The organism is Devosia sp. Root436, assembly GCF_001426345.1.
GTDB lineage: Bacteria > Pseudomonadota > Alphaproteobacteria > Rhizobiales > Devosiaceae > Devosia.
In genome coordinates this window covers 258093-315597 of sequence record NZ_LMEM01000001.1, presented here as the reverse complement: position 1 = coordinate 315597, position 57505 = coordinate 258093, and the positions used below count along the sequence as shown (strand labels likewise).

Here is a 57505-nt window from a genome sequence, read left to right as displayed (position 1 = left end):
TTCGCCGCCGCCGAAAAGGTGCGCTCGGAATGGGTGATCCGCATCGATGGCGAGGTGAAGCTGCGCGACGGGGCCGCGGTGAACCCGAACCTGCCCACCGGCACGATTGAAGTGTTCATCCGCGAGATCGAAGTGCTGTCGGCCGCCAAGGAGCTGCCGCTGCCGGTGTTCGGCGACCAGGAATATCCCGAGGATGTGCGCCTGCGTTACCGCTTCCTCGACCTGCGCCGCGAAAAGCTGCATGCCAACCTGGTCAAGCGGACCAAGGTCATCGCGGCAATGCGATCAGGCATGGCGGAACAGGGCTTTGCCGAATATTCGACACCGATCCTGACGGCGTCGTCGCCGGAAGGCGCGCGCGATTTCCTGGTGCCTTCCCGTATTCATCCCGGCAAGTTCTTTGCGCTGCCGCAGGCGCCCCAGCAGTATAAGCAGCTGCTGATGGTGGCGGGGTTCGATCGTTATTTCCAGATCGCACCTTGCTTCCGTGACGAAGACCCGCGCGCCGACCGGTTGCCAGGCGAATTCTACCAGCTCGACCTGGAAATGAGTTTTGTGACGCAGGAAGATGTGTGGGACACCACGCAGCCGGTGATCACGTCCATCTTCGAGCAGTTTGCCGAGGGCAAGCGGGTCACCAAGGACTGGCCGCGCATTCCCTATGACACCGCGATCCGCAAATATGGCTCGGACAAGCCGGACCTGCGCAACCCGATCGAAATGCAGGCTGTGACCGAGCATTTCGCCGGTTCCGGCTTCAAGGTGTTTGCCGGGCAGATCGAAGTCGATCCCAAGGTGGAGGTCTGGGCCATTCCGGCCAAGAACAAGGCTGGGGCCGAGCCGATCGGCCGGGCCTTCTGCGACCGCATGAATGCCTGGGCGCAGGGCGAAGGCCAGCCGGGGCTGGGCTATATCTTCTTCAAGGACGGGCAGGGCTCCGGCCCCATCGCCAAGAATATCGGCGAGGAGCGGACGGCTGCGCTCAAGGCGCAGCTCGGGCTCGACGATGGCGACGCCGTGTTCTTCGTCTGCGGACGGCCGGAGAAATTCTATCGCTTTGCCGGCGATGCGCGCACCAAGGCGGGTACCGACCTTGGCGTGGTCGATACCGAGCAGTTTGCACTGTGCTGGATCATCGACTTCCCGTTCTACGAGTGGAGCGAGGAAGAAAAGCGCGTGGACTTCGCCCATAACCCCTTCTCGATGCCGCAGGGCGGCATCGACGCGCTGAACAGCCAGGATCCGCTGACCATCAAGGCATATCAGTATGACGCGGTGTGCAACGGCTACGAAATCGCCTCCGGCTCGATCCGTAACCAATTGCCCGAAACCATGGTCAAGGCGTTCGAGCTGACCGGCAAGAGCCGCGACGAGGTCGAGGAGCAGTTCGGCGGGCTCTACCGCGCCTTCCAGTATGGCGCTCCGCCGCATGGCGGCGCGGCCTTCGGCGTGGACCGCATCGTGATGCTGCTGTGCGGCGTGCAGAACCTGCGCGAAATCACGGCCTTCCCGATGAACCAGCAGGCCGAAGACCTGCTGATGGGCGCGCCGAGCCAGGCTTCGGCCAAGCAGTTGCGCGAGCTGAGCATCAGGCTCAACGTGCAGTCGTAATTCTTCACCTCTCCCATGGGGAGGGTTAAGGCGGCCCCGGCGACGGGCCGCCTTTTTTCATTTACCCATGCCGATTTGCAATCGGTTAATCAGCGTTAATGATCCGTTAAAGGCTGGTTGGTACCGATTGGGTGTCGACTGGTGTTTTCGGATTCGAATCTTGAAGTCCAAATACTCTCATATCCTGACGCTGATGGGTGCGCTGCTGGCGTTCGTACCCATCATCGCGGTGGATTATCTGCTGGACAGCTATGTCCGCGTTCGAGAGAAAATTAACACCCAGCAATATGTTAGCGGCGTTTCCTCACAAATCGAAATCGGCGTGAACGACGCAATTTCCTCGTTGCGCCGTATCTTGGCAGAGAGCCCGTCGCTCTGCACGCCGACCTTTGTCGCCAATGTGCAGCGCGAACTCGAATCCAGTCTCAATATGAAGCAGGTGCTGGTCGAGAATTCCGACGGCGTGCAGTATTGCGACGCTTTCGGCCGCACGGTGGCCTTCTCGCCGCTATCGGAAAGCCTGCCGATCCCGGGCCACACGGAAACCATCGCCCTGGTCCAGTATGGCGACCTGGCCATGCCGGCGCTCAAGATCACCCAGACCTTCGGCCAGACACGGCGCGTCTCGGCCTTCGTGCCGCTGATGGGGCAAACCGCCGATGGGCTGGCCCAGGGACTGCCCAGCGCGGCCATGATGCGCGTGCTGCTGACCAATGGCACGCCGATCCTGACGGTGGGCGATGCCAATGCCTTCGACAGGCGCGGATCGAGCGCCGAGTTCATCTATGCGCAGGGCTTTGCCGGCGAGCTGCCGCTCAAGGTCGAATATGCCATTCCCTTCGTCATGGCACGCGCCACCTATGCCGACCTCGACATGGCATTCACCGCCATCGCCTGCGTCATGAGCGCCATCGTGCTGCTGCTGTCGCTGGGCTATGTGCGGCGCTCGCGCGTGCCGGCCTTCGATCTCGAGCGCGCCATCGCGCGTGGCGAGATCAAGCCCTACTACCAGCCTGTCATCAACCTGCGTACCGGCGAGCTGATGGGCTGCGAAGTGCTGTGCCGCTGGGAAAAGAAGAACGGGCAGGTGGTGCCGCCCGGCGCCTTCATTGATTATGCGGAGGTTACCGGCCTCGCCATTCCCATGACCCTGTCGCTGATGCAGCAGGTCAAGTTCGACCTGAGCGATCTCAGCCAGATGATGCCGGACCTGAAAATCTCGATCAACCTGTTCGAGGGCCACTTCCGCGACGACAGCATCGTCGAGGACGTGCAGGCCATTTTCGGCAATTCACCGATCAACTTCCGCCAGCTGGTCTTCGAGATCACCGAACGCCACCCGCTGGCCAATTCAGCCGTGGCCAACAGCGTCATTGCGGGGCTGCATGCGCTGGGCACCAAGCTCGCCATGGACGATGCCGGCACCGGCCACTCCAACCTGGCCTATCTGGGCACGCTGGGCATCGACATCATCAAGATCGACCGCATTTTCGTCGACATGGTCAAGCCCGGCACCACCCAGGTTCCAGTGCTCGACGGGCTGATCGCCATGGCCAAGGACCTCGATTGCGAGATCGTCGCCGAAGGCGTCGAGACCGAGGAACAGGCGCTCTACCTGCGGGCGCGCGGTGTCATACAGGCCCAGGGCTATATCTTCGCGCCGGCCCTCAAGATCGGGGCCTTCCGCGAACTGGCGACGGCATTGCATGCCACGGCGGCGCCACGCAGCCGCATCGAGAGCATCGTTGCCAGCGCTGCATGACGGGGGTCTTCGACTTTAGTTGCAGCGCTCCCCGGACTTAGTCCCTTTTCATCGGCGGCGATTGGTGGCACCAACGCTGTCCCGAACGATGCCCGCCATCACGCGAAGCGGGCGAGGAGGACTGCGTGACGACCGATTTGACTGAACAGCGGAAAGCCCTGCGCGAAGCCGCGCTGCACTTCCACGAGTTCCCCAAGCCCGGCAAGCTCGAAATCCAGCCCACCAAGCCGCTGGGTAACCAGCGCGACCTGGCACTGGCCTATTCCCCCGGCGTCGCGGCGCCCTGCGAGGAAATCGCGGAGCATCCGGAGACGGTCGCCAGATACACGTCCCGACAAAACCTGGTCGCCGTCATTTCCAACGGAACGGCCGTGCTCGGCCTGGGCAATATCGGAGCGCTGGCCAGCAAGCCGGTGATGGAAGGCAAGGCGGTCCTGTTCAAGAAATTCGCCGGCATCGACGTGTTCGATCTCGAGATCGACGAGATCGAGCCGCAGAAATTCATCGACGCGGTAGCCCCGCTCTGGCCGACCTTTGGCGGCATCAACCTCGAGGATATCCGCGCGCCCGACTGCTTCGAGATAGAGGAAACCCTGCGCGAGCGCATGCCGATCCCGGTGTTCCACGACGACCAGCATGGCACGGCTATCATCGTCGGCGCCGCCGTGCTCAACGGGCTGGAACTCAAGGGCAAGAAGATCGACGAGGTCAAGATTTGTGCCTCCGGGGCAGGGGCCGCGGCCATTGCCTGCCTGAATGTTCTCGTCGCGCTCGGTGCGAAATACGAAAACATCTGGGTCGCCGACAAGGATGGCCTCGTCACCCACAAGCGCAACGACGTCAACGACAAGTGGCGCGGCCAGTTCCGCCGCACCAGCGACGCGACGACGCTGGCCGAAGTGATCGAGGGCGCCGATATTTTTCTTGGGCTGTCGGCGGCGGGTGCGCTGAAGCCTGAAATGCTGGCGAAGATGGCGCCCAAGCCGCTGATCCTGGCCCTGGCCAATCCGAATCCGGAAATTACCCCGGAGCTGGCCAAGGAAACCCGGCCCGACGCCATGGTCTGCACCGGGCGGAGCGACTATCCCAACCAGGTCAACAACGTCCTCTGCTTTCCTTTCATCTTCCGCGGCGCGCTTGACGTGGGCGCGACCACCATCAACGAGGAAATGAAGCTGGCGGCGGTGCGCGCCATCGCCAAACTGGCGCATGAACCGGGGCTGGAAGTGTCGCCCTCGGGCGCGCCGGCCGTGTTCGGTCCCGACCACATCATTCCCAACCCGTTCGACCAGCGGCTGATGCTGCGCATTGCGCCGGCCGTGGCGCTGGCGGCAATGGAATCAGGCGTGGCCAAGAATCCGATCGCCGACTGGGACGCCTATATGGACAGTCTCAACCGCTTCGTGTTCCGCTCCGGGCTGGTAATGAAGCCGATCATCGAGCGGGCGCAGGGGCAGCAGAAGCGGATCGCCTTTGCCGATGGCGAGGACGAGCGCGTGCTGCGCGCGACCCAGGTGCTGCTCGAAGAGCGCATCGCCCGGCCGATCCTGATCGGCCGCCCTTCGGTCATCGAGGCCCGCATCGAGCGCTTCGGCCTGAGCCTGCGGCCCGGCGTCGATTTCGAGGTGGTGAACCCCGAGGACGATCCGCGCTACCGCGACTATGTCAGTCTCTTCCACTCGCTGGTGGGACGCAACGGCGTGACGCCGGACACGGCGCGGCAGGTGGTGCGCACCAATACTACGGTCATCAGCGCTCTGGCCGTAAAGCGCGGCGAGGCCGATGCGATGATCTGCGGGCTCCAGGGCCGTTATATCAAGCATGTCCGCGACATCCGCTCGATCATCGGCCTGCAGGACGGGGTGACCGACGTCTCGGCGCTCTCCATGCTGATCATGCCGCGCGGCGCGTTTTTCCTGGCCGATACCTATGTAAACCAGGATCCGACGACCGACGAGATCGTCGGCATTGCATTGCAGGCGCGCAACCACCTCAAGCGCTTCAATATCGAGGCCAAGGTGGCGCTGTTGAGCTATTCCAATTTCGGCTCGCGCGACGGCGACAGCGCCTTCAAGATGCGCGAGGCCTACAACAAGCTCAAAGCCATCGCTCCCGACATGATCGTGGAAGGCGAAATGCAGGGCGACCTGGCGCTGAACCAGGAGCTGCGGGAGCGCTACATTCCCGATAGCGTGCTGGGCGGCGAAGCCAACCTGCTGATCTTCCCCAATCTCGACGCTGCCAACCTCTCGATGACACTGCTCAAGGAAATGAACAACGCCCTGGCCGTCGGCCCCATCCTGATGGGACCGCGCGCGCCGGCCCACATCCTGGCGCCGTCGACCACCAGCCGCGGCATCGTCAACATGGCGGCCATTGCCGCCACCGAAGCCATCGGGGCCGAGGCATGATCCGCCATACCGTGGTATTTTCGCTCCGGCATGCGGCCGGATCGGCGGAGGAGGGGGCTTTCCTGCGCGACTCCAGGGTGCTGGCGGCAATTCCCGGCGTCGAGAAATTCGAGCAACTGCGGCAGGTGAGTGCGAAGAACGACTATACCTTCGGCTTCTCGATGGAGTTTGCCGACCAGGCGGCTTATGCGGGGTATAATGACCACAAGGACCATGTGGCGTTCGTGCGGGACCGCTGGATCCCAGAAGTGGCGCGGTTTCTGGAGATTGATTACGCGCCGTTGTGAGTTCTGTGCCACGCCCTCGTGGTTCGAGGGTCGCCACGCTCCCGCCTCACCATGAGGGCTACTATTAGCTCAGTGTCCAGTAGCCCTCTGGTGAGGCGCGAGCTCTTCGCGAGCCTCGAACCACGCCCTCGTGCCCGGATGGCAACCACCCGTTAAACCCTTGTCAGGCATATTGGGCGCGTTCAGTTCCGGTTAGCCCATGCCCACCCGTCTCAAACGTCCTGCACTCTGGCGCCCGCTGGCGTTGACCGTGGCGTTGCTGGGGTTCCAGGCCTATCTCGGTTATTCCGCCATCAGCGGACAGTTCGGCATCGAGAACCGGACGCAAATCCTGCTCGATATCGACCAGCTCAAGTCCCGGTCGGCGGCGCTACAGGCAGAGATCGACGTCTATCGGCACCGCGCCACGCTGATGGATACGCGGCGGCTGGACCCCGATATCGTCACCGAGCGCGCGCGGGCCCTGCTGAACATGGCCAATGCGGACGATATAATCGTCATGGTCGACCCCAATTCAGGTAAACCACTTTCCGGTAAATTTGAAGAATTAGCCACGGATGAGTTAACTCAGCTTATCCAAGCAGATTCAACGCTCTAGCTTAAATCCGCAGTTCGCGGCGAGCATTGCTTTCCGTCCGTTGCTTGCACTATGATGCGCAAGTGTGGCCAGATCGGGCCAAGCGGCAAATCCATTTCGATGCGGAGCGTTCCAATGGCGCGTAAGGCTGTGGCCACCAAGGCCAAGACGCAAGCCCAAAAACTTGCCAACGTACCCCAATTCACGGCGGAACAAGACCTCGAAGCCTATCGCGAAATGCTGCTGATCCGGCGTTTCGAGGAAAAGGCCGGCCAGATGTACGGCATGGGCCTGATCGGCGGCTTCTGCCACCTTTATATCGGCCAGGAGGCGGTGGTCACCGGCATCACAATGGCCAGTGAGAAGGGCAAGGATGCCCAGATCACCGGCTATCGCGACCATGGCCACATGCTTGTCATGGGCCTCGACCCCAAGGGCGTCATGGCCGAGTTGACCGGCCGCCAGGGCGGCCTCAGCGGCGGCAAGGGCGGCTCGATGCACATGTTCAGCAACGAGCACAAATTCTATGGCGGCAACGGCATTGTCGGCGCCCAGGTTTCGCTGGGGGCAGGGCTGGCCTTCGCCGCCAAATACAAGGGCGATGGCTCGGTCTCCATCGCCTATTTCGGCGACGGCGCGGCCAACCAGGGCCAGGTTTACGAGACCTTCAACATGGCCAAGCTGTGGAAGCTGCCGGTCGTCTTCATCATCGAAAACAACAAATACGCCATGGGCACGTCCATCGAGCGCGCCGCGGCGACCACCGATTTCTCCATGCGCGGCGCCTCGTTCGACATTCCGGGCGAGCAGGTCGACGGCATGGACGTGCGAATGGTCTATGACGCGGCCAGGCGCGCCATCGAGCATGCCCGTTCGGGCAAGGGCCCGTTCATCCTCGAAATGCTGACCTACCGCTATCGTGGCCACTCCATGTCCGACCCGGCGAAGTACCGCTCCAAGGACGAAGTGACCAAGTACCGGCAGGAGCGCGACGCCATCGAGCAGGTCAAGGCAAGGCTGATCGCTTCGGGCGCCCAGACCGAGGAATCGCTCAAGGCCATCGAGAACGACATTCGCGCCATCGTCACCGAAGCCGCCGATTTTGCCACCAACGATCCCGAGCCGGATGCCGCCGAACTCTGGACCGACATCACCATCAGCGCCTGAGGCGATAGATGAGCATCCTGCTCGGTGTCATCCTGCTCTTCGCGGTTCTCGCGCTGGTCCTGGCGGTCATGCAGGCCATAGCGATGGTGCGCGCAGCACCTGTCAGCGAGAACCTTGCCGGCTTCATGCCGCTGGGCTGGTGGAAATTCCGCCAGCTTGAGCAGAAGGCCGGCCCGGCAGCCGCCCAGCCGCTCAATATCTACAAGCGCGCTGTCATCGCCTTCGTGGTCTTCCTGCTGCTGGGGCTGATCCTGAGCGGATGGGCAATCAACCAGGCGCCGGCTCCGGCCAGCGCCAGCGCTGAACGCATCAGCGATCCGCGCATCATTCCCGCCGAATTTGCCTTCAATACCGACCTTCGCCGCGTGGCCACCATGCCCGGCGCACCAAAAATGCTGGAGAGCTGATATGCCCCAAATCCTGATGCCCGCGCTGTCGCCTACCATGGAAGAGGGCAAGCTGAGCAAGTGGCTGGTCAAAGTTGGCGACAGTGTCAAATCCGGCGATGTGCTGGCCGAGATCGAGACCGACAAGGCGACGATGGAAGTCGAATCGGTCGATGAAGGCGTGGTCAAGGAATTGCTGGTCGAGGAAGGCACCGAGGGCGTGAAGGTCAACACACCGATCGCACTCGTACTGGCGGAAGGTGAGACGGCCGAGGCTGCTCCGGCCGCCAAGACGGCGCCGGAACCGGCCGAAGCGCCGGTGGTGCCTGCCGAAAAGGCCGCGGAAGACGCGCCGGCCGCCGCCGCCGTGCCGGCCGCACCGAAATTCGAGGCGCAAAGCGATCCCGACCTGCCTGAAGGCGTCGAGATGGTGGAAATGACCGTGCGCCAGGCGCTGAACGAGGCCATGGCCGAAGAACTGCGCCGCGACAAGGACGTGTTCGTGATGGGCGAGGAAGTGGCCGAATACCAAGGCGCCTACAAGATCACCCAGAACCTGCTGCAGGAATTCGGGCCCGAACGCATCATCGATACGCCGATCACCGAGCATGGCTTTGCCGGTCTGGCAGTGGGCGCGGCCTTTGCAGGGCTGAAGCCGATCGTCGAATTCATGACCTGGAACTTTGCCATGCAGGCCATCGACCAGATCATCAACTCCGCCGCCAAGCAGCTCTATATGTCGGGCGGGCAGGTGAAGGCGCCGATGGTGTTCCGCGGCCCCAATGGCGCCGCCGCCCGCGTCGGCGCGCAGCACAGTCAGGATTATTCGGCCTGGTACAGCCATGTGCCCGGCCTGACGGTGATTGCGCCCTACAGCGCCGCCGACGCCAAGGGCCTGCTGAAAGCCGCCATTCGCTCGCCCAATCCGGTGGTCTTCCTCGAAAACGAAATCCTCTATGGCTCGACGGGCCTGGTGCCCAAGGTCGATGATTTCCTGCTGCCCATCGGCAAGGCGCGCATTGCCCGCAAAGGCGCCGATGTGACCATCGTCTCGTTCTCGATGGGCATGCGCTATGCGACGCAGGCCACCGAGAAGCTGGTTGCCGCCGGGGTCGATGTGGAACTGATCGACCTGCGCACGCTGCGCCCGCTGGACAGCGATACCGTGATCGAATCGGTCAAGAAGACCGGCCGGCTGGTGACGGTGGAAGAGGGCTGGCCGCAGGGCGGTATCGGCGCCGAAATCTCGGCCCGCGTCATGGAACAGGCCTTCGACTATCTCGACGCCCCGGTGATCCGTGTCACCGGCAAGGACGTGCCGATGCCCTATGCCGCCAACCTCGAAAAGCTGGCGCTGCCGAACGTCGATGAAGTGATCGCGGCGGTCAACGCCGTGACCTACCGCTCGTAAGGAGAACCGGGATGCCAATCGATATCACCATGCCGGCGCTTTCTCCGACGATGGAAGAGGGCAAGCTTGCCAAGTGGCACGTCAAGGAAGGCGACAGTGTCTCCTCGGGTGACGTGATCGCCGAGATCGAGACCGACAAGGCCACGATGGAAGTCGAGGCCGTGGACGAGGGCAAGATCGGCAGGATCATGGTCGCCGAAGGCACCGAGGGCGTGAAGGTCAATGCGGTGATTGCCGTGCTGCTGCAGGAGGGCGAAAGCCTGGATGCCGTGGCGGCGCCCAAGGCGGAAGCACCCAAGACTCCGGCCAATGACGGCCCGGCAAAACCGGACACAGCCCGGGCTGACTTTGAAAAAGTGGCCGCCGCCGACATGAACGCGGCCAAGAACAAGGTCGCCAACAGCAATACCGGCACCAGCGCTCCGGCCAGGACCGATGGCGGCAAGGTGTTTGCCTCGCCGTTGGCCCGTCGCCTCGCCAAGGAAGCCGGGATCGATGTGTCGGCCATTTCCGGCTCCGGCCCCAAGGGGCGCGTGGTGAAGTCGGATGTGGAAGCGGCCAAGTCGGGCAAGGCGCCGCTCAAGGCTGTGGCCTCCGCAACCCCAGCGGGCGCTGCGCCGGCTGGCGGCATGACCAAGGCGCAGGTGCTGGCGCTCTATCCGGAGGGCAGCTACGAACTCGTGCCCAACGATGGCATGCGCAAGGTGGTGGCGGCGCGCCTCACCGAATCCAAGCAGACCGTGCCGCATTTCTACCTGACGGTGGACTGCAAGATCGATGCGCTGCTGGCAGCGCGCGAGCAGATCAACGCTGCTTCCCCCAAGGGCAAGGACGGCAAGCCGGACTACAAGCTCTCGGTCAATGATTTCGTGATGAAGGCCTGGGCCGTGGCCCTGCAGCGCGTACCGCTGGCCAACGCGACCTGGGCGGTGGATTCGATCCTCTATCACAAGCGCAGCGACGTGGCCGTTGCGGTGGCCGTGCCGGGCGGGCTGTTCACGCCGGTCGTCAAGAGCTGCGAGACCAAGACGCTTCGGGAAATTTCCGAGGAGGTCAAGGATCTGGCGGCGCGGGCGCGTGGCAAGAAGTTGGCACCGCATGAATATCAGGGCGGGGCCTCGTCGGTGTCCAACCTCGGCATGTTCGGCATCAAGGAATTCGGCGCTGTCATCAACCCGCCGCATGGCACGATCCTGGCGGTCGGCGTGGGTGAGGAACGGGTCTATGCCGACAAGGGCGAGATCAAGATCGGCCAGTTCATGAGTTGCACGCTGTCGTGTGACCACCGCGCCGTCGATGGTGCGTTGGGCGCTGAAGTGCTCGGCGTGTTCAAGGGCCTGATCGAAAACCCGGTAATGATGCTGGCCTAGAGCTTCGCTCTAGGTTTCTTTAGTCGCGTTTCCGAACCGGAAAAACCGGTACCCACTTTTCCTGGAAACGCTTTGTGAGGCGCGCCGCATGAAAACCATCCTGGCCTATGGCGACAGCCTGACCTTCGGGTCCAATCCGCAGTCCGGCGGTCCGCGGCACGCTTATGAGGACCGCTGGCCGAGCGTGCTTGAACAGGGGCTGGGCAGCAAGGCGCGGGTGATTGCCGAAGGGCTGGGTGGCAGGACCACGGCATTCGACGATTGGACCGCCGACGCCGACCGCAATGGCGCGCGCATTCTGCCGACACTGCTGGCCAGCCACGCACCGCTCGACCTGGTCATCATCATGCTGGGCACCAATGATCTCAAGCCTGCCGTCAACGGCAATGCGCTGACCGCATCCTATGGCATGCGCCGGTTGGTGCAGATCACCCGCGGGCATTTCGCCATGCTCAATGAACCTGTTCCGCAAATCCTGTTGGTGGCGCCGCCGCTGGTCTGTGCCACCGACAATTCGGACATGATGGGGCATTTCGGCGGGCTCGACCACGCGCTGCGGCAGGCCGGCGAACTGGCCCAACATTATGCGCGCCGCGCGCAAGAGTGGAATACTGGCTTCTTCGATGCCTCGACGGTCGCCAAACCCGATCCGCGCGACGGCATCCATCTCGACGCGGCCAATACGCGGGCGATCGGCGAGGGGCTCGTGCCGGTCGTCAAATCCATGCTGGCATTGTGAGCCGGCTCAATAGATTTTCTGGAGGCCCAAATGGCTGACCAATACGACCTTCTCGTCATCGGCGCCGGCCCCGGCGGCTATGTTGCCGCCATCCGCGGCGCGCAGCTCGGCATGAAGGTGGGCATCATCGAGCGCGAGCATATGGCGGGTATCTGCTCCAACTGGGGCTGCATTCCGACCAAGGCGCTGCTGCGCTCGGCCGAAATCTACGGCCATATGAGCCATGCCAAGGATTATGGGCTGACCGTGGAAAAGTTCGGCGTCGATATCGACGGCGTGGTGAAGCGCTCGCGCGCCATCGCGGCGCAGATGAACAATGGCGTCCAGTTCCTCATGAAGAAGAACAAGGTCGATATCATCTGGGGCGAGGCGGTCATCACAAAGCCCGGCGAGGTCAAGGTCGCGCCGACCAAGAAGGCCATCATGCAGCCGCAGGGTCCCGTGCCGAAAAATCCGCTGGGTGAGGGGACGTACAAGGCCAAGAACATCATCATCGCTACCGGCGCGCGCCCGCGCGTGCTGCCGGGCATCGAGCCTGATGGCGACAAGATCTGGACCTATTTCGAGGCGATGAAGCCAGCCGCCATGCCCAAATCGCTGGTGGTGATGGGCTCTGGCGCCATCGGGGTGGAATTTGCCTCCTTCTACCGCTCGATGGGCGCAGAAGTGACGATTATCGAGCTGCTTCCGCAGATCATGCCGGTGGAAGATGCCGAGATTGCCGGACTGGCGCGCAAGCGGCTCGAGAAGCGCGGGATCAAGATCCTGACCGATGCCAAGGTGGCCAAGGTCGAAAAGACCAAGGACGGCGTGACGGCGCATGTCGAGCTCAAGGATGGCAGCAAGCAGCAAATCTCCGGCGAGAAGCTGATTTCGGCCGTCGGCGTACAGTGCAATATCGAAAATCTCGGGCTGGAAACGCTCGGGGTGAAGACCGAGCGCGGGGCCATCGTCATCGATGGCTATGGCAAGACCAATGTGGATGGCATCTGGGCCATCGGCGACGTGGCCGGCCCGCCGATGCTGGCGCACAAGGCCGAGCATGAGGCGGTCATCACTGTCGAGAAGATCGCCGGCATGAAGGTCCATGGCCTCGACAAGACCAAGGTGCCAGGCTGCACCTATTGCGAGCCGCAGGTGGCCAGCGTCGGGCTGACCGAGGCCAAGGCCAAGGAGGCCGGGCGCGAGATCAAGGTGGGGCGGTTCCCGTTCGTCGGCAATGGCAAGGCCATCGCGCTGGGCGAGCCGGATGGGCTGGTCAAGACCATCTTCGATGCCAAGACCGGCGAATTGCTGGGCGCCCATATGGTGGGTGCCGAGGTGACCGAACTGATCCAGGGTTTCGTCGTGGCGATGAACCTCGAAACAACCGAGGAAGAGCTGATCCATACGATTTTCCCACATCCGACGCTGAGCGAGACGATGAAGGAAAGCGTGCTGGACGCTTATGGGCGGGCGCTGAATATTTGAGGCTGGCTCCGCGTTGCCCACTCACGCGATGTCACCCCGGCGAAGGCCGGGGCCCATCCTGAGGTTTAGGTAAGTGGGCGCCATCTCAGGATGGATCCCGGCCTTCGCCGGGATGACATTGTGGGTGGGGTAGGTCGGAGCGAAACAAGGAGTTATCCACATGGTCAAGGCAATCCAAGTCGGCCTGGGACACTGGGGATTCAGCTGGACCAAGGAAGTTATCCCCAAAGTTCCCAGCATTCACATGGTGGGCTATGTGGATAGCAATCCCGAAGCCATCAAGCGCGTGCAGGACGAGCTCGGCATCGACGAGAAGCGATGCTTCCTGAGCCTCGATGAGGCGGCGCAGGGGGTGGAAGCCGATCTTGCGATCTGCACCCTGCGTACCGAAGCCCATTACCCCGTGGTGAAGCGCTGCCTGGAGCTCGGCTTCAACGTCATCGTGGAAAAGCCCTTTGCCTCGACCATCGCGCAGGCCAAGGAACTGGTCGCCCTGGCCAAGGCCAATGGCCGCGTGCTGATGGTGAGCCAGAATTATCGCTTCCAGCCGGCGCCGATTGCGGCGGCCGAACTGATCGGGGCGCAGAAATTCGGGCCGGTGAACCTGGTGTCCATCGACTTCCGCCGCCATGCGCCGAGCCAGGGCTACCGCTATTGGGACATGCCCGATCCACTGCTGGCCGATATGTCGATCCACCATTTCGACCTGATGCGCATGGTGCTGTCGGACAATCCCAAGCGCGTGTCGTGCCGCACCTGGAACCCGGCCGCCAGCCCCTTCGGGCACCATCCCATCGGGGTTGCGACGCTGGAATTCGAGAAGGGCACCATCGTCTCCTATCGCGGCAGTTGGATGAGCAGCGGCCCGGTGACGCCATGGTCGGGGGAATGGACCATGGACTGCTCGGAAGGCGAGATCATCTGGAGCTCGCGCGACCATTTCATGGGCAAGGCCGGGCCGGACAGGCTGAGCCTGCGCGAACGCGACGGAGAGGCCGTGGCCTTCCCGCTGGAGCCGGTCGAATTCGCCGACCGGACGGGCACGCTGGCCGCTATCGCCAAGGTGATAGAGACCGGCGCGATTCCCGCCCGTTTCAGCTCGGGCGAGGATAATCTGCATTCCCTGGCCCTGGTGCAGGCGACGATTCTGTCGGCTTCGCGCGGCGGCGAATGGGTCGAAATCGCGGAGGTGCTGCAATGAGTGTCGGAACGACTGAACTGCTGATCTTTCTCGGCATCGGGCTGGTGGCCGGATGGCTGGCCGGGCTGGTGCTAGGTGGCGGCGGATTGCTGCGCAATCTGATCGTCGGCGTCATCGGCGCCTTTGTGGGCGGCTGGCTGCTCTCGGCGGCCAATATCTCGCTGCCAATAGGCAATGCGCTGGTGAGCCAGATCATCACGGCCACGATCGGTGCCATCGTAGTGATCGCCGTCGCGCGAGTGATCGCACGATAGTTCAGGGCTTGAAGGACGCTCGGCGGGACGCAATATCTCGCGGAGAGTTTGAGAGGGCACAAAGAATGGCATTACCGGAACGGCAAAGTACGGGTGGGGGCTTCACCATGGGTGGCAACAATAATCGTGCGATCCTGGTTTTCCTGGGCATCGGCATCTTGGCGGGTTTCCTCGCCAGCCTTATCGTCGGAGGCGGCGGGCTGATTACCTACCTTATCAGCGGGGTGATCGGCTCGTTCGTGGGAGGGTATCTGTTCACGGCGCTGCGGATCGATCTTGGCATCCGCAACGATCTGGCGCGCCAGATCGTGACCTCGACGGTCGGCGCCATCATCGTCGTGCTGCTCGCACGGCTGATTGCATAGAAGTCAGGACATCCCTTGGTCACTCTGATCGACAATTCGGCACTGAAGCCACGCCACCCGGAAAAGGCCAACCGGCCCGACAGCGTGGTGTTGCGCAAGCCGGACTGGATCCGCGTCAAGGCGCCGGGTTCCGCGGTCTACAAGGAAACCCAGCAGATCGTGCGCGAGAACAATCTCGTGACGGTATGCGAGGAAGCCGGCTGCCCCAATATCGGGGAATGCTGGTCCAAGAAGCATGCGACCATGATGATCATGGGCGAGATTTGCACCCGCGCCTGCGCCTTCTGCAATGTGCGCACCGGCCTGCCGGGACCGCTCGACCCCAACGAGCCGGAAAACGTCGCCAGGGCCGTGGCCAAGCTGGGGCTGGAACATGTCGTCATTACCTCGGTCGACCGTGACGACCTGGCGGATGGCGGGGCGCAGCACTTTGCCGACGTGATCCTGGCCATCCGTGCGGCAACGCCTCGGACCACCATCGAAATCCTGACGCCGGACTTCCTGCGCAAGGAAGGCGCGCTGGAAATCGTCGTGGCGGCCAAGCCGGATGTGTTCAACCACAATCTGGAAACGGTGCCGTCGAAATATCTCAAGGTGCGCCCGGGCGCCCGCTATTTCCACTCGATCCGGCTGCTGCAGAAGGTCAAGGAACTCGACCCCACCATGTTCACCAAGTCCGGCATCATGGTGGGTCTCGGCGAGGAGCGAAACGAAGTGCTGCAGCTCATGGACGACCTGCGCTCGGCCGATGTGGATTTCCTGACCATCGGGCAGTATCTGCAGCCGACCAAGAAACACTATCCGCTGCAGCGCTTCGTCACACCGGACGAGTTCAAGTCCTATGCCACGGTGGCGACAGCCAAGGGCTTTGGGCTGGTCTCATCGAGCCCGCTGACCCGTTCGTCGCACCATGCCGGGGAAGACTTCGCGCGGCTCAAGGCGGCGCGGATGGCAAAGCTCGGTCACTGATGAAGCGTTTTTTCGAGCGGCATGTGCCGCATCTGCCGCAGCGCATGTTCGAGATCGTTGCCGATCTTGGCGACTATCCGCGTTTCATCCCCAACTGCAAGGCGATGGAGCTCCGCCAGGACCCGGCCGCCGCCGGCGCGGACGTGCGGCTGGCCCGGATGACGCTGTTCTTCGGGCCGATCACCCAGGCCTATACCAGCCGGGTGACACTGGACCATGAGGCGCTGACCATCACGGCCAAGGCGGTGGATGGGCCCTTTGCCTATCTCGACAGCGTGTGGCGCTTCGAGCCGGAAGGCATGGGGACGCGGGTGCGCTTCGAGATCGACTTCAAAATCTCCAATCCCTTCATCGCGGCAGTGGCCGAACCGGCCTTCGCCAATAAGCAGGACGAGATCATGCAGGCATTTGCAGACGAGGCCGATCGCCGCTATGGTGATTGAATGTTCCTGATTTGTTCGGGACGTTCAATCGGGGTGATCCATGATCCGCAAAATCGAATGTGTCTGCATTCCCACCAAGGATATCGCCGCCTCTGAGGCCTTCTATGCGTCGCTGGGGCTGCGCCGCGGCTGGATCATCGAGCGCCCGCGTCCTGACGGTGCGACCTGGACGCTGGTGGGCATGAAATTCCCGGACACGGCGAGCTCGGAGCTGGTGCTGAGCGATAATCCGGATATCGACTTCACCGAGGTCGAGCTGGCGGTCGACGACGTGCAGGCGACCTTTGCCGAACTGCGCGGCAATGCGGGCGTGAGCTGGATACGGGAGCCGTTTGCTACGGAATCCGGCCATGTCGCGGTGATGGAAGCACCCGACGGCAACGTGTTCGTGCTGGTCGGCGCCTGAGGCGATTAGTCCTTGTCGCTGGTGAGCACCTGCAACACCAGATCGAGCGCAGCCCGGACGCTGGCCTTGCGGATGGCGTCGCGGCCCAGATCGCCGAAGCGATGTTCGATGACCACGGTGGCCAGTTCCGACGACACGGCGACATAGACGAGGCCAACCGGCTTTTTCTCGCTGCCGCCATCCGGGCCGGCAATGCCGGTGACCGAAACGGCGAAGTCGGCCCGCGCCGTGTTGCGGGCGCCGTCGGCCATGGCGCGCGCCACCTGATTGGAAACCGCACCATAATCGCGGATCAGCCGCGCCTGCACATGGATCATGCGCGACTTGGCGGTGTTGGCGTAGGTGACATAGCCGCCATAGACGGCGGCGGAAGCGCCCGGAATGTCCGTCAGTGCCGAGGCGACCATGCCGCCGGTGCAGCTTTCAGCGGTGACGATGGTCTGCTTCTTTTCGGCGAGGATATCGATGATCCGCTTGCCCGGATCGGGCGCCGTGGTTTCCGGCTTCCTGGCTGCCATCAATCGACCCTCGGCATTTCTACGCTCGCACTGGCCATGGCCACCATGCCTTCCTCCCGCCCGATGAAGCCGAGCCTCTCGCTTGTCGTCGCCTTGACGGCGATCCGTGTCGGCGCGATGCCCAGTGTCTCGCCGATGACACTTTGCATCGCCGGAACATGGCCGGCAATCCTCGGCGCTTCGCAGACGATTGTCACGTCGAGATTGACGATGCGGCCGCCGGCCCTGGCCACGAGGTCGCCGGCATGCTTGAGGAAGACGGTGGAGGCCACGCCGCGCCATTGCATGTCGGAGGGCGGGAAGTGGATGCCGATATCGCCTTCGCCGATGGCGCCGAGAATGGCATCGGTGAGCGCATGCAGGGCCACGTCGGCATCGGAGTGCCCCTTGAGCCTGGCATGATGTGGAATGCGGACCCCGCCCAGCCATACGGCATCGCCCGGCTCGAACTGATGGAAATCGAAGCCTGAGCCGATGCGGGTTTCCATAATGGTCTCTCCAGACAGGATGCGCTCCGCCCGGGCAAAGTCCTCCGGATGGGTGATCTTGATATTGTCACGGTCGCCCATGACCATGGCCACGCGCAACCCGGCCCATTCGGCAATCTCGGCATCGTCGGTAAATTGCCGGCGAATGGTCGAGGCGCGCATATGGGCGGAAAATATCTGGCCGAAGCGGAAGCCCTGCGGAGTTTGCGCGGCAAAGAGCTGGCTGCGATCCTCGGTGGTCGCGACCTGCCTTCCATCGAGCGAGCGCTTGATGGTGTCGGTGACAGCAAGAGCGGGCAGGGCGCCTTCATATTGATCGAGCGCCGCGACCACGTCGCCGATCACCTGCGGCGGGGCGAAGGGCCGCGCGGCGTCCTGAATGAGCACGAGGTCGGGCCGATGCGGCGCCAGGGCCTTGAGACCTTCCAGCACCGAAGCCTGCCGCGAAGCGCCGCCGCTGACGGGAGGCAGCAGCCGCTCATCGGCCAGGCCCAGTGCGGCGTAGCGGGCAGCGTGATCGGCATGGATCACCGCGACGACGCTGGTGACGTAGGGCAGGTCGAGAAAAGCCCTGATCGTGCGCGCCAGGACGGGGGAGCCGGCAACCGGGCGATACTGCTTGGGGTCGGCGGAGCCATCGGCGCTGGCGCGTTCACCCTTCCCGGCGGCGACGACGATGACGGCGATGGACTTCTGACGCATGAAAACCGGGCAACCTGGACTTGAAACCGTCACATATCAATGGTCTAGCGCCCACCATGGCATGCGGCAAGTGCAGGGCTGCCGCACCGTCGCAGGCACCATATAAGGTGTTGCACCGCCAGCCATTTTGATTATTGTGCAGGCATTCATTTGAAAATGACCATTTCTGGGGCAGTTTGTGTCTGAGGTTGCCTGCAAGTTGAGCATCGGGAACCACGCGGTTCGCAACAATGCTTTTCTGGCGCCAATGGCCGGAATTACCGATCGCCCATTCCGCAAGCTCGCCGAGCGGTTTGGCGCCGGCATGGTGGTCTCCGAGATGATCGCCAGCAACGCGCTGGCTGTCGGCAACCAGGACATGGCGCGCAAGCTCGGCAAGCCGGGCAGCCTGCCGCATATGGTGCAACTGGCCGGCTGCGAAGCCGAATGGATGACGCGCGGGGCCAAAATCGCCCATGACGCCGGCGCCGACATCATCGATATCAATTTCGGCTGCCCGGCCAAGCGGGTGACCAACGGCTATGCCGGCTCGGCGCTGATGCGGGTGCCCGACCACGCCATGACCCTGATCGATGCCGTGGTGAGCGCCACCCCACTCCCGGTGACGGTCAAGATGCGGCTGGGCTGGGACGATGACAGCCTCAATGCGCCTGACATGGCGCGGCGCGCCGTCGATGCCGGCGTGCGGATGATCACGGTGCATGGCCGCACCCGCCAGCAATTCTACAAGGGCACCGCCCGCTGGGAGCTGGTGCGTGCGGTCGTCGAGGCCGTTGATGTTCCCGTCGTGGTCAACGGCGACATTGTCGACCTCGTTTCGGCGCGGGAAGCGCTGGAGCAGTCCGGCGCCGCAGCGGTTATGCTCGGGCGCGGGGCGCAGGGGCGGCCGTGGGCCGTGGCGCAGATCGGGGCAGGGCTGGCTGGGTGGGCGGGACCGGTAGCGCCGAAGGGCGATGCTCTGGCCGCGCTGGTGGCCGAGCATTACGAGGACATGCTGGTCGAATACGGCACTGCAGTCGGCCTGCGCGCCGCGCGCAAGCATCTCGACTGGTACGCCGAGGCGGCAGGCATCGTGCTCGACAAGCCTGCGCGCCAAGCCTTTCTCAACAACGATCAACCGGCCGATGTGCTGCGGCAGATCGGCACCATCTTTTCCAGCGAAGACAGGGTCGCAGCATGAGCGCCATCGAGGCCGCCGCCCCGGCCGCCAGCCCCATTCCGTCGACCGCGGTGTTGCAGGCGCTGCCGCAGCCGATCATCGTCTGCGGCGAGGATCGCCAGATCGCCTTCGTCAACTATGCGGCCGAGGCGTTTTTCGGAGCATCGCTGAGCGTATTGACGCGGCAGCGGCTGGACGACCTCATCGCCTTTGGCTCGCCCATCATCAGCCTCGTCGAAACCGTGGCGGCGCGGCGCGCGCCGATGACCGAATATCGTGTGCGCATCGGCTCCTCGCGCTTCGGCGACGAGCGCATTGCCGACGTCTTCGCCAGCCCGCTTTCCGACAGCGATGGCCGTGTGGCCCTGCTGATCCAGGAACGCACCATGGCCGACAAGATCGACCGCCAGATGGTGTCGCGCGGCGCAGCGCGCTCGGTGACCGGCCTTGCCTCCATGCTGGCGCACGAGATCAAGAATCCGCTTTCGGGTATTCGCGGCGCGGCGCAATTGCTGGAGCAGACCGTCAGCAGCGACGAAATCCCGCTGGCGCGGCTGATCCGCGAGGAAACCGACCGTATCGTCGGGCTGATCGACCGTGTGGAAGTGTTCGGCGACGAGCGCCCCATGGAGCGCGAACCGATCAACATCCATGTCGTGCTGGACCGGGTGAAACTGCTGGCGCGCAATGGCGTGGCGCGCGGCATTGCCTTCTCGGAAGAATACGATCCATCGCTGCCACCGGTCTTCGGCAATCGGGATCAGCTCATCCAGGTGTTCCTTAATCTGGTGAAGAATGCCTCGGAAGCCATTGAGCGAACTCAGAAACCGGAGATAAAATTCTCCACTGCTTTCCGCCCCGGCATTCGCATTGCGGTGACCGGCGTTTCCGAGCGCATCTCCCTGCCGCTCGAAATCGTCATCGAAGATAACGGCCCGGGCGTGCCGCCCGACATCCTGCCCTTCCTGTTCGATCCCTTCGTCACCACCAAGACCAATGGCTCGGGCCTCGGGCTGGCGCTGGTGGCCAAGATCGTCGGCGACCATGGCGGCGTCATCGATTGCGACAGCCGCCCAGGCCGGACCAGGTTCAGAATTCTCCTTCCCGTTGCGAGCGGGGCGTTCCAGGCAATCACAGAAGAGGAAGCGGCGAAATGAGCCATGTCGTCCTGCTCGCCGACGACGATGCAGCCATCCGCATGGTGCTCAACCAGGCGCTGACCCGGGCCGGCTACGAGGTTCGCCCCACCGGCAATATTTCCACGATGTGGAACTGGGTGAGCCGGGGCGAGGGGGATATCCTCATCACCGATGTCGCCATGCCCGACGGCAACGCCTTCGAGGTGATGCCCAAGATCAAGAAGCTTCGTCCCGACCTGCCGATGATCGTGATGAGCGCGCAGAACACCTTCATGACCGCCATCCGCGCCTCGGAAGTAGGCGCTTATGAATACCTGCCCAAGCCCTTCGACATTACCGAGGTGCTTTCGGTGGTGGCGCGGGCGCTGGCCGATGCCAAGAAACCGACCACGGCGGACCGCCGCGCCGAAGAGCCGGGCGAAACCATGCCGCTGGTGGGCCGGTCCACGGCCATGCAGGACATCTACCGTGCGTTGGCGCGGCTGATGCAGACCGACCTGACTGTCATGATCACCGGCGAAAGCGGCACCGGCAAGGAACTGGTGGCGCGGGCGCTGCACGACTTCGGCAAGCGCCGCAACGGCCCCTTCGTGGCCATCAACATGGCCGCTATCCCGCGCGACCTGATCGAGGCCGAGCTGTTCGGGCACGAGAAGGGGGCCTTTACCGGCGCCAATACGCGCAGCTCCGGCCGTTTTGAGCAGGCCGAGGGCGGCACGCTGTTTCTCGATGAAATCGGCGACATGCCGATGGATGCCCAGACCCGCCTGCTGCGCGTGCTGCAGGAAGGAGAATATACCATGGTCGGGGGCCGGTCTTCGATCAAGACCAATGTCCGCATCGTCGCCGCTACGCATCGCGACCTGAGCCAGATGATCCGGCAGGGCCTGTTCCGCGAGGATCTCTACTACCGTCTCAACGTGGTGCCGATCCGCCTGCCGCCATTGCGCGAGCGCGTCGACGACGTGGGCGACCTGGCCACGCATTTCCTCAAGGCGGCGCAGCGCGAAGGCGAACCGATCAAGTCGATCTCGCCCGAAGCCATCAAGCTGATGCAGAACTATTCCTGGCCCGGCAATGTCCGCGAGCTGGAAAACCTGGTGCGACGCCTGTCGGCGCTCTATGCCGACGAATCGATCTCGGCCGAGATCGTACAGAACGAACTCAACATCGCGGAACGCCCGACGGCGCCGGGAACGGCGGGGCCGGTGGATGTATCGGTGGCGGTGGAAACCCATGTCGGGCAGTTGCTGCGCGAATATGAGCCGAACCTGCCGCCGGCGGGCCTCTACCAGCGCGTCATCGACCGCGTCGAGGCGCCGCTGATCGCCATGGCGCTCAATGCCTGCGGCGGCAACCAGATCAAGGCGGCGGACCTGCTCGGCCTCAACCGTAACACGCTGCGCAAGAAAATCCGCACGCACAGCATCGAGATCGTAAAGCATAGCCGGCGGAACGGGTAGGGGCTGCCACCTACGGCGTCCTGCTGGAGGGTGCTTGCGGCGCCTCCGGGCCCTGCGCGTAGCGCTTCGGGGCCTCACGACCTCAACCGCTCCACTGGAGCGATTTGACGCGCCACAGGCGCGCCGGCGGTCAGTGTCACATTTTAGCAACAATTCTCTTGAAGGGTTAGGCGAATTGGGTCAGACTCTGTCTCAATGCGGCGGAGATGGAGTGCTTTCGGGCATTTATGAGTGATGTAGCGGCGACAAATGAGGGGCCCCAGCGGGGTGTCACCGGCGATATGGCCAAGCCGATCAGGTCGCCATTTGCATCGGCACGCAACAACCGGTCCCTGCGCATCCTCGGCTTCGTGGTGGTCTTCGCTTCGGTGCTGATGTCGTCGATTTCGTTCCTGATTCTCTCTGGGACGACCAATATCGAGCCCTCGACCACGGTCTGGACGGTGATCTGGATCGTCACCGGCGTCCTCGTGCTGCTGGTCATCGCGCTGGTGGTGACCGAGGCGGTGCTGCTGTTCCAGGCGCGCATGCAGGGGCAGGCGGGCGCCGGCATGCAAATCCGCATGGTGACCATGTTCGCCCTGGTTGCCGCGATCCCCGCCGCCATCGTTGCCGTCGTGGCCACCATCGCCCTCAATCAGGGGTTGGACCAGTGGTTCTCCGAGCGTACCAGGGCCATGGTGGAGAGTTCCCGGCTGGTGGCCCGTTCCTATATGCTCGAACATGCTCAGGTACTGCGGGACGATGTCATCTGGGTGGCCGAGGAACTGGAACAGGCTCATGCCACGTTCGATGAGGACAAGGACCGCTTCCAGCGCATCCTGACAGCTCTGGCGGTGACGCGGTCGCTGCCCTTCACCTCGCTGGTCAATGCCGATGGCGACACGCTGATGCGGGCGCAGATCGCCGTACAGGGAGCCTATCCGCAACTGCCCGAAGGCATTACCGAAGGGTTGGTGGAAGGCATACCCGCCGCCATTGCCCCAGGACGGATCAACCTCGTCGGCTCCGTCATCAAGCTGCGCGGCTATGAGAATACCTATCTGTTCGTGGCCCGGCCGGTGGAAGCCGAAGTGCTCGAATATATGCAGCTCACCGACGAGAACATCACCGAATACCGCGAATATGCGTCCAACCGGCTGGTGTTCCAGATCACCTTCACCATCATGTATGTGGGCCTGGCCGTGGTGTTGCTGCTGGCGGCCCTGTGGATCGGCATCGCGCTGGCCAACCGCTTCGTCGATCCGATCCGAAACCTGATGATCGCCTCCAACCGCGTCAGCAATGGCGACCTCGACGTGCAGGTGCCGGTGCAGGAGGGCAGGGGCGACCTGCGCGACCTCAGCAACGGCTTCAACCGCATGACCGAACAGCTCAAGAGCCAGCGCGAGGCGCTGCTGACGGCCAGCGAGATGAACGAGAAGCGGCGGCAGTTCACCGAGGCGGTGGTGGAAGGCGTGTCGGCCGGCATTATCGGGCTCGACCCGTTTGGCGCCGTGACGCTGGTCAATGCCCGCGCCTGCGAAATGCTCGACCGCGACGAAATCGACCTGATGGGCGAACCCATCGAGGAGGTCATGCCGCTGCTGGCGCCGACGCTGGAACGGGCCCGCTCGGCCCGGCGCGGGCAGGTGCGCGACCAGATCCAGCTCGGCAACGAAACCGACCGCCGCACCTATCAGGTCCAGCTCACCCGCGAAGGCTCGATCACCGAATCCAAGGGCTATGTGCTGACCTTCGACGACATCACCGATCTCGAATCCGCGCAGCGCACCAGCGCCTGGGCCGATGTGGCGCGCCGCATCGCCCATGAAATCAAGAACCCGCTGACCCCCATCCAGCTTTCGGCCGAACGGCTGCGCCGCCGCTATGGCACCAGACTGGAGGATGATCGCGACGTCTTCGACAAGTGCATCAATACCATCGTCCGCCAGGTGGGCGATATCGGCCGCATGGTCGACGAATTCTCCGCCTTCGCCCGCATGCCCGAGGCGGCGCCCGAGATCGCCGACCTCAGCGATACCGTGCGCCAGGCCGTGTTCCTCGAAAGTGTGCGGCTGCCCGAAATCACCATCAACACCATCCTGCCCGAAGCGGCAATCCACGCCTGGTTCGACAGCCGACTGATTGCGCAGTCGCTTACCAATCTGATCAAGAACGCAGTTGAAGCCTTTGAAACTGTTGATATGTCGTCCGACTGGACTCCGACAATCACCGTCGAGGCGCAACTCGAAGGCAATCACGCCCGCGTGGCCGTATCCGACAATGGCAAGGGTTGGCCGAAGGATAATCGCCAGCGCCTGCTGGAGCCCTATATGACGACGCGCGAAAAGGGCACCGGCCTTGGTCTCGCCATCGTCGCCAAGATCATCGAGCAGCATGGCGGCATCGTCGAGCTGATCGACGCCGAACCCGACCCCACCGGCCGCGTCGGCGCCTGCGTGACCTTCACGCTTCCCCTGCAATCCCCCACCAAATCTTCAGAGGCGGACGGTTCGAGCCACTCGGAACCCGCAGCCGCCCAACCGGAGGAACCGCTTATTTCAGCGGTAGTTCATAAGTAATGGCACTCGATATTCTCATCATTGACGACGAAGACGACATCCGCGACCTGATCGCGGGCATCCTCGAGGACGAGGGCTTCGAGACGCGGCAGGCCCATGACGCCGATAGCGGGCTCAACGAAATCGCCCGGCGGCGGCCGAGCCTGGTCTTCCTGGATATCTGGATGCAGGGCTCGCGGCTCGACGGACTGCAACTGCTCGATGTGTTCCAGAGCCAGCACCCGGACATGCCTGTGGTGATGATATCCGGCCACGGCAATGTGGAGACGGCGGTGTCGGCCATTCGCCGCGGTGCCTACGACTATATCGAGAAGCCGTTCAAGATCGACCGGCTGCTGCATATCACCCAGCGGGCGATGGAAGCGACACGCCTGCGCAACGAGGTGGCCGAACTCAAGGAGCGCTCGGCCACCAAGAGCGCCGATATGGTCGGCACCTCGCCGGCTTTGCAGCAGGTGCGCGGCATCATCGAGAAATCGGCGCCGACCAATTCGCGAATCTTCATTTCCGGCCCGTCCGGGGCAGGCAAGGGCCTCGTCGCCCGCCTGATCCATCAGCGCAGCCCGCGGGCCGAATCTCCCTTTGTCGAGATCAACGCCTCGCTCTATGCGCCCGAAGAGGTGCCGGTGGTACTGTTCGGCCGCGAGGCGCGGGAAAAGACCGGCATCCTCAAGGTCGAGGTCGGGGCGCTGGAAAAGGCCCATGGCGGCACGCTCTACCTCTCCGAGGTAACGACCCTGCCGGCTGCCACCCAGGCGGCCCTGCTGCGGACACTGGTGGAAAACCGCTTCAATCGCGTCGGCGGCACCCAGGCGGTGCCGATCGACGTGCGCATCATTTCGTCGAGCTCGCAGAACGTGGCGGCACAGATCGAGGCGGGAGAGCTGCGCTCGGACCTGTTCCACCGGCTGTCCATCGTGCCGCTGCCGCTGACGCCGCTCAAGGAGCGGCGCGAGGACGTGCCGCCGCTGGTTGCGGTGTTCATCGAGCAGGTCTGCCGCATGCACAATCTGCAGCGGATGACCGTGGGCGACGATGCCATCGCCGTCTTGCAGGCCCAGGAATGGCCCGGCAACGCCCGCCAGTTGCGCAACTCCATCGAGCGCCTGTTGATCCTGATGAAGGACCAGCAGCCCGAGGATGGAGTCATCACCGCGGCCATGCTGCCGTCCGATATCGGCGAAGTGCTGCCGACGGTGGGCGACACCGACGCCTCGGCGCACCTGATGAGCCTGCCGCTGCGCGACGCCCGCGAGGTGTTTGAACGGCAATATCTGCTGGCGCAGATCGAGCGTTTTGGCGGCAACATTTCCAAGACCGCCGAGTTTGTCGGCATGGAGCGCAGCGCTCTGCACCGGAAAATCAAGTCGCTCGGGCTGTGAAAATGCGCTGAAAATTCCGACATGCCATGCAATTGGCGCGGTAGGCATCAAAAATGATCTGTGCCATAGTGTTTGAATTCATGCCGGTGGGGACTGGGCGGCAGTTCCAACATCGGACTGGCAGGTAGTTGCAACGACGACAGCGACAAGCAATGCCGCGAAAAGAGGCCTCTATGGCGAACGAAAAACAACAAAATCTCCAGGATTCCTTCCTCAATCACGTTCGCAAGCAGAAAGTACCGGTCACGATCTTTCTGGTGAACGGCGTGAAATTGCAGGGTGTGATTACCTGGTTCGACAATTTCTGCCTGCTGCTGCGCCGCGATGCGCAGTCGCAACTGGTCTATAAGCACGCAATCTCGACCATCATGCCGGGTGCGCCGATCCAGTTGTTCGATCCCGAGCAGAACCACGACAGCGACTAAGCGCTTTAGAAGGCCACAATGACCGAATTTGACGACGACGCGGCCGCCCAGCGAGGCGGCCCGCAGGCGTTTATCGACCAGCGCGCGCAACCGACGCGCGCCGGCCTGGTCGTACCCGATGTGCGCAACCAGCTGTCCCGCCATTCGATCGAGGCCCGCAAGGCCGAATTCGAGGGGCTGGCCGGGGCCATCCGCCTCGACATCGTCTTTTCCGAGGTCTTCAAAGTCCGCGAGATCAAGCCGGCCACCTTTATCGGCGGCGGCCATACCGAAGCTCTGGCGGCGCGGGTAAAGGCCGACAAGATCGACCTGCTGCTGGTCGATGCGGCGCTCACCGCCATCCAGCAGCGCAACCTCGAAACCGAGACCGGCGCCAAGGTTCTCGACCGCACGGCGCTGATCCTCGAAATTTTTGGCGAGCGCGCCGCGACGCGCGAAGGCGTGCTGCAGGTCGAGCTTGCCCATCTCAACTACCAGAAGGGGCGCCTTGTGCGCTCCTGGACCCACCTCGAACGCCAGCGCGGCAGTGGCGGCACCGGCTTCATGGGTGGCCCCGGCGAAACCCAGATCGAAAGCGATCGCCGCCAGATCATGGATCGCATCGTGCTGCTGGAAGACCGGCTGGAAAAGGTCAAGAAGACCCGGGCGCAGCAGCGCCAGCAACGCGACGGCACGCCGATCGTGGCACTGGTTGGCTATACCAATGCCGGAAAATCGAGCCTGTTCAATGCCTTGACCGGGGCAGGGGTGTTCGCCAAGGACCTGCTTTTCGCGACCCTCGACACCACGGTCCGCAAGCTGGCTTTGCCACACGGACGCGACATCATGCTGAGCGACACGGTAGGCTTCGTCGCCGACCTGCCGACCGACCTGGTGGCCGCCTTCCGCGCCACGCTGGAGGAAGTGCTCGATGCCGACGTGATCCTGCATGCCCGCGACATCGCCAATCCCGACCACATGGCGCAGGCGCATGACGTGCTCAAGGTGCTGGCCGATCTCGGCGTTTCGGCCGAGACGACGCCCATCATCGAAGTGTGGAACAAGATCGACCTCGTGAGCGAAGACGCCGTGGTCGGCATCGTGCCGGTCGGCAAGGTGGCGGCGGTCGTGCAAGCCTCGGCTATGACCGGGCAGGGGCTCGATACAATCAAACTGGCCGTGGAAAAGGCGCTGGGCGAGAAAAGCCGGACCTACCATGTCCATGTGCCGCACACGGCCGGCGCCGATATCGGCTGGTTGCATGCCCATTCCGAGATTGTCTCGCGGGACGAGCCGACCGAGCAGGGCTCGGGCTTCGTGGTGCGGGTTGAACCGCGGCACAAGACGGCGTTTCTCGAGCGCTTCAACGGGCGGATCGAGAGTTCGGACGCTTAGACTGACTGCGGCGGACGCTACCCCTTGTCCGTAGCGCGGATTTCGTTCCAGTAGCCATCCAGCCGCTCCAAACCCGCGGCGGCCGGGTCAACGCCCTCCTCACGACACCGGGCTTCGACATGGTGGAAGCGCCGGGTGAACTTGAAATTGGCATCGCGCAATGCCGCCTCGGCATTGACCCCCGCATGACGGGCCAGGTTGGCGACGGCAAACAGCAGATCGCCGATCTCCTCGTGCACGGCAGCCGAATCGCCCGAGGCCTGCGCTTCGGCGACTTCGGCGAGCTCTTCATCCACCTTGGCCTTGACCGCGGCGAAGTCCGGCCAGTCGAAGCCGACCTTTGCGGCGCGCTTGGTGAGCTTTTCGGCGCGGGCCAAAGCGGGGAGAACATTGGGGACGTCGTCAAGAATGGAGGGTGTCGTATCACCCTTGCGCGCGGCCTTGGCAGCGCGTTCCTGCGCCTTGATGGCCTCCCAGCGCCGCTCGGATGCGGCCGAACTGCCGGCATCAACATCGCCGAAGACATGCGGATGGCGACGGATCAGTTTGTCGGTGATGGCATAGATCACGTCGCCGATATCGAAATGGCCGGCCTCGCTGGCCATCTGCGCGTGATAGATCGGCTGCAGCAGCAGATCGCCGAGCTCTTCGCGCAGATCGGCAAAGTCCTGCCGCTCGATGGCGTCGGCGACTTCATAGGCTTCCTCGATCGTATAGTGCCGGATGGTCGAGAAGTCCTGCTCCAGGTCCCAAGGGCACCCGCCGACAGGATTGCGCAAGGCCGCCATGATTTCGATCAGGCGGGCAATGTCACGCGATGGCTGCATGGATATCTCGGTCGGTTGGAATCGTGTGTGGACACCCAGCTTAGCAGCTCGGGGGGGACAGGCCACAGCGGCCACCCGGCCGTCATTCCATGATTCGCATAATATATATTATGGAACTAAAATGGATCCGGACAACACCAGGTCGAGGTCCCGCCACCTCGGCATGCGCCTCGTCCCAATCGATCAGGGCGACCCGATCGACAGTCATGCGTATATTGCCGGGATCGGTGGGATTGCCATGGACAACACAGGCCGGACGCCCGGCGAGCCGCGCCCATGCCGCCCGGATCGACGAACAACCGGCCGTCCAAGGTCGGGATCGGCACCGGCACGGTCGGGATGTTGCAGCAGCGCGGCTTCCCAGGCCAGAGCGGCATCGCTCCGCGTGCCGAGGCGGGCAACTGCAAGCTCCCGGCCGGTGCGCACGCTCCACACATCATTGGCGACGCCACCGGCGAGCGGTTCAATGCGAACCGCGCCCCATTGCGCCAGCGCTTCCCATCCCTTTGCCGGCGCGCGCAGCATCAGTTGCCCAGAGCCTCGGCAACGGCCAGTTCTGCCATGGCGAGCGCCGCGTCGCGGGTTTTCGCGGCCGCGACAAAACGGCCATTGTGGCAGAAGCTGGCGCCGGTGATACCGGACGCCGCCTCAAGCTCGCCATTGGTCAGGCCGGCCCAGGCCGCCGGCAGGTCGGCACGCGCCTCGAATCCCTCGTCGGAACGGCGTATGGTGGTCAGGCACCAGTCCTTGTCGCGCGGATGCACGACGAACAGCAGGTGATCGGCGCCGGCCTTGACGATGGCGGGCCGGAACGGCATGCCCATCGGCAATTCCAGCACACGCCCCTGCCCTGTCGCTGCTATAGCCTGCTGCACGATCGTCTCGGCACGCAGCTTGGCCGCGCTGCGCGCAATGCCGGCTTCGACGAAGCTGCGGGCTATGGCCAGCGCATTGTGGAAGGCCGTGGTTTCGGCATCCGGATCGCTATTGTCGAAGTCCGGCTTCAACGTTTCCAGCAAAGATGGCAGCATAAGCCCGGCCAGCGGACCCAACGGGCTCAGCGCGCCATTGTCCATCAGGTCGACCGGCAGCACGAATTTGGCGTCGAAGGACGCATGCACCACGGCAATATGCGCTTCTGGAACATTCGAAGCGGCCAGATATTGCCGGCCATAGTGCTTCCAGATCAGCCCGAAAGAGCTATAGGGCTGGCCATCGTCGCGCACTGGCGCGCCGCGCTGGTGGTGGTCGAAAATCCGCTTTTCGGCATCGTAGAACCCGCCCACGTCGTAAACGATGCGGTCCGGGCCCGGCGCGATCCATTCCGGCGCCCGGCTGCGCTTGATTTTCGCTTGCGGAAACAGCCGCGTCAGCACCACGCTGGACAGCAGCTCATCGGCATGGAAGCCACCGGAATGGGTGACGAGAAAGTCAGGAATCATGCCGATATGCGCCTTGTTCGTTGCGGGTCCGCCTGCATGGTGACCAGATAGCCGTTGCCGGCGCTCACCTCAACCGCATTCCGGCCATCCGCACGAATCCGATGGACAATTTTGACCATTTGGTCAAAGTATTGCCACCGCTGAGCATTGGAGGTCAGGCATGCGCTTCGGTTACAAGGCTTCTGCCGAACAGTTCGCCCCCAATACGCTGCTGCGTTTCGCCATCGAGGCGGAACAGGCCGGGTTTGAATCGGTGTTCATCAGCGATCATTTCCAGCCGTGGAAGCATACCGATGGCCATGCGCCCTTCGCACCGGCCTGGATGGCGGCGGCTTTGGCGCGCACGGAAAAGATCATCGTTGGAACCTCGGTGCTGACGCCGACTTTCCGGCTGCATCCGTCGGTCGTCGCGCATGCCTTCGGCACGCTGGGCGCCATGTTTCCCGAACGCGTCATCCTCGGCGTCGGCACCGGCGAGTCGCTCAACGAAGTGCCTTCCACGGGCATGGTCTGGCCCGAGCTCAAGGAACGCTCCGCGCGGCTGCGCGAGGCGGTGACGCTGATCCGCAAGCTGTGGAGCGAGGAACGCGTCACCTTCGAGGGCGAATTCTACCAGACGCAGAGCGCGACCATCTATGACCGGCCCGACAAGATGGTGCCGATCTACCTGGCTGCCGGCGGCCCGCTCAATGCCAAATATGCCGGCCGGGCCGGCGACGGTTTCATCTGCACCTCTGGGAAGGGCGCCGAGCTCTATGTCGATCAATTGCTGCCCAACGTCGCCATCGGCCGGGCCGAATCCGACCGCGCCGGGTTGCCCTTCGAGCGTATGATCGAGGTGAAAGTGTCGTTCGACCCCGATCCCGAGCTGGCGTTGAACAATACGCGCGGCTGGGCGGCCCTGTCGCTGACGCCGGAGGAAAAGCATTCGGTCGAAGATCCGGCCGAAATGGAGCGGCTGGCGGCGCAATTGCCCATCGAGCGTGTCGCCAAGCGCTGGATCGTCTCCAGCGACCCCGATGAGCATGTGGCAGCGATCAAGACCTACATGGATTACGGCTTCGATCACCTGGTGTTCCACGCGCCGGGCGAGGACCAGAGCCGGTTCATCGCTCTTTATGCCAGAGAAATCCTGCCGCGACTGCGGTCCCTTGCGCCCGCCGCGAGCGCCAGCTAGGTCACGGCAATGGCAATGCCGCGATATACAGTCTGGGGCGTGACGGGCGTGCCGGAGATCGGTGCGGGCGACGATCTCGTGGCGCTGATCGCTACGGCCATAGAAGCTTCGATCGCCGATGATCCCGATGCAGCGCTGCGGCATGGCGACATTCTCGTCATCACCAGCAAGATCGTTTCCAAGGCCGAAGGCATGCAGGTGCCGGTGGCCGACCGCGAAAAGGCCATTGCGCAGGACACCGTCCGCATCGTGGCGGAACGCGTCCATCCCGGCGGCGTGACCAAAATCGTCGAGACCCGGCACGGCCTCATCATGGCGGCGGCGGGCATCGACACCTCCAACGTGCCGGACGGACTGGCGCTGCGCCTGCCGGAAGACCCTGACCGTTCCGCCCGGGCGCTGTGCGCCGGCCTGCGGGCGCGGTTCGGGGTTGCGCTGGGCATCATCGTCACCGATACACTGGGCCGGCCCTGGCGCGTGGGGCAGACCGATGTCGCCATCGGAGCTGCCGGCATTGTAGTCACCGACGACCTGCGCGGTGGTGTCGATGCCAATGGGCGGCCGCTCAATGTCACCATCACCGTGTTGGCCGACGAGCTGGCCGGTGCTGCCGACCTCGTCAAGGGCAAGGCATCAGGCATTCCCGTGGCCGTGGTGCGCGGGCTGGGGCGGCTGGTGGCCGACATGGATGCGCCGGGCGCCCATACGCTGGTGCGCTCAGTGGATGACGACATGTTCCGCTTCGGTTCGGCCGAGGCCTATCGACTGGGCTATGAGGCCGCACAGGCTGAACTGCGCGACCAGCCCACGCCGCAATCCAAGGCCGAACGCGTCAAACAGGACTGACCCCATGCGCCCCCTGCCCTTGTCTCTCAGCCTTGCCGTGCTCGCTTTGTCGTCCGGCCATGTCATGGCCCAGACAAGCTATCCGCTAACCCTCAACAATTGCGGCATGGACGTCACACTGGCGGCTGCGCCGCAGCGGGTGGTGACCATCAAGTCGACCGCCACCGAAATGCTGCTGGCTTTGGGCCTTGGCGACCGGATCGTCGGCGTCGGCTTCCAGGACGACGTAGCGCCCGAGCCTTGGACGGCGGCCGCTGCGGCTCTGCCGGTACTTTCCGACAAGCTGCCCTCGCAGGAGGTGGTGCTCGAAGTCGAACCGGACCTGATCTATGCCGGCTGGGAGAGCAATTTTTCTGCCGATGGCGCAGGCGAAAGGCCGACCCTGGCCGCGCTCGGCGTGGCGGGTTACGTGTCGCCCGCCGCCTGCCGCTCGGTGAAGCCGGCCAAGCTGAGCTTTGACGAGGTCTTTGCCGAAATCGCGGAGATGGGCACCATCTTCGACGCCGCTGGCGCCGCCGATACGCTGATTGCGCAGCAAGAGGCGGCATTGGCCGCCATCACGCCGGACACGCGGGGGCTGACGGCGCTCTGGTATTCCTCGGGCACCAAGACGCCCTATGTCGGCGCCGGCAGCGGCGCGCCGCAGATGATACTGGAAGCGCTCGGGCTGGAAAACATCATGGCCGCTGTCGATGACGGCTGGGTTTCGGCCAGTTGGGAGGCGGTGGTGGATGCCAATCCCGATGTCATCGTGCTGGTCGATGCCCTCTGGAATTCAGCGGAGCAGAAAAAGGCGCTGCTGGTCGAGAACCCGATCACCAGCCAGCTCGATGCCGTGATCCACCAGCGCTACCTCGTGGTACCCTTTCCCGCCTCCGAAGCCGGTGTGCGCAATGTGGGCGCGACCGCCGACTTGGCCGCCCAATTGGCCGGCCTCAGTTTCGCGCCGTGAAGCGGCCGACGCTGGCAGTGCTGATATCGAGCCTGCTGGCGCTGCTGCTGGCCAGCCTAGTGCTGGCCGTGACCTTCGGGCCGGCCGATATCGCGCCATCAGAAGTGTGGCAGACCATCGGCTACCATCTTGGTCTCGTGGCCGAAAACCCGGTCGGCCGCTTGCGTGACGCCATCATCTGGGATTTGCGCCTGCCGCGGGTCTTGGCCGCTGCTGCCGTGGGAGCAGGCCTGGCCTTATGCGGCGCCGTCATGCAGGCACTGACACGCAATCCGCTGGCCGATCCCTATCTGCTGGGGCTGTCGTCTGGCGCATCGCTGGGCGCCGTGGCCTTCCTGCTTGCCGGCGCTGCCTTACTGATGCCGCTCGGCGCCTTTGTCGGCGCGGCGGCGGCAATGGGCCTGACCCTGCTGGTCACCCAATTGCTGGGTGGCGCCACGCCGACAAGGGCGATCCTTGCCGGCATTTCCATTTCCGCGCTGGCCGCCGCGGCAACGTCATTCCTCATCTTCTGGTCGGCGACCGGCGATTCCTACCGCGAAATCCTGAGCTGGCTTATGGGCTCGCTGAGCGGCGTTGTTTGGTCGGAGGCATTGCTGGTGCTCGCTGCGCTGCTTCTGGCGGGCTTGCCGGTGCTGCTGTCGGGGCGCTCGCTCGATGCCTTTGCCTTTGGCGATACGGCCGCGGCGGCGCTTGGCGTCGATGTGGCACGGCTACGTTGGCTGTTGCTGGGCGGCACGGCGCTGCTAACCGGGGTGCTGGTCTCCATTGGCGGCGCCATCGGCTTTGTCGGGCTCATCGTGCCACATGTGGCGCGGCTGGTGACCGGCTCGCGCCATCGCGTGTTGCTGCCTGTCGCCATGCTGCTGGGCGCCAGCTTCATGGTGTGGACCGATACGGCAGCGCGCAGCCTGTTCGAGCCGCGCGAACTGCCGGTCGGCATTATCACAGCCCTGCTCGGTGCGCCGATCTTCCTCCTCGTGCTGCTGCGCTACCGGCGGATCACATGAGCGCGGGGCTGGTGGTCAGCGGAGTCAGCGTACAACTGGGCGGCCAGCCGATCCTCAGCGGCATCGACATGCGGGCAGCGTCGGGCACCATGACGGGCCTGATCGGCCCCAACGGCGCCGGGAAGTCCACGCTGATGCGGGCCATTCTCGGTCTCTTGCCCCATGGCGGCTCGGTGACATTCGACAGCTCGGACCTGGTCACCCTTCCCCGCCGGGCGCGTGCCCAGTTCACCGCCTTTGTCGAACAGAACAGCGATACCGACGCGCGGCTCACGGCGCGTGAGGTGGTGATGCTCGGCCGCATCCCGTTCCAGCCCGTCTGGCAGGCAAGCCCCGCCCCCCACGACCTGTCCCTGGCCGAGGCGGCACTGACTGCGGTCGGCATGACCGCCTTTACCGACCGCCTGTATCAGACGCTGTCCGGTGGCGAGCAACAGCGCATCCAGATTGCCCGCGCCTTGGCGCAGCAGCCGCGCCTGCTGCTGCTCGACGAGCCGACCAATCATCTCGACGTGCATGCGCAACTCGCCACGCTCGACCTGCTGCGCCAACGCGCGCATGCGGGCGCCACGGTATTGCTGGCGCTGCATGATCTCAACCTGGCCGCCAGTTTCTGCGATTCGCTGGTAGTGCTGCATGGCGGCCGGGTGGCGGCTGCCGGACCGCCGGAAACGGTGCTGACCCCTGCCCTGCTCCGCCAGGTCTATGGTGTCGACGCAGCCATATTGCGCCACCCCGGCACCGGCCGCCCGCTGATCGCCTATGGACTGCCCGGCTAAATCTATACCGGCGCGTGATTGCGATTGACAATCGCGCGGCAGCAACTCAAAAATTTGATCGACTGGTCAAATTTCGGACGGGAGGCGCTCATGGAATTCGGCATCACCTTCAAGGGTTTCATAGAGCCCGAACGTGCACGCTACCTGGTGCGCGCCGCCGAATATGCCGGCTTCAGCTATTGCTGGTTCTATGACAGCCACATTCTCTGGCGCGATTGCTACGCCGCCATCGCCATGTGCATGGAACACACGACCAACATGCGGTTTGGCCCGCTGGTGACCAATCCCGACGTCCGCGACTGGTCAGTCGCCGCCTCGATCTTCGGCTCCCTCTCCAAGCAGAGCGGCGGACGCTTCGACCTGGCCGTAGGCCGTGGCGACAGCTCCATGCGCGTCATGGGCAAGAAACCGGCGACGCTGGCCCGCGTGGCCGAATTCATCGCCAAGACGCAAGCCATGGTGCGCGGCGAGGAAGTCTCCTATGGCGAGATCCCGGCAGCGGTGAAATTTCCCTGGGCCGTGGGCCATGAAATGCCGAGCTGGATCGCCGCCTATGGCCCGCTGGCGCTCAAGACCGCCGGCGAGCATGCCGGTGGCGTGGTGCTGCAACTGGCCGATCCCGGCCTCTGCAAATGGTTCACCGACCAGTGCGTCGATGCCGGCAAGGCGGCGGGCAAGGACATGTCAAAGTTCCGCTCCATGGCCGCGGCACCGGCCTATTTCGGCGACAAGGCCCGCGCCATCGAGGCCACCAGGTGGTTCCCGGCCATGGTGGGCAACCATGTCGCCGATATCGTCGAGAAATACGGCGCCGATAGCGACCAGATTCCCAAGAGCCTCACCAGCTATATCGAGAAGCGCCGTGGCTATGACTATTCCAAACACGGCCAGTCGGATAATCCGTTCCTCGATTTCATTACGCCCGACGTGGTGGAGAATTTCTGCGTGCTGGGCGAACCGGAAGACCATATCGCCAAGATGCACGCGCTCGAGGATGCGGGCGTGACCCAGTTCAACATCTATCTCGACAGCGGCGACGAGGAAGAAATCATTGCGGGCTACGGCCGGCACGTGATCCCGGCGTTCGGTAAACGTCCAGTAGACCTGATCCTGAGCCCGTTGAAGGACGAGGTCGGGGCACAATGAGGTCTTCAATATCCTACCGGTTAAGTATTCGCCCGGCCAGCGCGTCGATCTGCATGCCATCAAAGGCCGGCGTGACATTGTCAGGCGTGGCCGCATCCGTCCTGATATAATCGAGATCGATATGCATGTTGGTGAGCACCGCCTGCTTCGGCGCCATCCGGGCGATCCATTCCAGCGTTTCGGGCAGGCTGAGATGGCTGGGATGCGGCGTTGGGCGCAGCGCATCGATCAGCCAGAGATCAAGGCCGGAAACGGCCGCCAGGGACGCTTCGGGCAGGCCTGACAGGTCGCAGGAATAGGCGAAATTGCCGGTACGGAAGCCCAGCGAAACGATATTGCCATGCGTCTGCTCGAAGGCGCTCATGCTGATCGTGCCGCCCGGCCCGTCGATATCGAGCACATCGCCGGGCGCAATCTCGTGGGCATTGAGGATCGGCGGATAGTCGCTGCCGGGGGGCGAGACGAAGCAATAGCCGAAGGCCTCGCGCAGGCGGGCGCCGGTCGGGGCGTCGGCATAGACATCGACGCGGCGGCGATTGTGCAGCGCCAGCACGCGCAGGTCGTCGATGCCGTGAATGTGGTCGGCATGGGCATGGGTGTAGAACACCGCCTCGACGCGATCGACTTTAGCCGCCAGCAGCTGCTCGCGCAGGTCGCAGCCGGTATCGATGAGTATGCGGGTCGGCTCGTCGCTGCCTTCGCTAAACCCTTCCAGCAAAAGGGAACATCGCAACCGGCGATTGCGCGGCTCGGCCGGATCGCAATCGCCCCAGACATTGCCGATGCGTGGTACGCCACCGGACGATCCGCAGCCCAGGATGGTGGCAATGATCCTCTGGGCGGTCGCCATTCAGAGACCTGTTTTGGAGAACAGGCGGGCGAAGTTGGCGGTGGTTTCGCGGCCAAGCTGTTCGAGACTTATACCCCGCACCTCGGCGACCCTTTCGGCCGTGTGGCGCACGAAACTCGGCTCGTTGGATTCGCCGCGATGCGGGATCGGGGCGAGATAAGGGGCATCGGTTTCAACGAGATAGCGGTCGGCGGGGACGAATTTGGCGACCTCGCGGATCTCCTCGGCATTCTTGAAGGTGATGATGCCGGAAAACGAGATATACCCGCCCAGGTCGAGCGCGGTGCGGGCCAGGTCGGGGCCGGCGGTGAAGCAGTGCAGCAGGAAGGGGAAGGCTCCCTGCCCGGCTTCGTCCTTGAGGATGGCGGCCATGTCGTCATCGCATTTGCGGCTGTGGATAACCAGTGGAAGACCGGTGGTCCGCGCGGCGGCGATGTGGCGGCGGAGGCCGGTCGCCTGCGCCTCGCGGGGCGCGTTGTCGTAGAAGTAATCCAGCCCCGCTTCGCCGATGGCAACGCAGCGCGGATGGGCACTTAGCCGGACAAGATCATCTGTCTGTATATGCAATTCCTCATCGGCGTGATGGGGATGCGTGCCGACCGAACACCAGACGTTTTCAAAACGTTCCGCCAGTGCCGCATATGTGGAAAACTTTTCAACATGTGTGGAAATCGTCACCATGCCGGTGACGCCTGCCGCCGCGGCCCGCGCCATGACGCCGTCGATGTCATTGGCCAGGGCCTCGAAATCGAGGTGGCAATGGCTGTCGATCAACATGCTATTCGGCCTTGCGTTCGAGGCGGGCGAAGACGCCCTGCGGCAGCGGAAGGGGCGTATGGGTTAGCAGACTGTTAGCATCGAGCGCGGCAGCGAGTGAACGCTGGTCATCCGGAATGGCAAGCTGGTCGAGCAGGCGCGATGCCGATGCCGGCACGAAGGCGAGCATGGGAATGGTCAGGCGGCGAACCGTGTCGGCCGTAACATAGAGTACGGTCGCCATGCGATCCGGATCGGTCTTTTTCAGCGCCCAGGGCTCCTGCCCGGCGAAGTAGTTGTTGGCCGAGCTGAGGGCCCCGATGATGGCGCCCGTGGCTTCGTGGACGAGCTGTTCGTCCATGGCCTTCTGCGCGACGCCGAGGGCTTCGGTGACCTCGTCAATCAGCGCCTGATCGCCGCCGGTCAGAGGACCTGGCTGAGGAACCTTGCCGTCGCAGTTCTTGTTGATCATCGACAGCGAGCGCTGGGCCAGATTGCCCAGATTGTTGGCAAGGTCGGCATTGACGCGGGTGATCAGCTTGTCGGCGCTGTAGTCGCCGTCATTGCCGAGTGGCACCTCGCGCAGGAAGAAATAGCGGACCGCGTCGATGCCGAACTCGGCAGTGAGTTCGAACGGATCGACGACATTGCCGAGCGACTTGCTCATCTTCTCGCCGCTGTTGAGCCAGAAGCCGTGCGCAAAGACCTTCTTCGGCAATGGAAGATTTGCCGACATCAGGAAGGCGGGCCAATAGACGGTGTGGAACCGGACGATGTCCTTACCGATCAGATGCAGATCGGCCGGCCAGTATTTGCTGCGCGGACCGCCCTGAGGCCAATCGGTAGCGGTGATGTAGTTGGTCAGCGCATCGACCCAGACATACATGACGTGGGCAGGGTTGCCGGGCACCTTGATGCCCCAGTCGAAGGTGGTACGCGATATGGAGAGATCACGCAGGCCCGACTTGACGAAGCTCACCACCTCGTTGCGGCGCTCGGCGGGAGCAATGAAATCGGGATTGGCTTCGAAGAAGGCCAGCAGTCGATCCTGATACGCGGAAAGCCGGAAGAAGTAGCTCTGTTCCTCGACCCACTCGACCGGCGAGCCAAGCGGCTCCACACGCACCCCGTCTGGGCGAACGGTGGTTTCCTTCTCATCGAAAAAGGCTTCCTGCCGGACGGAGTACCAGCCGGAATAGGCGTCGAGGTAGATGTCGCCATTGGCCTCCATCCGGCGCCAGATTTCCTGCCCGGCAGCGTGATGACGGGCTTCGGTGGTACGGATGAAATCATCGGGCAGCACATCGAGCGCCGCCTGCATGTCGCGGAAGCGCTGGGAATTGCGATCGGCCAGTTCGAGGGGCGTGATACCCTCGGCCCGGGCCGTCTGCAGCATCTTGATACCGTGCTCGTCGGTGCCGCTCAGAAAGAACACATCCCGTCCCGCGAGGCGCTGAAAGCGCGCCAGAACGTCTGCCACCACAGAGGTATAGGCATGGCCGATATGCGGATCGCCATTCGGGTAGAAGATCGGCGTGGTGACGTAAAACGGCTTGCTGGTCATAGGGGCTCGGCAGAAACGGAGGCGGTCATTGCAGCGTGCTTCCTGATCGCGTCGAAAATGGCGACGAGGGTCTGCTTCATGTCCAGATTGATATCATCGGCCTCGGCGAAGAGGGCGTGTGCCTTGTCCCATAGCTCGTTGGCGGAGGCAAGGCGCATGCGCCCCCGCGCCTGCATGGCGGCGTTGCGGGCTTCGTCGGCCATCCAGTCATCCAGCATTTCGCGGGCGAAGCTGAGCTCGGTACTCTGGGTGTCGGCGCCCAGCGCGTCGGCCAGTTGCATGGCCACCGCAGCCGGGTGCCGGGCGGGGTCGCTCAGCCAGGCCTGCAAAGCCCCAAGGGCCGATTCCGGCGCCAGCGCCAGCGTCTCGAAGGCGCGGCGCGGGCGCCCGCCGGCCAGGGCGACGGCGCGGTCGAGCTCGGCCTGGCCCAGGCTGGGATCGTGCTCCAGCAGCACCGCGCGCACGGCGTCGGGCCCCACCGGCCGCAATGCCAGATTGTGGCAGCGGGACTTGATGGTGGGCAGCAACTGGCCGGGGCGATGTGAGACCAGCAGGAAGATGGTGTCGGCGGGCGGCTCTTCCAGCGTCTTGAGCAGGGCATTGGCAGCCGAGGGATTGCAATCGTCGATGCTGTCGACAATGGCGACGCGGTACCCCGCCCTGCCCCGCGTGTGATGCAGGCTGTCGCGCAACTCCCGGACATCCTCGACGCGGATGACGGTATAGTAGCCCTTGGTGTCCCTGGGGCGGCGGCGCAGCAGGAAGAGATTGGGATGCGACATCGCCCCGACCTGTTCTTCCACGCGGTGTGCGGCCTCGTCGCCGGTGGCCGTCAGGATGGCGGCGGCCATCTCGAAGGCGAAAGTGGCCTTGCCGATGCCCTGCGGGCCATGCAGCAGGATGGCGCCGGGCAGGCGGCGCTCGGCAAGCTGGCCGAGGATGGCGGCACGGGGACGGTCATGGCCACGCACCCGCTGGCGGCGTTCGGGCAAGGCAATGTCTTCGAGGGCATCGGGGTCGGTCACGCCGGCGAACCACGCTGTAGCTCGGGAAAACGCTGGCTCACGGCCTCCCAGATGGCAGCCTCGAGGGCATCCTCGGGCTGGGCGGCAGAGATGACGACGCAGCGGTCCGGATTGTCCCGTGCAATGGCGAGGAAGCCGTCACGCAGCTTCTTGTGCCACTCGATCTCTTCCTTCTCGAAGCGATCGCCGGTCAGTGCCAGCCCGTCTTCGATGGCCCGTTCGGCGACGCGCTTGAAGGCGGCTTCGGGGTCCATGTCGAGGATGATGGTGAGGTCGGGCGCATGCCCGTCGAGAGCGAGGGATTCCAGCCCCGCGATGAGCTTGTCATCGACGCCACCGGTCAAGCCCTGATAGGCGCGGGTGGAATCATGGAACCGGTCGGACAGAACCCAGATGCCGTTGCTCAGGTTGGGAGCGATGAGCTGGTTGACGTGGTCGAGCCGGGCCGCGGCGAAGAGCACCGCTTCGGCACCCGGCCCCCAGCTTTCCGATCGCCCCTGCAGGATGAAGGAGCGGATGGCCTCGGCCTTGGGCGTGCCACCGGGTTCGCGCGTGCGAACGGCCTCGATGTCGTGCCGCTGCAGGTTTTGCAGCAGGCGCTTGACCTGGGTGGATTTGCCGACGCCCTCGCCACCCTCGAAGGTGATGAAGCGGGCGCGGCTGGCTTTGGAAGTCGGTGCCTCTTGCAACATGTCTTCCGGCTTCAATTGTCTCGATCCGAGGGCTATGCACTTGGGGCGCGCTCGTCAAGTTGAAGAGCCCTCGGGTAGCGGCTGGACACGGAGCGAAAGCCCTCTCCCCTTGAGGGAGAGGTGGAAATCCGCGTCCAGCGGATTTCCGGGTGAGGGGTTCTGCGCCATCCCATGCGTCAATGCTCTTGGATAGCTCCAAACCCCTCATCCGCCCTTCGGGCACCTTCTCCCTCAAGGGGAGAAGGGAAGCGCCCAAGCGGCCCGGGGTGGATACCGCCCTAACGGGGAGGAGTTCACAACCAACCAAGGGCCAGTTGCTTCAGCGCGTCGGTGGCCTTGCGCACGATATCGCCCTCTCCCACCGTTTCGGCGGCATAGAGCGGGGCGGTCTGGACGAGCTGGTCGTCGCAGAAGACCTGGAGTTCGGCGATCTGGTCGCCCTGCATGACCGGGGGCAGCAGCGGTCCGGTATAGTTGACCTGGGCATTGAGGCATTTGCGCGAGCCGCGCGGCAGGTAGAGCGCCACTTCACCCTCCCCGACCAGGCCGACGCTGGGGCTGGTGCCGCCATAGACATTGGCATAGGCCACCACAGCGCCTTCGGGATAGGCGGCGACACGCTCGAAGGCGCGGGCGCCCCAGGTGATGAGCTTGCGGCCTTCCTCGGTGCGCTGGGCCATGGAAGTGAGGCCATGCAGCACGGCGACCAGCCGGCGGCCCCCTTCATCGGTGGAGATGACCGAGCCGTAGCCAGCCGCCTCGGTATGGCCGGTCTTGAGGCCATCGACGCCAATGCCGAGTTCTACCAATGAATTGCGGTTGGGCTGCTTGATGCCGTTCCACTCCATCTCGGGCTCGGAGAAGTAGTGGTAGTATTCGGGGAATTCGCGGATCAGGTAGCGCGCCAGGTCGGCCAGGTCGCGGGCGGTGACATACATATCCGGGTCCGGCAGGCCGGTGGGATTGGTGAAATGGGAATCGGCGAGGCCGATTTCCTCGCCCAACTCGTTCATCATCGCCGCAAAGCTGCCCTCGGAGCCGGCAATGCCTTCGGCCAGGATGATCGCCGCATCGTTGCCCGACTGGATGATCACCGAGCGGATGAGGTTTTCGACCGATATCTGCGAATTGAGCTCGGCAAACATGGTCGAGCCGCCGGACGAGGCGCCGCCGGTGCGCCAGGCATGTTCGGAGACGAAGAACTCGTCGGTCATGGAAAGCCGGCCGCTGCGGATTTCGTTGAACACCACGGCAATGGTCATGAGCTTGGCCATGCTGGCCGGCTCCATCGGCAGGTCGGCATCCTTCTGGAAGATCACCGTGCCGGAATCCTCGTCCATCAGGATGGCGAACTTGGCTTTGGTGTCGAAATCGGCCTGGGCCAAAGCCGGCATAGTCAAGGTCAGCGCTGCCGCGAGAATTCGCAGGATTTTCTTCACGTTGCCCCCTTCCCCCGTTTCAATACCAGCCCAGCAAAGAATAGATCCCCGCTTTCACGGGAATGACGTCGTGGTCTAGTTCAACTTTAGATCATTGAGCCCGAGTTCGCGAGCCAGGTCGAGAACATCTATGCGTGACACGCCGGGCTTGAGATGGGTCAGGGTCAGCCGGGTTGCCGGCCCGCCATTGACGGTCACGGCCTCCTCGTCGACCGCACCCAGCAGGGCGAAGCGCTCGGCCAGGGCGACGGCATTACCCTGATCGGCGAAAATACCGAGGCCCAGCTTGATGTTACGGGCATCCATGTCGACGGACTGCGCCCAATCGTCAAGGCCGCCGGCACGGGTGGCCATGGCGTTGACCGCCGCGAAGGCGGTGCCGATGGCGGCGTCCTGCTCCTGCGGCGTGGTGTCGGCATAGGAGAACAGGTTGCCGAAGAAGTTACCGGCTATGTCGGCGAGGCTATTGGTATTGTCGGCCTGGGCGAACTGGGTGTTGCCGCCGCCGAAATCGGCCGGGCCGGAATAGGAAGCCATCAGCATGCGGGTGTCGTCGCCTTCGAGCGGCGCCGGGCCGACATACTCGGCCTGGATCTGGGTATGGCCGTTGTTGACATAGCCCAGCATGGCCGCCGCCCTGTAGGACAAGTCCATGATGCGGCCGGGCATATAGGGGCCGCGATCGTTGACGCGGACGATGACCGAGCGGCCATTGGCCTGGTTGGTGACGCGGACATAAGAGGGCAAAGGCAGCGTGGGATGGGCGCCGGTGATCGCGTTGGCTGAGAAGATTTCCCCGTTAGCCGTTCTGCGGCCATGGAAATCGGCGCCGTACCACGAGGCATCGCCCACCGCGACATAGTCGGGCTGCTCAGCCGGCGTGTAGACCTTGCCGCGCACCGTATAGGGCCTGCCGACCTGGTAGCGGCCGCCACCCTTGGGGGGATTGGCCGCGGTGGTGACGCGGGGAGAAACGCCGACGCCATATTCGGAGGAGCTGAAGGCGGCACGATTGACGGTGGCGCCAAGGCCCCCGCCGCAAGCCGCGATCATGGGGGCGACAAGGGCCGCGAGGGCGACAAGGCGGATGGCATGGCGCCAGGAGGTCGTCGTCACGGTACGCATTACTCTACGCTAACTGACACTGCGAGCGCAGATCATAACGCGATCCCGGAGCACTCGCAGTCAGTTAGAGGTTTTCTGGTTTCGGTGAGGTTAAGGGGAACAGACTGTTAGCGTTTGGCGTAGCATTTGATGCCAATGCGTGACGGATCGGGGATAAATGCGTCCCCGCACCGGCCTTGCGCAGTTGCTGATATAAAGATATCTTTATGTCACAGGAATAGCAGGTAGCTGAGGTATTTGGCGATGAGCCAGCATGATGATCCCCACATTCCCGACTGGAACGAGGTCCGCACCGCGCTGACCAGGGCGGCGCGCGAGCGCATCCTGATTCTGGACGGCGCCATGGGCACCATGATCCAGCGGTTGAAGCTGACCGAGGAGAATTTCCGCGGCGAGCGCTTCAAGGGCTGGAAGCTGCCGCTGCAGGGCAACAACGACCTGCTGGTTATAACCGAGCCAAAACTGATCGAGGATATCCATTTCGATTACTACATGGCCGGCGCCGATATCGCGGAGACCAACACCTTCTCGGCCACCTCGGTCGCCCAGGCGGACTATGCCTGCGAGGACGCGGTCTATGACATCAACTACCAGGGCGTGATCGTCGCGCGCCGGGCGGCGCAGCGTGCTGAGGCGGCGGATGGACGGCGGCGCTTCGTGGCCGGGGCGCTGGGGCCGACCAACAAGACTTCGTCCATGTCGACCGACGTCAACAGCCCCGGCCACCGCGCCATCACCTTCGACCAGCTGGTGGAAGCCTATGGTGAGGCGATCCGCGGACTGGTGGATGCCGGTGCCGACCTGCTGCTGTTCGAGACCATCACCGATACGCTCAACACCAAGGCCGGCATCTTCGCGGCGCGAAAGCTGTTCGACGAGCGCGGCATCGACGTGCCGATCATGATTTCGGGCACCATTACCGACCTCAGCGGCCGCACCCTCAGCGGGCAGACGCCCTCGGCATTCTGGTATTCGGTGCGCCACGCCAACCCGTTCACCATCGGGCTCAATTGCGCGCTGGGCGCCAATGCCATGCGGGCGCATCTGGGCGAATTGTCCGATGTGGCGGACACTTTCATCTGCGCCTATCCCAATGCGGGCCTGCCCAACGCTTTCGGCCAGTATGACGAGAGCCCCGAATTCATGGCCGAGCAGATCGAGGGCTTTGCCGCCGCCGGCTATGTCAACATCGTGGGCGGCTGCTGCGGCTCGACGCCCGAGCATATCAGCGCCATCGCCCAGGCTGTCAGCAAACACAAGCCGCGCGCCGTACCGACGGCCGAGAAATTCCTGCGGCTGTCAGGGCTGGAGCCGTTCACGCTGACGCCGGAAATTCCGTTCGTGAATGTGGGCGAGCGCACCAATGTCACCGGCTCGGCGCGCTTCCGCAAGCTGATAACGGCGGGCGACTATACCGCGGCGCTGGACGTGGCGCGCGACCAGGTGGCCAATGGCGCCCAGATCATCGACATCAACATGGATGAGGGGCTGATCGACAGCAAGCAGGTGATGATCGACTTCCTCAACCTGCTGGCCGCCGAACCCGATATCGCCAAGGTGCCGCTGATGATCGACAGCTCCAAATGGGAGGTGATCGAGGCGGGGCTGAAATGCGTGCAGGGCAAGGCGCTGGTCAATTCCATCTCGATGAAGGAAGGCGAGGAGGCGTTCCTGCATCACGCGCGGCTGGTGCGCGCCTATGGCGCGGCCGTGGTGGTGATGGCGTTCGACGAGCAGGGCCAGGCCGATACGATCGAGCGCAAGGTTTCCATCTGCACCCGGGCCTACAAGCTGCTGACCGAGAAGGTCGGTTTCCCGCCCGAGGACATCATCTTCGATCCCAACGTCTTCGCGGTGGCGACGGGCATCGAGGAGCACAATGGCTATGGCCTCGCCTTCATCGAGGCCACCAGGCAGATCACCGACACCCTGCCCCATGTGCATATTTCTGGCGGCATCTCCAACCTGAGCTTCTCGTTCCGCGGCAATGAGCCGGTGCGCGAAGCCATGCACGCGGTGTTCCTGTACTATGCCATCCAGCAGGGTATGGACATGGGCATCGTCAATGCCGGGCAACTGGCGGTGTATGAGAGCATCGATCCCGAATTGCGCGACGCCTGCGAGGACGTGATCCTCAACCGCCGCGAGGATGCGACCGACCGGCTGTTGGCCCTGGCCGAGCGCTATCGCGGGGCGGCCGGCAAGGAAGTCGCCGCCAAGGACATGAGCTGGCGCGAGGGCACGGTGGAGGAGCGCATTTCCTACGCGCTGGTCAACGGCATTACCGAATTCATCGATGCCGACACCGAGGAAGCCCGCCAGAAGCTGCCCCGGCCGCTGCATGTGATCGAAGGCCCGCTGATGGCCGGCATGAGCGTGGTCGGCGACCTGTTCGGCTCGGGCAAGATGTTCCTGCCGCAGGTGGTGAAATCGGCCCGCGTGATGAAGCAGGCCGTGGCTTTGCTGCTGCCCTATATGGAGGCGGAAAAGCTGGCCAATGGCGGCGTGGAAACCGAACGGCAGAGCGCCGGCAAGGTGCTGATGGCCACGGTAAAGGGCGACGTGCACGATATCGGCAAGAATATCGTCGGCGTCGTGCTCTCCTGCAACAATTACGAGATCATCGATCTCGGCGTCATGGTGCCGACGGCCAAAATTCTGCAGACGGCGAGGGAGCTCAATGTCGATATCATCGGGCTCTCCGGCCTCATCACGCCGTCGCTGGACGAGATGGTGCATGTGGCGGCCGAAATGGAGCGCGAGGGCTTCGACATTCCCCTGCTGATCGGCGGGGCGACGACCAGCCGGGTGCATACGGCCGTCAAAATCCATCCGCGCTATGAGCGGGGCCAGGCCGTCTATGTCAACGACGCCAGCCGCGCCGTGGGCGTGGTGGGCAACCTGCTGTCAGCCGACAGCAAGGTGAGTTTCATCGAGGATATCCGCAAGGAATATGCCAAGGCCGCGGCAGCCCATGAGCGGGCCGAGAGCGAGAAGCAGCGCGTGCCGCTGGAAAAGGCGCGCGCCAATGCCTTCAAGCCGGACTGGGCCAGCTACACGCCGCCCAAGCCGAGCTTTTTGGGTACGCGGGTGATCGAGGACTTCGACCTTGAGGCGTTGGCCCGATATATCGACTGGACGCCCTTCTTCCAGACCTGGGAACTCAAGGGGCGTTATCCGGCCATTCTCGAGGACGAGCGGCAGGGCGAGGCGGCGCGGCAGCTGTTCGATGACGCGCAGCTGATGCTCAAGCAGATCATCGGCGAAAAGTGGTTCAAGCCGCGCGCGGTGGTCGGCTTCTGGCCGGCCAATGCCCATGGCGACGACATCCGTCTCTACAAGGACGAAGGCCGCGCCGAAGACCTCGCAACTTTGTTCACCTTGCGCCAGCAGCTCTCCAAGCGCGACGGCAAGCCCAACATGGCGCTGGCCGACTTCGTGGCGCCCGATGGAGTGCCGGACTATATGGGCGGGTTCGTGGTGACGGCGGGCATCGAGGAAGTGGCCATTGCCGAGCGGTTCGAACGCGCCAATGACGACTACTCGTCGATCCTGGTCAAGGCACTGGCCGACCGCTTTGCCGAGGCCTTGGCCGAGGCGATGCACGAGCGGGTGCGCAAGGACTATTGGGGCTATGGCGCCGACGAGAGCTTTGCGCCCGACGAGCTGGCCGCCGAGCCCTATCGCGGCATCCGCCCCGCCCCTGGCTATCCAGCCCAGCCCGACCATACCGAAAAGACCACCCTGTTCCGCCTGCTCGATGCCGAACAGGCCGTGGGCGTGACGCTGACCGAAAGCTATGCCATGTGGCCGGGCTCATCGGTTTCGGGGCTCTATTTCAGCCATCCGGACGCCTATTACTTCGGCGTGGCCAAGGTGGAGCGCGACCAGGTGATGGACTATGCCGAGCGCAAGAACATGCCGGTGGCGGACGTGGAACGGTGGCTGGGGCCGATTTTGAACTACATTCCGGGGCCGGCTATCGTGGCGGCGGAGTAGACGGGATATTGGGTTTGTCTACCCGGCTCGCGGTTCCTTCGCCTCCCTCCCCCTGAGGGGAGGGACCGAGGGTGGGGGTCCTTGGATGGTTCACGAAACCACCCCTCCCCAGCTCTGCTACGGCCCGGCGGGCCGAGCGCCGCTACCCTCCCCTCAAAAGGGGAGGAAGGGCAAGAACCATATTTCTTGCCATATGCCCGAAGCAATATTCCCCGCGTCGGGGTGGCTGGAGGGGGATATCCCCAATGAATGCGAAACATCCTCTTGAACCCATCCCCGTAACCCTCGTTACCGAGCCCATCCATCTCGTCCCGCTCGACGCCGATACCGCCCTGCTCCGCCTGCCGGCCAACAGCGGGCACGGCCATGCGGATGGCGAACAGTGTATTGCCTGCGCCATGCGGACCGATGTGCGGGCCCTGCTGTTCGACCTGCTGGAAGGGGCCAAGCAGGGTTTGCGGCCGGGATTCAAGCGGGTTGTGGTCGATGCCAGCGCGGTGGCGGACAAGGGCCAGGTGATCGCGGCATTGACGGGGAAACTGCCGGCGCAGGCGCTGCGGGATCACACGGTGGCGCGGTTGTTTTATCTGGCGGGGGCGGCTTAAAGATCGTGCCACGCCCTCGTGGTTCGAGGCGCTGAAGAAGCGCACCTCACCATGAGGGCTACTTGTAGTTCGGTGTATCAGTAGCCCTCATGGTGAGGCGGGAGCGCAGCGACCCTCGAACCACGAGGGCGTGGCTATCAGCCCGAAAACCGCACCAGCGGCGTATCGGCCCGCAGATAGAGCGGGTGCTTGGGTGAACCATCGGCATTGGTGCCGAAGCACCATAACTCCACGCCGTCAGCCTTGAGCGCTTCCACGATCGTCTTGCCCGCTGGCGCCAGGGCCTTGTTGAGCTTGCCGTGGCAGAGGACGACGCGGTCTGCTCCGCTGGCGGCCTGGCGGATGACGGGAAGATTGGCGGGCGAGACCGCGACAATGTCCGGCTGGACCAGCATTTTCGGGTCGGTGGCGCGATAGTCGCCGACATTGCATTTCACCATGCCGGAAAAGCCCTCGCGGCGGGCGAAAGTCCATTCGCGGGCGCAGGTGGGGTCGTCCACTGTCGCATCGGCGGTGGAGGGATTCATGCCGATGAAGAGAATGTAGCGCTCGGGGAAGGCATCGCCCAGCCAGCGGCGCATGCGCTGGCGGTAGCGGGTGTCCGGGCTCATGACCACGTCGCCATGGACGCCCGGCAGCAGGCGCAGGCGCACCTTGCCGCCGGGATCGTGGGCGGTGCCGTCGATCATGCCGTGAGGTCGGTCGGCGGCGCGAGGCCGTTGATCAGGCTGGCGGTGGTGACGGTGTTGGCGAGGAGGCACGCAATGGTCATGGGGCCGACGCCGCCCGGAACCGGGGTGATGGCGCCGGCGATCGCGGCGGCTTCGGCATAGGCCACGTCGCCAACCAGCCGGGTCTTGCCTTCGCCGCGTTCGGGCGCGGGAATGCGGTTGATACCGACATCGATGACCGTGGCGCCCGGCTTGATCCAGTCGCCGCGGATCATTTCGGGGCGACCGACGGCGGCGACAACGATATCGGCGCCGCGCACCACATCGGCGAGGTTCTTCGTCCTGGAATGCGCCACGGTGACGGTGCAGTTCTCGCGCAGCAGCAGCTGCATCATCGGTTTGCCGACGAGGTTGGAGCGGCCGATGATGACGGCGTTGAGCCCGGCCAGCGAGCCGATCTGGTCGCGCAGCAGCATGAGGCAGCCGAGCGGCGTGCAGGAGACCGGGCCCGGCAGGCCGATCTGCACCTTGCCGACATTGGCCGGGGTGAAGCAATCGACATCCTTCGATGGGGCGATGGCCTCGATCACCTTGATGGAGTCGATCTGCTTGGGCACCGGCATTTGCACAAGGATGCCATGGACCTGATCATCATTGTTCAAGCGATGGACGAGAGCCAGCAGGTCGGCTTCGCTCGTGTCTTCGGGCAGTTCATGCTTGAACGAGGCCATGCCGACTTCGGCGGTCTGCCTGGCCTTGTTGGTGACATAGACCTGGCTGGCGGGATCGTGGCCGACAATGACGACGGCCAGGCCGGGCGTGATGCCGTGTTCAGCCTTGAGGCGCTGCACGTGGCCGGCAATGCGACCACGCAGGCCCTCGGCGAAGCTCTTGCCGTCGATGATCGTTGCCGTCATGGGTCCCTCCGCAATACCAATGCGCGGGCGCAGCAATAGAAAACGCGGCGGCGTTCGTCTACGGTTGGGGCAAAATAAAAGGCTGCAACAGCATTTCTGCCGTTGCAGCCTTGGGAATATCGGCCATCCGCACTGTTGAGGGCTTGGGGGACAAAGCGGCCAGCGCGACATTCCTCGCTCACCGGTTGCATGGGTCGCTTGCCGTGCCAGTGAACTGACTGAGAAGATGGGGAGCAATTGCGGCAAGAAAAGTGGCCATCACAGCGATGTGAAACTTCCCGGGCGGTGGCCGCGCAGTTGAAGCGCTGCCGCGAAGCTGTCATTCAAGAGGGCTAGACGCTGCCGGATATGCAGCGCGATTCAGACAGGACGGCCGGCCCGATCCGGGGCCGGCGATTTCGAAAGAGCAAGATGACCACGATCAGCCCACCCCGCCTCGACAAGCAGTCCTTCACCGACCCGGAGAAGGCGTGGGAATATCTGGCCGAGCTCTATCATCGCAATACCGGCTTCATCCGCGGGCATCTGGCGGCTTTAGCCAAGGGCGTGGTGCCCGAGGGGCGGGTGCGGGCGTGTTATCCGCAGGTGGAGGTGCGCTCCACCAGCTATTCCCGGCACGAAAGCACCCTGCCCTACGGGTTCCTGCATACGCCGGGGCTGTACCGGACGACGGTGACGGCGCCCGACCTGTTCCGCACCTACTTCCAGGAGCAGTTCACCGTCATCCTCAAGAACCATGGCGGCACGATCGATATCGGGGAATCCGACACCCCGATTCCGCTGCATTTCGCGGTGAACGCCAATGAGCGGATCGACGGGGAGGCGCTGAACGCGCTCAACATACCGCTGCGCGACGTGTTCGATGCGCCCGACCTGGGCAATACCGACGACGAGATCGCCAACGGGACCTTCGTGCCGCCCAAGGGCGGGCCCTACCCGCTATCGGCCTTCACGGCGCCACGGGTGGACTATTCGCTGTTCCGGCTGAGCCACTATACCGGCACCGATGCCGGCCATTTCCAGAATTTCGTGATCTTTACCAACTACGCCTTCTACATCGACGAATTCTGCCGGGTGGCCAAGCAGTACATGGCCGAGGGGCATCCCCACTACGAGAGCTTCATCGAGCCGGGCAATGTGGTGACCGACAATATGCTGCGCGGCGGAGCGGTGGCGGGCACGGCGCCGGTGCGGGCGCCGCAGATGCCGGCCTATCACCTTACGGCGGATCGCGGGCGCGGCATCACCATGGTCAATATCGGCGTGGGCCCCTCCAACGCCAAGACCATCACCGACCATATCGCCGTGCTGCGGCCGCATGCCTGGATCATGCTGGGGCATTGCGCGGGGCTCAGGAATTCGCAGGAACTGGGCGACTATGTGCTGGCCCATGCCTATGTGCGCGAGGACCATGTGCTCGATGCCGACCTGCCGCTGACCGTGCCGGTACCGGCTCTGGCCGAAGTGCAGGTGGCGCTGGAACAGGCGGTGCATGAAATCACCGAGACCGAGGGCATCGAGACCAAGAAGATCATGCGCACCGGCACGGTGGCGACCTTCGACAACCGCAACTGGGAATTGCGCGACCAGACCGAAATCGTGCGCCAGCTCAGCCAGTCGCGCGCCGTGGCGCTGGACATGGAAAGCGCGACCATCGCAGCCAACGGATTCCGGTTCCGGGTGCCGTATGGGACGCTGCTCTGTGTGTCGGACAAGCCGCTGCATGGCGAGCTGAAGCTGCCGGGCATGGCTTCGGATTTTTACCGCACGCAGGTCAACCGGCATTTGCAGATCGGGCTGCGGGCGATGGAAATCCTGCGCGACCAGCCGGCGGAACGGCTGCATTCGCGGAAGCTGCGGAGCTTTGCCGAGACGGCGTTCCAGTAACTGGGCGCCCCACTCACACGATGTCATCCCGGCGCAGGCCGGGATCCATCCTGAGGTCTCTCCTCGCCCACAGTGAGCTTAGCCATCTCAAGATGGATTCCGGCCTGCGCCGGAATGACATCGCGGGTGGGATGAGTCACCAAACAAAAATGCCCGGCATTGCTGCCGGGCTTTGCATTCATCCGGACCGTTCAGCGGCCCTTGACCACGGAATAGCCGGCATATTTGGCCGACGATCCCAGCTGCTCCTCGATGCGGATGAGCTGGTTGTATTTGGCCAGGCGGTCGGAGCGGGAGAGCGAGCCGGTCTTGATCTGCCCGCAGTTCAGCGCCACGGCGAGGTCGGCAATGGTCGAATCCTCGGTTTCGCCCGAGCGGTGGGACATGACCGAGGTATAGGCTGCGCGGTGGGCGGTATCGACGGCGTTGAGGGTTTCGCTGAGCGAGCCGATCTGGTTGACCTTGACCAGGATGGAATTGGCGACGCCCATCTTGATGCCGGAAACCAGGCGCTTGGTGTTGGTGACGAAGAGATCGTCGCCCACGAGCTGCACCTTGTCGCCGATGGCGTCCGTGAGAGCTTTCCAGCCGTCCCAATCGTCCTCGGCCATGCCGTCTTCGATTGATATGATGGGATAGCGGGCGGCGAGATCGGCGAGGAACTTGACGTTTTCCTCTGACGACAGCGACTTGCCCTCGCCTACCATCTCGTATTTGCCGCCCTTGTAATATTCGGTAGCGGCGCAATCGAGGCCGAGGAACACGTCTTCGCCCGGCTTGTAGCCGGCCTTTTCGATGGAGCGCATGATGAAGCCCAGCGCATCGTCGGCGGATTTGAGGTTGGGCGCGAAGCCGCCTTCGTCGCCAACCGCGGTGTTGTGACCTTCGGCCGAGAGACCCTTCTTGAGGGTGTGGAAAATCTCGGAACCGATGCGGACGGCGTCGGCCAGGTTTTCCGCGCCGGCCGGCAGGATCATGAATTCCTGCATGTCGATGGGGTTATCGGCATGCTCGCCGCCATTGATGATGTTCATCATCGGCACCGGCAGGACATGGGCGTTCGGGCCGCCGATATAGCGGTAGAAGGGCAGTTCGCTGGATTCGGCGGCGGCCTTGGCCACGGCCAGCGACACGCCGAGAATGGCATTGGCGCCGAGGCGCGACTTGTTGGGCGTGCCGTCGAGATCGATCATGGCCTGGTCGACGGCGAGCTGGTCGAGCGCGTCCATGCCCTGGATTTCGTCTGAGATCGCCGTGTTGACGTTTTCGACGGCCTGGGTGACGCCCTTGCCATTGTACTTCTTGCCGCCATCGCGCAGTTCGACGGCCTCATGGGCGCCGGTGGAGGCGCCAGAAGGCACGGCGGCGCGGCCGAAGCTGCCGTCGTCGAGCACCACATCGACTTCGACCGTGGGATTGCCGCGGCTGTCATAAATCTGGCGGCCGGTGACGTGGATGATTGAAGACATGTTGCGCCCTTCCCGATTGGGTTCTGTCGGTTCGTTGCGCCTCTCCTAGACGCGGGGCGTGACAAGTAAAAGAGGGCGGCACAAAAAAATGCCGCTTCGCGGGCATCCGGGCCGCCCGGGCGATTGATCGGCCGACGCTTTATCGTTAATACGGCAGGCGCTTTCCGGAGGAACCATGACCACGCAGCTCATCAAGCAGGTCGCCCATACCTGCATCTTCGCCCACGACCTCGAAAAGACCGCGAATTTCTATCGCTACGTTTTCGGCATCGCCAAGGCATTCGATTTCCGGCGCGGCGAGGAGTGGATCGGGTTTTATATGGACCTGGGAGAACGGACCTTCATCGAGGTGTTCCGCAAGGGGGAATCGCGCTTTGCCGAGACCGACCAGATCAACCATATCTGCCTCGAGACCGAAGACCTGGATGGGCTGATCGCCCATGTGCGGGCACAGGGCGTCGACATCACCGACAAGAAGCTGGGCGTGGACGGAACCTGGCAGGCCTGGACCAAGGACCCCAATGGCGTGAAGCTGGAGATATTCCAGTATACCGAAAACAGCATGCAGTTTCAGGCCAAAGGCGGGGTTTGCCAGGTGAACTGGTAGGGGCAATCCGCGCACCAGCAACGCACTCAGTGTCATTCCGGCGAAGGCCGGAATCCATCCTGAGATGAATGAGCCTGCCGTGCTGTTGGAGGAACCTCAGGATGGATCCCGGCCTTCGCCGGGATGACATTGTGGTTGTGGAAGGACCAGTGGCTACTCCTCCTTCTTGTGCCCCTCGATATGCTTGTCCGCCTGCGCCTTCTCGGCCGCCTGCTTCAACTTCTCCGCCCTGGTCCGCCCGAACAGCACCCGGTTCTGCGCGGCCTGCGCCTCCTTGCCGGCGCGGGCTTTCTGCTTGCGGACGTTGCGGAGGTTGATGATGTCGGCCATGGCGGGACTCGGAGCGGTTTCGTCCAGCTATAGCACGTGGACGTTCAGGGGATGAACGGGCAGGATACCGACACCACCTGCCCGGCGGCGGTGAGGATGGCGGCTTCGTAGCTATAGGCGTCCTCGATCCAGGAGGCTTCGATCATGATGGCGCCGGGCGAGATGTGGTTGGCGAAGGCGTCGTCGAAGTTGACGATTTCATCGGTGACCATTTCCATCGGGAAGGACTTGCCGGGCTTGGCGGTGGCCGGCGCGAGGAAGCTGAAACTGGTCGGCTCCTCGATGCGCAGCAGACCGCCGGGCGTATAGGGACCATTAAGGTCCGAATAACAGTCGAAATCGCCCGGCACCTGGGCGCTGGCGGGGACGGCTGTGGCGAGCAGCAGGCCGGCGGCGAAGATTGTGCGGATCATGACGCTTCTCCTCTTGGGCGAGGAGAATGGCCGAGAGTGGTGGGACGGCCTACCCCTGTTTCGGGGGACGTCGTCGGTGGTGGACGCGACGCGCCGGGTGCTTCGAGCTGCACCAAGGCCCCCTCACCCGGCGCCGCGCGCCGACCTCTCCCCCGAAGGGAGAGGCAAGGGTCAGACCAGCCGGCTCTGGTCCATCGCGGCGGCGATGAAGCTGGCGAAGAGCGGGTGGGGTTCGAAGGGTTTGGATTTCAGTTCCGGATGGAACTGCACGCCGATGAACCAGGGGTGATCGGTGCGCTCGACGATTTCGGGCAGCTTGCCGTCGGGCGAGACGCCGGAGAACAGCAGGCCATTCTTTTCGAGCAGCTTGCGGTAATCCATGTTCACCTCGTAGCGGTGACGATGGCGCTCGGAAATGCGGGTGGAGCCGTAGATATCGGCGACGCGCGAGCCGCGCGTGAGCTGGGCCGGATAGGCGCCCAGACGCATGGTGCCGCCGAGGTCGCCCTCGGCCGCGCGGCTTTCCTTCTCGTTGCCCTTGGTCCACTCGGTCATCATGCCCACGATCGGCTCCTTGGTGGGACCGAATTCGGTGGAGGAGGCATTCTTGATGCCAGCGGTGTTGCGGGCCGCTTCGACGCAGGCCATCTGCATGCCGAAGCAGATGCCGAAATAGGGCACGTCCTTGACGCGGGCGAAGCGGGCCGCCTCGATCTTGCCGGCCGAACCGCGCTCGCCGAAGCCACCGGGCACCAGGATGCCATGGACATGTTCGAGATAGGGCGCCGGGTCGTCGCGCTCGAAGACTTCGCTATCGATCCACTGCAGGTTGACCTTGACCTTGTTGGCGATGCCGCCATGAGTCAGCGCCTCGGAGAGCGACTTATAGGCGTCCTTGAGGCCGGTATATTTGCCGACAATGGCGATATTGACCTCGCCCTCGGGATTGTGAAGGCGAGCCGAAACATCGTCCCAGGCGCTGAGATCGGGCTCGGGCGCATCGGTGATACCGAACGAGGCCAGGATTTCGCGGTCCAGCCCTTCCTTGTGGTAAGCCAGCGGCACGTCATAGATGGAGCCGACATCGAGGCCCTGGATCACGGCGCTTTCGCGCACGTTGCAGAACAAGGATAGCTTCTTCTTTTCCCCATCGGGAATGGGACGGTCGCAGCGGACCAGCAGCACGTCCGGCGCGATGCCGATGGAGCGAAGTTCCTTGACCGAATGCTGGGTCGGCTTGGTCTTGAGCTCGCCGGCCGAGGGAATGTAGGGCATCAGCGTGAGATGCAGGTAGCAGGCATGGTTGCGCGGCAGGTCGTTGCCGAGCTGGCGAATGGCCTCGAAGAAGGGCAGGCCCTCGATATCGCCGACCGTGCCGCCGATTTCGACCAGGACGAAGTCGAAGTCCTCATTGCCTTCCACCACGAAATTCTTGATCGCGTCGGTAACGTGCGGAATGACCTGCACGGTGGCGCCGAGATATTCCCCGCGCCGCTCCTTGGCCAGAATATCGGAATAGATGCGGCCGGTGGTGATGTTGTCTCGCTTGGTGGCGGCGCGGCCGGTGAAGCGTTCGTAATGGCCCAGGTCGAGGTCGGTCTCTGCGCCGTCGTCGGTGACGAAGACTTCGCCATGCTGGGTGGGCGACATGGTGCCCGGATCGATGTTGAGATAGGGATCGAGCTTCCTCAGGCGGACCTTGTAGCCGCGCGCTTGCAGGACCGCGCCGAGCGCCGCCGATGCAAGACCTTTACCCAATGAGGAGACCACGCCTCCGGTGATGAATACGTACCGAGCCATGGGCGTTCACCTTAATCACATCAGCGTCGATTCGTAGAGCGCGCAATGCGCTCTACACAAAAAGAAGAAGGGGATGTTTCCATCCCCCTCTTTCGGTTCGCCTTGCGGCGGTTAGTTGGTCGCCGGAGCGGCCGGCTCATCGGTCGGCGTTTCCGCCGGGGGCACCGGCAGGTCGCTGGTCGCATCGGGGGTGGCAGCATCGGCTGCGGGGGCCTGGGCAGCCGGCGCGGCATCGGTGGTGGGCACCGGGAGGTCGGAGGCCGGGGTTTCCGGCTGCAAGGCGTTCAGCGCGTCGAGAACGTTGGTCGGCGTCGTGCCATCCGCGTTGACGGTAGCGCCTTCGAGAATGCCCGACGTGCCGCGATCGAGTTCGGACAGCACGGTGAGGCCGATCGCCGTGGCAAAGAACAGGGTCGCCAGAATCGCCGTGGTGCGGGTGAGCAGATTGGCAGACCCGCGCGCGGTCATGAACCCGCCGCCGCCACCACCGCCAATGCCCAATGCGCCGCCCTCGGAGCGCTGCAGCAGGATCACCGCAATCAGCGCCAGGACGATCAGCAGATAGGCCACAATCAGGACGTTTGCCATCGTGTCTCAGTCAAATTGGTCTTCAAAGGATGCGGCGTCATACACGCCTCACGCCGCAAATGCCAGAGGCCGCCCGGATTTTCCGGCCAGCCTGCAGCACCAGCGTCGCTATACGGCCGAGATAATGGTCGCGAAGTCCTTTGCCAAGAGGCTGGCGCCGCCGACGAGACCACCATTGACGTTGTCGATGGCCAGGATTTCGCGGGCATTCTGCGGCTTGAGCGAGCCACCATAGAGAATATGGATGGCCTGGCCCTTGTCTCCGAAACGGTCGACGAGCTGGCGGCGGATCGAATTGTGCATCTGGGCGATGTCGTCATTGCCGGGGGTGCGGCCGGTGCCGATGGCCCAGACGGGTTCATAGGCGACGATGACATCGTGCTGGCCGCCGGCATCGGGAATGGAGCCGGCCAACTGGCGGGCAACCACGGCGTCGGCCTGCCCGCCATCGCGCTCGGCCTCGGTCTCGCCGACGCAGATGATCGGCTTGAGGCCCGCGCCGATGGCGGCTTCCGCCTTGGCGCGCACCAGATCGTCGGTTTCACC

53 protein-coding genes and 1 pseudogene (2 of these 54 only partly in view) are annotated in these 57505 nt (G+C 63.7%); 34 read left to right on the top strand and 20 right to left on the bottom strand.

All coding sequences use genetic code 11. The features are described from left to right. From aspS to ASD04_RS01545, 17 genes are all read left to right on the top strand, one after another. Window positions 1–1611, top strand: partial view of an aspartate--tRNA ligase gene (aspS, locus tag ASD04_RS01625; protein ID WP_056252790.1) — the 3' portion only. The gene continues 180 nt to the left of window position 1, outside the view; 1611 of the gene's 1791 nt are visible here — the last part of the coding sequence; the start codon falls outside the window, past its left edge; it ends in the stop codon at window positions 1609–1611. Window positions 1612–1771: 160 nt separating this feature from the next. Beyond that, entirely contained in the window at window positions 1772–3373 is a 1602-nt protein-coding gene (locus ASD04_RS01620; protein ID WP_056251571.1) for an EAL domain-containing protein, read from the top strand. 125 nt (window positions 3374–3498) lie between these two features. Then, window positions 3499–5784 carry an NADP-dependent malic enzyme gene (locus ASD04_RS01615; protein WP_056251568.1) on the top strand — a complete coding sequence of 762 codons (2286 nt, stop codon included), beginning with the start codon at window positions 3499–3501 and terminating at the stop codon, window positions 5782–5784. Then, window positions 5781–6071, top strand: a complete 291-nt coding sequence (locus ASD04_RS01610; RefSeq protein WP_056251566.1) for a Dabb family protein — start codon at window positions 5781–5783, stop codon at window positions 6069–6071. Before ASD04_RS01615 ends, ASD04_RS01610 begins: the two co-directional genes overlap by 4 nt. Before the next feature lie 199 nt (window positions 6072–6270). After that, window positions 6271–6669 carry a septum formation initiator family protein gene (locus ASD04_RS01605; protein WP_056251564.1) on the top strand — a complete coding sequence of 133 codons (399 nt, stop codon included), beginning with the start codon at window positions 6271–6273 and terminating at the stop codon, window positions 6667–6669. 114 nt (window positions 6670–6783) lie between these two features. Continuing rightward, on the top strand, window positions 6784–7815 hold the full coding sequence (gene pdhA / locus ASD04_RS01600; RefSeq protein ID WP_056251561.1) for a pyruvate dehydrogenase (acetyl-transferring) E1 component subunit alpha: 1032 nt from the start codon (window positions 6784–6786) through the stop codon (window positions 7813–7815). An 8-nt stretch (window positions 7816–7823) separates the two neighbouring features. Then, window positions 7824–8222 (top strand): hypothetical protein, encoded by a 399-nt coding sequence (locus ASD04_RS01595; RefSeq protein WP_056251558.1) that lies wholly within the window; start codon window positions 7824–7826, stop codon window positions 8220–8222. Between the two features lies 1 nt (window position 8223). Continuing rightward, a complete protein-coding gene (locus ASD04_RS01590; protein ID WP_056251555.1) occupies window positions 8224–9612 on the top strand; it encodes a pyruvate dehydrogenase complex E1 component subunit beta in 1389 nt (462 codons plus the stop codon). A gap of 11 nt (window positions 9613–9623) precedes the next feature. Next, entirely contained in the window at window positions 9624–10982 is a 1359-nt protein-coding gene (locus ASD04_RS01585; protein ID WP_056251552.1) for a pyruvate dehydrogenase complex dihydrolipoamide acetyltransferase, read from the top strand. A gap of 88 nt (window positions 10983–11070) precedes the next feature. Then, entirely contained in the window at window positions 11071–11721 is a 651-nt protein-coding gene (locus ASD04_RS01580) for an SGNH/GDSL hydrolase family protein (RefSeq protein WP_056251547.1), read from the top strand. A 30-nt stretch (window positions 11722–11751) separates the two neighbouring features. Beyond that, on the top strand, window positions 11752–13191 hold the full coding sequence (gene lpdA, locus ASD04_RS01575) for a dihydrolipoyl dehydrogenase (RefSeq protein ID WP_056251544.1): 1440 nt from the start codon (window positions 11752–11754) through the stop codon (window positions 13189–13191). Window positions 13192–13351: 160 nt separating this feature from the next. Next, complete coding sequence (locus tag ASD04_RS01570; protein WP_056251538.1) at window positions 13352–14392, top strand: Gfo/Idh/MocA family oxidoreductase; 1041 nt, start codon at window positions 13352–13354, stop codon at window positions 14390–14392. Then, a complete protein-coding gene (locus ASD04_RS01565) occupies window positions 14389–14646 on the top strand; it encodes a GlsB/YeaQ/YmgE family stress response membrane protein (protein ID WP_056251535.1) in 258 nt (85 codons plus the stop codon). The genes ASD04_RS01570 and ASD04_RS01565 overlap by 4 nt, the downstream gene beginning before the upstream one ends. A 107-nt stretch (window positions 14647–14753) precedes the next feature. Then, window positions 14754–15011, top strand: coding sequence for a GlsB/YeaQ/YmgE family stress response membrane protein (locus ASD04_RS01560; RefSeq protein ID WP_056251531.1), 258 nt, complete (start codon window positions 14754–14756; stop codon window positions 15009–15011). 15 nt (window positions 15012–15026) lie between these two features. Next, window positions 15027–15980, top strand: a complete 954-nt coding sequence (gene lipA, locus ASD04_RS01555) for a lipoyl synthase (protein WP_056251528.1) — start codon at window positions 15027–15029, stop codon at window positions 15978–15980. Beyond that, complete coding sequence (locus tag ASD04_RS01550) at window positions 15980–16423, top strand: type II toxin-antitoxin system RatA family toxin (RefSeq protein ID WP_056251525.1); 444 nt, start codon at window positions 15980–15982, stop codon at window positions 16421–16423. Before lipA ends, ASD04_RS01550 begins: the two co-directional genes overlap by 1 nt. A gap of 40 nt (window positions 16424–16463) precedes the next feature. Continuing rightward, the gene (locus tag ASD04_RS01545) at window positions 16464–16829 is read left to right on the top strand and encodes a VOC family protein (RefSeq protein WP_056251522.1); all 366 of its coding nucleotides are present in this window, start codon (window positions 16464–16466) and stop codon (window positions 16827–16829) included. A 5-nt stretch (window positions 16830–16834) separates the two neighbouring features. Here the strand turns inward: ASD04_RS01545 and ASD04_RS01540 are convergent, their stop codons facing one another. Together ASD04_RS01540 and ASD04_RS01535 are read right to left on the bottom strand one after the other, a co-directional pair. Continuing rightward, entirely contained in the window at window positions 16835–17347 is a 513-nt protein-coding gene (locus ASD04_RS01540; RefSeq protein WP_056251521.1) for a CinA family protein, read from the bottom strand. Beyond that, window positions 17347–18537, bottom strand: a complete 1191-nt coding sequence (locus tag ASD04_RS01535) for a bifunctional 2-C-methyl-D-erythritol 4-phosphate cytidylyltransferase/2-C-methyl-D-erythritol 2,4-cyclodiphosphate synthase (RefSeq protein WP_056251518.1) — start codon at window positions 18535–18537, stop codon at window positions 17347–17349. Before ASD04_RS01535 ends, ASD04_RS01540 begins: the two co-directional genes overlap by 1 nt. 178 nt (window positions 18538–18715) lie before the next feature. On the opposite strand from ASD04_RS01535, the gene dusB reads away from it, so the two are divergent. From dusB to hflX, 7 genes are all read left to right on the top strand, one after another. Then, window positions 18716–19717, top strand: a complete 1002-nt coding sequence (gene dusB / locus ASD04_RS01530; protein WP_082530910.1) for a tRNA dihydrouridine synthase DusB — start codon at window positions 18716–18718, stop codon at window positions 19715–19717. Then, window positions 19714–20853 carry an ATP-binding protein gene (locus ASD04_RS01525; protein WP_056251514.1) on the top strand — a complete coding sequence of 380 codons (1140 nt, stop codon included), beginning with the start codon at window positions 19714–19716 and terminating at the stop codon, window positions 20851–20853. Before dusB ends, ASD04_RS01525 begins: the two co-directional genes overlap by 4 nt. Next, on the top strand, window positions 20850–22298 hold the full coding sequence (gene ntrC, locus ASD04_RS01520; RefSeq protein ID WP_056251511.1) for a nitrogen regulation protein NR(I): 1449 nt from the start codon (window positions 20850–20852) through the stop codon (window positions 22296–22298). Before ASD04_RS01525 ends, ntrC begins: the two co-directional genes overlap by 4 nt. Window positions 22299–22579: 281 nt before the next feature. Then, on the top strand, window positions 22580–24862 hold the full coding sequence (locus ASD04_RS01515; protein ID WP_056251508.1) for a PAS domain-containing sensor histidine kinase: 2283 nt from the start codon (window positions 22580–22582) through the stop codon (window positions 24860–24862). After that, complete coding sequence (locus tag ASD04_RS01510) at window positions 24862–26244, top strand: sigma-54 dependent transcriptional regulator (protein ID WP_056251506.1); 1383 nt, start codon at window positions 24862–24864, stop codon at window positions 26242–26244. The genes ASD04_RS01515 and ASD04_RS01510 overlap by 1 nt, the downstream gene beginning before the upstream one ends. A gap of 173 nt (window positions 26245–26417) precedes the next feature. Continuing rightward, entirely contained in the window at window positions 26418–26669 is a 252-nt protein-coding gene (gene hfq / locus ASD04_RS01505) for an RNA chaperone Hfq (RefSeq protein ID WP_056230518.1), read from the top strand. Between the two features lie 18 nt (window positions 26670–26687). Further along, the gene (hflX, locus tag ASD04_RS01500; protein ID WP_056251503.1) at window positions 26688–28043 is read left to right on the top strand and encodes a GTPase HflX; all 1356 of its coding nucleotides are present in this window, start codon (window positions 26688–26690) and stop codon (window positions 28041–28043) included. A gap of 17 nt (window positions 28044–28060) precedes the next feature. On the opposite strand, the gene mazG is transcribed toward hflX, so the two are convergent. The 3 genes and pseudogenes from mazG to ASD04_RS01485 all read right to left on the bottom strand — a co-directional run bounded on the left by mazG (window position 28061) and on the right by ASD04_RS01485 (window position 30312). Beyond that, a complete protein-coding gene (gene mazG, locus ASD04_RS01495) occupies window positions 28061–28870 on the bottom strand; it encodes a nucleoside triphosphate pyrophosphohydrolase (protein ID WP_056251500.1) in 810 nt (269 codons plus the stop codon). Window positions 28871–29002: 132 nt separating this feature from the next. Continuing rightward, window positions 29003–29395: pseudogene (locus ASD04_RS01490) on the bottom strand (aminoglycoside phosphotransferase); the annotation flags it as partial. Then, complete coding sequence (locus tag ASD04_RS01485; protein ID WP_056251494.1) at window positions 29395–30312, bottom strand: MYG1 family protein; 918 nt, start codon at window positions 30310–30312, stop codon at window positions 29395–29397. The pseudogene ASD04_RS01490 and the gene ASD04_RS01485, both read right to left, overlap by 1 nt. Before the next feature lie 160 nt (window positions 30313–30472). On the opposite strand from ASD04_RS01485, the gene fgd reads away from it, so the two are divergent. The 6 genes from fgd (at window position 30473) to ASD04_RS01455 (ending at window position 36222) form a co-directional block, all read left to right on the top strand. Then, window positions 30473–31489 carry a glucose-6-phosphate dehydrogenase (coenzyme-F420) gene (gene fgd / locus ASD04_RS01480; protein ID WP_056251491.1) on the top strand — a complete coding sequence of 339 codons (1017 nt, stop codon included), beginning with the start codon at window positions 30473–30475 and terminating at the stop codon, window positions 31487–31489. A gap of 15 nt (window positions 31490–31504) precedes the next feature. After that, window positions 31505–32335 (top strand): coenzyme F420-0:L-glutamate ligase, encoded by an 831-nt coding sequence (gene cofE / locus ASD04_RS01475; RefSeq protein WP_082530908.1) that lies wholly within the window; start codon window positions 31505–31507, stop codon window positions 32333–32335. A gap of 4 nt (window positions 32336–32339) precedes the next feature. Next, the gene (locus ASD04_RS01470; RefSeq protein WP_056251485.1) at window positions 32340–33287 is read left to right on the top strand and encodes a putative F420-0 ABC transporter substrate-binding protein; all 948 of its coding nucleotides are present in this window, start codon (window positions 32340–32342) and stop codon (window positions 33285–33287) included. Then, complete coding sequence (locus ASD04_RS01465; RefSeq protein ID WP_056251484.1) at window positions 33284–34297, top strand: putative F420-0 ABC transporter permease subunit; 1014 nt, start codon at window positions 33284–33286, stop codon at window positions 34295–34297. The genes ASD04_RS01470 and ASD04_RS01465 overlap by 4 nt, the downstream gene beginning before the upstream one ends. Beyond that, the gene (locus ASD04_RS01460) at window positions 34294–35076 is read left to right on the top strand and encodes an ATP-binding cassette domain-containing protein (RefSeq protein ID WP_056251481.1); all 783 of its coding nucleotides are present in this window, start codon (window positions 34294–34296) and stop codon (window positions 35074–35076) included. The genes ASD04_RS01465 and ASD04_RS01460 overlap by 4 nt, the downstream gene beginning before the upstream one ends. Before the next feature lie 90 nt (window positions 35077–35166). Next, complete coding sequence (locus tag ASD04_RS01455; protein WP_056251479.1) at window positions 35167–36222, top strand: TIGR03842 family LLM class F420-dependent oxidoreductase; 1056 nt, start codon at window positions 35167–35169, stop codon at window positions 36220–36222. 13 nt (window positions 36223–36235) lie between these two features. Here the strand turns inward: ASD04_RS01455 and ASD04_RS01450 are convergent, their stop codons facing one another. The 7 genes from ASD04_RS01450 to ASD04_RS19935 form a co-directional block, all read right to left on the bottom strand. Then, complete coding sequence (locus ASD04_RS01450; RefSeq protein WP_056251476.1) at window positions 36236–37072, bottom strand: MBL fold metallo-hydrolase; 837 nt, start codon at window positions 37070–37072, stop codon at window positions 36236–36238. Beyond that, the gene (locus ASD04_RS01445) at window positions 37073–37849 is read right to left on the bottom strand and encodes a TatD family hydrolase (RefSeq protein ID WP_056251474.1); all 777 of its coding nucleotides are present in this window, start codon (window positions 37847–37849) and stop codon (window positions 37073–37075) included. A gap of 1 nt (window position 37850) precedes the next feature. Beyond that, a complete protein-coding gene (gene metG, locus ASD04_RS01440) occupies window positions 37851–39392 on the bottom strand; it encodes a methionine--tRNA ligase (RefSeq protein ID WP_056251472.1) in 1542 nt (513 codons plus the stop codon). Then, entirely contained in the window at window positions 39389–40417 is a 1029-nt protein-coding gene (locus tag ASD04_RS01435; RefSeq protein ID WP_056251469.1) for an AAA family ATPase, read from the bottom strand. Before ASD04_RS01435 ends, metG begins: the two co-directional genes overlap by 4 nt. After that, complete coding sequence (gene tmk, locus ASD04_RS01430; RefSeq protein ID WP_056251467.1) at window positions 40414–41109, bottom strand: dTMP kinase; 696 nt, start codon at window positions 41107–41109, stop codon at window positions 40414–40416. Before tmk ends, ASD04_RS01435 begins: the two co-directional genes overlap by 4 nt. 293 nt (window positions 41110–41402) lie before the next feature. Continuing rightward, window positions 41403–42548, bottom strand: coding sequence for a D-alanyl-D-alanine carboxypeptidase family protein (locus ASD04_RS01425; RefSeq protein WP_244488219.1), 1146 nt, complete (start codon window positions 42546–42548; stop codon window positions 41403–41405). A gap of 75 nt (window positions 42549–42623) precedes the next feature. Continuing rightward, on the bottom strand, window positions 42624–43664 hold the full coding sequence (locus tag ASD04_RS19935; RefSeq protein WP_280137656.1) for a septal ring lytic transglycosylase RlpA family protein: 1041 nt from the start codon (window positions 43662–43664) through the stop codon (window positions 42624–42626). 252 nt (window positions 43665–43916) lie between these two features. Between ASD04_RS19935 and metH the strand changes: the two genes are divergently transcribed. Next, window positions 43917–47672, top strand: a complete 3756-nt coding sequence (metH, locus tag ASD04_RS01415) for a methionine synthase (RefSeq protein WP_056251460.1) — start codon at window positions 43917–43919, stop codon at window positions 47670–47672. A gap of 245 nt (window positions 47673–47917) precedes the next feature. After that, complete coding sequence (locus tag ASD04_RS01410; RefSeq protein ID WP_056251459.1) at window positions 47918–48277, top strand: hypothetical protein; 360 nt, start codon at window positions 47918–47920, stop codon at window positions 48275–48277. A 137-nt stretch (window positions 48278–48414) separates the two neighbouring features. On the opposite strand, the gene ASD04_RS01405 is transcribed toward ASD04_RS01410, so the two are convergent. Next, complete coding sequence (locus ASD04_RS01405; protein ID WP_056251456.1) at window positions 48415–48966, bottom strand: DUF1643 domain-containing protein; 552 nt, start codon at window positions 48964–48966, stop codon at window positions 48415–48417. Then, window positions 48963–49865, bottom strand: coding sequence for a bifunctional methylenetetrahydrofolate dehydrogenase/methenyltetrahydrofolate cyclohydrolase FolD (gene folD / locus ASD04_RS01400; protein ID WP_056251453.1), 903 nt, complete (start codon window positions 49863–49865; stop codon window positions 48963–48965). Before folD ends, ASD04_RS01405 begins: the two co-directional genes overlap by 4 nt. Before the next feature lie 411 nt (window positions 49866–50276). Between folD and ASD04_RS01395 the strand changes: the two genes are divergently transcribed. Beyond that, window positions 50277–51752, top strand: coding sequence for an AMP nucleosidase (locus ASD04_RS01395; protein WP_056251452.1), 1476 nt, complete (start codon window positions 50277–50279; stop codon window positions 51750–51752). Window positions 51753–51943: 191 nt separating this feature from the next. Here the strand turns inward: ASD04_RS01395 and eno are convergent, their stop codons facing one another. Then, window positions 51944–53221 carry a phosphopyruvate hydratase gene (gene eno / locus ASD04_RS01390; protein WP_056251450.1) on the bottom strand — a complete coding sequence of 426 codons (1278 nt, stop codon included), beginning with the start codon at window positions 53219–53221 and terminating at the stop codon, window positions 51944–51946. Window positions 53222–53396: 175 nt separating this feature from the next. Between eno and ASD04_RS01385 the strand changes: the two genes are divergently transcribed. Beyond that, complete coding sequence (locus tag ASD04_RS01385; RefSeq protein WP_056251447.1) at window positions 53397–53828, top strand: VOC family protein; 432 nt, start codon at window positions 53397–53399, stop codon at window positions 53826–53828. 153 nt (window positions 53829–53981) lie between these two features. Here the strand turns inward: ASD04_RS01385 and ASD04_RS19005 are convergent, their stop codons facing one another. The 5 genes from ASD04_RS19005 to tpiA form a co-directional block, all read right to left on the bottom strand. After that, complete coding sequence (locus ASD04_RS19005; RefSeq protein WP_082530906.1) at window positions 53982–54158, bottom strand: DUF4169 family protein; 177 nt, start codon at window positions 54156–54158, stop codon at window positions 53982–53984. A gap of 44 nt (window positions 54159–54202) precedes the next feature. Further along, window positions 54203–54571 (bottom strand): hypothetical protein, encoded by a 369-nt coding sequence (locus tag ASD04_RS01380; RefSeq protein ID WP_056251442.1) that lies wholly within the window; start codon window positions 54569–54571, stop codon window positions 54203–54205. A gap of 171 nt (window positions 54572–54742) precedes the next feature. Next, on the bottom strand, window positions 54743–56371 hold the full coding sequence (locus tag ASD04_RS01375; RefSeq protein ID WP_056251439.1) for a CTP synthase: 1629 nt from the start codon (window positions 56369–56371) through the stop codon (window positions 54743–54745). A 111-nt stretch (window positions 56372–56482) separates the two neighbouring features. Next, the gene (gene secG, locus ASD04_RS01370) at window positions 56483–56959 is read right to left on the bottom strand and encodes a preprotein translocase subunit SecG (RefSeq protein ID WP_056251436.1); all 477 of its coding nucleotides are present in this window, start codon (window positions 56957–56959) and stop codon (window positions 56483–56485) included. 108 nt (window positions 56960–57067) lie between these two features. Then, window positions 57068–57505: the 3' portion of a triose-phosphate isomerase gene (tpiA, locus tag ASD04_RS01365; RefSeq protein ID WP_082530962.1), read on the bottom strand. Its footprint extends 318 nt past the window's final position; only the last 438 of its 756 coding nucleotides appear in the window; its start codon lies off the right edge, out of view; it ends in the stop codon at window positions 57068–57070.

Bases quoted from the DNA above. Each gene is read 5' to 3' on its own strand.
- ASD04_RS01610 (WP_056251566.1), top strand. From the start codon at position 5,781: ATGATCCGCCATACCGTGGTATTTTCGCTCCGGCATGCGGCCGGATCG.
- ASD04_RS01605 (WP_056251564.1), top strand. From the start codon at position 6,271: ATGCCCACCCGTCTCAAACGTCCTGCACTCTGGCGCCCGCTGGCGTTG.
- pdhA (WP_056251561.1), top strand. From the start codon at position 6,784: ATGGCGCGTAAGGCTGTGGCCACCAAGGCCAAGACGCAAGCCCAAAAA.
- ASD04_RS01595 (WP_056251558.1), top strand. From the start codon at position 7,824: ATGAGCATCCTGCTCGGTGTCATCCTGCTCTTCGCGGTTCTCGCGCTG.
- ASD04_RS01590 (WP_056251555.1), top strand. From the start codon at position 8,224: ATGCCCCAAATCCTGATGCCCGCGCTGTCGCCTACCATGGAAGAGGGC.
- ASD04_RS01585 (WP_056251552.1), top strand. From the start codon at position 9,624: ATGCCAATCGATATCACCATGCCGGCGCTTTCTCCGACGATGGAAGAG.
- ASD04_RS01580 (WP_056251547.1), top strand. From the start codon at position 11,071: ATGAAAACCATCCTGGCCTATGGCGACAGCCTGACCTTCGGGTCCAAT.
- lpdA (WP_056251544.1), top strand. From the start codon at position 11,752: ATGGCTGACCAATACGACCTTCTCGTCATCGGCGCCGGCCCCGGCGGC.
- ASD04_RS01570 (WP_056251538.1), top strand. From the start codon at position 13,352: ATGGTCAAGGCAATCCAAGTCGGCCTGGGACACTGGGGATTCAGCTGG.
- ASD04_RS01565 (WP_056251535.1), top strand. From the start codon at position 14,389: ATGAGTGTCGGAACGACTGAACTGCTGATCTTTCTCGGCATCGGGCTG.
- ASD04_RS01560 (WP_056251531.1), top strand. From the start codon at position 14,754: ATGGGTGGCAACAATAATCGTGCGATCCTGGTTTTCCTGGGCATCGGC.
- ASD04_RS01550 (WP_056251525.1), top strand. From the start codon at position 15,980: ATGAAGCGTTTTTTCGAGCGGCATGTGCCGCATCTGCCGCAGCGCATG.
- ASD04_RS01545 (WP_056251522.1), top strand. From the start codon at position 16,464: ATGATCCGCAAAATCGAATGTGTCTGCATTCCCACCAAGGATATCGCC.
- ASD04_RS01540 (WP_056251521.1), bottom strand. From the start codon at position 17,347: ATGGCAGCCAGGAAGCCGGAAACCACGGCGCCCGATCCGGGCAAGCGG.
- ASD04_RS01535 (WP_056251518.1), bottom strand. From the start codon at position 18,537: ATGCGTCAGAAGTCCATCGCCGTCATCGTCGTCGCCGCCGGGAAGGGT.
- ASD04_RS01525 (WP_056251514.1), top strand. From the start codon at position 19,714: ATGAGCGCCATCGAGGCCGCCGCCCCGGCCGCCAGCCCCATTCCGTCG.
- ntrC (WP_056251511.1), top strand. From the start codon at position 20,850: ATGAGCCATGTCGTCCTGCTCGCCGACGACGATGCAGCCATCCGCATG.
- ASD04_RS01515 (WP_056251508.1), top strand. From the start codon at position 22,580: ATGGCCAAGCCGATCAGGTCGCCATTTGCATCGGCACGCAACAACCGG.
- ASD04_RS01510 (WP_056251506.1), top strand. From the start codon at position 24,862: ATGGCACTCGATATTCTCATCATTGACGACGAAGACGACATCCGCGAC.
- hfq (WP_056230518.1), top strand. From the start codon at position 26,418: ATGGCGAACGAAAAACAACAAAATCTCCAGGATTCCTTCCTCAATCAC.
- hflX (WP_056251503.1), top strand. From the start codon at position 26,688: ATGACCGAATTTGACGACGACGCGGCCGCCCAGCGAGGCGGCCCGCAG.
- mazG (WP_056251500.1), bottom strand. From the start codon at position 28,870: ATGCAGCCATCGCGTGACATTGCCCGCCTGATCGAAATCATGGCGGCC.
- ASD04_RS01485 (WP_056251494.1), bottom strand. From the start codon at position 30,312: ATGATTCCTGACTTTCTCGTCACCCATTCCGGTGGCTTCCATGCCGAT.
- fgd (WP_056251491.1), top strand. From the start codon at position 30,473: ATGCGCTTCGGTTACAAGGCTTCTGCCGAACAGTTCGCCCCCAATACG.
- cofE (WP_082530908.1), top strand. From the start codon at position 31,505: ATGCCGCGATATACAGTCTGGGGCGTGACGGGCGTGCCGGAGATCGGT.
- ASD04_RS01470 (WP_056251485.1), top strand. From the start codon at position 32,340: ATGCGCCCCCTGCCCTTGTCTCTCAGCCTTGCCGTGCTCGCTTTGTCG.
- ASD04_RS01460 (WP_056251481.1), top strand. From the start codon at position 34,294: ATGAGCGCGGGGCTGGTGGTCAGCGGAGTCAGCGTACAACTGGGCGGC.
- ASD04_RS01455 (WP_056251479.1), top strand. From the start codon at position 35,167: ATGGAATTCGGCATCACCTTCAAGGGTTTCATAGAGCCCGAACGTGCA.
- ASD04_RS01450 (WP_056251476.1), bottom strand. From the start codon at position 37,072: ATGGCGACCGCCCAGAGGATCATTGCCACCATCCTGGGCTGCGGATCG.
- ASD04_RS01445 (WP_056251474.1), bottom strand. From the start codon at position 37,849: ATGTTGATCGACAGCCATTGCCACCTCGATTTCGAGGCCCTGGCCAAT.
- metG (WP_056251472.1), bottom strand. From the start codon at position 39,392: ATGACCAGCAAGCCGTTTTACGTCACCACGCCGATCTTCTACCCGAAT.
- tmk (WP_056251467.1), bottom strand. From the start codon at position 41,109: ATGTTGCAAGAGGCACCGACTTCCAAAGCCAGCCGCGCCCGCTTCATC.
- metH (WP_056251460.1), top strand. From the start codon at position 43,917: ATGAGCCAGCATGATGATCCCCACATTCCCGACTGGAACGAGGTCCGC.
- ASD04_RS01410 (WP_056251459.1), top strand. From the start codon at position 47,918: ATGAATGCGAAACATCCTCTTGAACCCATCCCCGTAACCCTCGTTACC.
- ASD04_RS01405 (WP_056251456.1), bottom strand. From the start codon at position 48,966: ATGATCGACGGCACCGCCCACGATCCCGGCGGCAAGGTGCGCCTGCGC.
- folD (WP_056251453.1), bottom strand. From the start codon at position 49,865: ATGACGGCAACGATCATCGACGGCAAGAGCTTCGCCGAGGGCCTGCGT.
- ASD04_RS01395 (WP_056251452.1), top strand. From the start codon at position 50,277: ATGACCACGATCAGCCCACCCCGCCTCGACAAGCAGTCCTTCACCGAC.
- eno (WP_056251450.1), bottom strand. From the start codon at position 53,221: ATGTCTTCAATCATCCACGTCACCGGCCGCCAGATTTATGACAGCCGC.
- ASD04_RS01385 (WP_056251447.1), top strand. From the start codon at position 53,397: ATGACCACGCAGCTCATCAAGCAGGTCGCCCATACCTGCATCTTCGCC.
- ASD04_RS19005 (WP_082530906.1), bottom strand. From the start codon at position 54,158: ATGGCCGACATCATCAACCTCCGCAACGTCCGCAAGCAGAAAGCCCGC.
- ASD04_RS01380 (WP_056251442.1), bottom strand. From the start codon at position 54,571: ATGATCCGCACAATCTTCGCCGCCGGCCTGCTGCTCGCCACAGCCGTC.
- ASD04_RS01375 (WP_056251439.1), bottom strand. From the start codon at position 56,371: ATGGCTCGGTACGTATTCATCACCGGAGGCGTGGTCTCCTCATTGGGT.
- secG (WP_056251436.1), bottom strand. From the start codon at position 56,959: ATGGCAAACGTCCTGATTGTGGCCTATCTGCTGATCGTCCTGGCGCTG.